The organism is Rhodobacteraceae bacterium Araon29 (assembly GCA_039640505.1).
In the GTDB taxonomy this organism is placed as follows: domain Bacteria; phylum Pseudomonadota; class Alphaproteobacteria; order Rhodobacterales; family Rhodobacteraceae; genus CABZJG01.
In genome coordinates, this window is sequence record CP046865.1 from 1648186 (window position 1) to 1705856 (window position 57671).

The 57671-nt window shown below is 49.5% G+C and carries 42 protein-coding genes, 1 tRNA gene and 48 pseudogenes (1 of these 91 running past the window's edge); 55 read left to right on the plus strand and 36 right to left on the minus strand.

Annotation, left to right across the window (positions count from 1 at the left end):
* On the plus strand, positions 1–1105 hold the 3' portion of the coding sequence (locus GN278_07755) for a hypothetical protein (protein XAT60712.1). 350 nt of this gene lie to the left of the window's left edge; the window shows 1105 of its 1455 coding nt (coding positions 351–1455); the start codon falls outside the window, past its left edge; the stop codon is at positions 1103–1105.
* On the opposite strand, the gene GN278_07760 is transcribed toward GN278_07755, so the two are convergent.
* Entirely contained in the window at positions 1102–2004 is a 903-nt protein-coding gene (locus tag GN278_07760; GenBank protein ID XAT60713.1) for an alpha/beta fold hydrolase, read from the minus strand. The two genes, GN278_07755 and GN278_07760, sit on opposite strands and share 4 nt — an antisense overlap.
* Positions 2005–2096: 92 nt before the next feature.
* On the opposite strand from GN278_07760, the gene GN278_07765 reads away from it, so the two are divergent.
* Positions 2097–2768: a histidine phosphatase family protein gene (locus GN278_07765; protein ID XAT60714.1), complete on the plus strand. Its 672-nt coding sequence runs from the start codon at positions 2097–2099 to the stop codon at positions 2766–2768.
* Here GN278_07765 and GN278_07770 read toward each other — a convergent pair.
* The gene (locus tag GN278_07770) at positions 2765–3760 is read right to left on the minus strand and encodes a zinc-binding dehydrogenase (protein XAT60715.1); all 996 of its coding nucleotides are present in this window, start codon (positions 3758–3760) and stop codon (positions 2765–2767) included. The genes GN278_07765 and GN278_07770 overlap by 4 nt on opposite strands.
* Before the next feature lie 134 nt (positions 3761–3894).
* On the opposite strand from GN278_07770, the gene GN278_07775 reads away from it, so the two are divergent.
* The 5 genes from GN278_07775 (at position 3895) to GN278_07795 (ending at position 8388) form a co-directional block, all read left to right on the plus strand.
* Entirely contained in the window at positions 3895–5073 is a 1179-nt protein-coding gene (locus GN278_07775; protein XAT60716.1) for an acyl-CoA dehydrogenase, read from the plus strand.
* 37 nt (positions 5074–5110) lie between these two features.
* Entirely contained in the window at positions 5111–6202 is a 1092-nt protein-coding gene (locus GN278_07780; GenBank protein ID XAT62593.1) for an acyl-CoA dehydrogenase, read from the plus strand.
* A 45-nt stretch (positions 6203–6247) separates the two neighbouring features.
* Positions 6248–7444, plus strand: coding sequence for an acetyl-CoA C-acyltransferase (locus GN278_07785; protein ID XAT60717.1), 1197 nt, complete (start codon positions 6248–6250; stop codon positions 7442–7444).
* A 253-nt stretch (positions 7445–7697) separates the two neighbouring features.
* Positions 7698–8075, plus strand: coding sequence for a hypothetical protein (locus tag GN278_07790; protein ID XAT60718.1), 378 nt, complete (start codon positions 7698–7700; stop codon positions 8073–8075).
* 4 nt (positions 8076–8079) lie between these two features.
* Positions 8080–8388 carry a helix-turn-helix domain-containing protein gene (locus tag GN278_07795; GenBank protein ID XAT60719.1) on the plus strand — a complete coding sequence of 103 codons (309 nt, stop codon included), beginning with the start codon at positions 8080–8082 and terminating at the stop codon, positions 8386–8388.
* A gap of 149 nt (positions 8389–8537) precedes the next feature.
* Here the strand turns inward: GN278_07795 and GN278_07800 are convergent, their stop codons facing one another.
* From GN278_07800 to GN278_07810, 3 genes are all read right to left on the minus strand, one after another.
* Positions 8538–9023 carry a CBS domain-containing protein gene (locus tag GN278_07800; protein XAT62594.1) on the minus strand — a complete coding sequence of 162 codons (486 nt, stop codon included), beginning with the start codon at positions 9021–9023 and terminating at the stop codon, positions 8538–8540.
* 406 nt (positions 9024–9429) lie between these two features.
* Entirely contained in the window at positions 9430–10164 is a 735-nt protein-coding gene (locus tag GN278_07805; protein ID XAT60720.1) for an SDR family NAD(P)-dependent oxidoreductase, read from the minus strand.
* Positions 10161–10769: a glutathione S-transferase family protein gene (locus tag GN278_07810; protein XAT60721.1), complete on the minus strand. Its 609-nt coding sequence runs from the start codon at positions 10767–10769 to the stop codon at positions 10161–10163. The genes GN278_07805 and GN278_07810 overlap by 4 nt, the downstream gene beginning before the upstream one ends.
* A gap of 138 nt (positions 10770–10907) precedes the next feature.
* On the opposite strand from GN278_07810, the gene GN278_07815 reads away from it, so the two are divergent.
* Together GN278_07815 and GN278_07820 are read left to right on the plus strand one after the other, a co-directional pair.
* Complete coding sequence (locus GN278_07815) at positions 10908–11669, plus strand: enoyl-CoA hydratase/isomerase family protein (protein ID XAT60722.1); 762 nt, start codon at positions 10908–10910, stop codon at positions 11667–11669.
* Positions 11670–11732: 63 nt separating this feature from the next.
* Positions 11733–12602, plus strand: a complete 870-nt coding sequence (locus GN278_07820) for an acyl-CoA thioesterase II (protein ID XAT60723.1) — start codon at positions 11733–11735, stop codon at positions 12600–12602.
* Between the two features lie 100 nt (positions 12603–12702).
* Here the strand turns inward: GN278_07820 and GN278_07825 are convergent.
* From GN278_07825 to GN278_07975, 31 genes and pseudogenes are all read right to left on the minus strand, one after another.
* Positions 12703–12846 (minus strand): annotated as a pseudogene (locus tag GN278_07825) (RidA family protein).
* A 663-nt stretch (positions 12847–13509) separates the two neighbouring features.
* Entirely contained in the window at positions 13510–14001 is a 492-nt protein-coding gene (locus GN278_07830) for a hypothetical protein (GenBank protein ID XAT62595.1), read from the minus strand.
* Positions 14002–14030: 29 nt separating this feature from the next.
* Positions 14031–14759, minus strand: a pseudogene (locus tag GN278_07835) (SDR family oxidoreductase).
* 50 nt (positions 14760–14809) lie between these two features.
* Complete coding sequence (locus GN278_07840) at positions 14810–15550, minus strand: SDR family oxidoreductase (protein XAT60724.1); 741 nt, start codon at positions 15548–15550, stop codon at positions 14810–14812.
* A 7-nt stretch (positions 15551–15557) separates the two neighbouring features.
* Entirely contained in the window at positions 15558–17084 is a 1527-nt protein-coding gene (locus GN278_07845; GenBank protein ID XAT60725.1) for an isochorismatase family protein, read from the minus strand.
* Positions 17085–17088: 4 nt separating this feature from the next.
* The gene (locus GN278_07850; protein ID XAT60726.1) at positions 17089–18189 is read right to left on the minus strand and encodes a VWA domain-containing protein; all 1101 of its coding nucleotides are present in this window, start codon (positions 18187–18189) and stop codon (positions 17089–17091) included.
* Positions 18186–19055 carry an AAA domain-containing protein gene (locus tag GN278_07855; protein XAT60727.1) on the minus strand — a complete coding sequence of 290 codons (870 nt, stop codon included), beginning with the start codon at positions 19053–19055 and terminating at the stop codon, positions 18186–18188. The genes GN278_07850 and GN278_07855 overlap by 4 nt, the downstream gene beginning before the upstream one ends.
* Positions 19052–20056 (minus strand): molybdopterin-dependent oxidoreductase, encoded by a 1005-nt coding sequence (locus tag GN278_07860; protein XAT60728.1) that lies wholly within the window; start codon positions 20054–20056, stop codon positions 19052–19054. Before GN278_07860 ends, GN278_07855 begins: the two co-directional genes overlap by 4 nt.
* A 3-nt stretch (positions 20057–20059) precedes the next feature.
* Entirely contained in the window at positions 20060–21763 is a 1704-nt protein-coding gene (locus tag GN278_07865; protein ID XAT60729.1) for a molybdopterin-dependent oxidoreductase, read from the minus strand.
* Complete coding sequence (locus GN278_07870; GenBank protein XAT60730.1) at positions 21760–22233, minus strand: 2Fe-2S iron-sulfur cluster binding domain-containing protein; 474 nt, start codon at positions 22231–22233, stop codon at positions 21760–21762. Before GN278_07870 ends, GN278_07865 begins: the two co-directional genes overlap by 4 nt.
* Positions 22234–22241: 8 nt before the next feature.
* Positions 22242–23099: a xanthine dehydrogenase family protein subunit M gene (locus GN278_07875; GenBank protein XAT60731.1), complete on the minus strand. Its 858-nt coding sequence runs from the start codon at positions 23097–23099 to the stop codon at positions 22242–22244.
* A complete protein-coding gene (locus tag GN278_07880; protein XAT60732.1) occupies positions 23038–23484 on the minus strand; it encodes an SRPBCC family protein in 447 nt (148 codons plus the stop codon). The genes GN278_07875 and GN278_07880 overlap by 62 nt, the downstream gene beginning before the upstream one ends.
* 3 nt (positions 23485–23487) lie before the next feature.
* The gene (locus GN278_07885) at positions 23488–23925 is read right to left on the minus strand and encodes an SRPBCC family protein (protein ID XAT60733.1); all 438 of its coding nucleotides are present in this window, start codon (positions 23923–23925) and stop codon (positions 23488–23490) included.
* Positions 23925–26084, minus strand: a complete 2160-nt coding sequence (locus GN278_07890; GenBank protein ID XAT60734.1) for a hypothetical protein — start codon at positions 26082–26084, stop codon at positions 23925–23927. Before GN278_07890 ends, GN278_07885 begins: the two co-directional genes overlap by 1 nt.
* Positions 26081–26929: a phosphoenolpyruvate hydrolase family protein gene (locus GN278_07895; protein ID XAT60735.1), complete on the minus strand. Its 849-nt coding sequence runs from the start codon at positions 26927–26929 to the stop codon at positions 26081–26083. Before GN278_07895 ends, GN278_07890 begins: the two co-directional genes overlap by 4 nt.
* On the minus strand, positions 26916–29078 hold the full coding sequence (locus tag GN278_07900) for an ATP-binding cassette domain-containing protein (GenBank protein XAT60736.1): 2163 nt from the start codon (positions 29076–29078) through the stop codon (positions 26916–26918). The genes GN278_07895 and GN278_07900 overlap by 14 nt, the downstream gene beginning before the upstream one ends.
* Entirely contained in the window at positions 29071–29850 is a 780-nt protein-coding gene (locus GN278_07905) for an ATP-binding cassette domain-containing protein (protein ID XAT60737.1), read from the minus strand. The genes GN278_07900 and GN278_07905 overlap by 8 nt, the downstream gene beginning before the upstream one ends.
* Complete coding sequence (locus GN278_07910; GenBank protein XAT60738.1) at positions 29843–30913, minus strand: branched-chain amino acid ABC transporter permease; 1071 nt, start codon at positions 30911–30913, stop codon at positions 29843–29845. The genes GN278_07905 and GN278_07910 overlap by 8 nt, the downstream gene beginning before the upstream one ends.
* Positions 30914–30916: 3 nt before the next feature.
* On the minus strand, positions 30917–31942 hold the full coding sequence (locus tag GN278_07915) for a branched-chain amino acid ABC transporter permease (protein ID XAT60739.1): 1026 nt from the start codon (positions 31940–31942) through the stop codon (positions 30917–30919).
* Between the two features lie 270 nt (positions 31943–32212).
* Positions 32213–33037 (minus strand): helix-turn-helix domain-containing protein, encoded by an 825-nt coding sequence (locus tag GN278_07920; GenBank protein XAT60740.1) that lies wholly within the window; start codon positions 33035–33037, stop codon positions 32213–32215.
* 151 nt (positions 33038–33188) lie between these two features.
* The gene (locus tag GN278_07925; protein ID XAT62596.1) at positions 33189–34433 is read right to left on the minus strand and encodes an ABC transporter substrate-binding protein; all 1245 of its coding nucleotides are present in this window, start codon (positions 34431–34433) and stop codon (positions 33189–33191) included.
* 722 nt (positions 34434–35155) lie between these two features.
* Positions 35156–36657, minus strand: a pseudogene (locus tag GN278_07930) (IS66 family transposase).
* Positions 36658–36725: 68 nt separating this feature from the next.
* A complete protein-coding gene (gene tnpB, locus GN278_07935) occupies positions 36726–36953 on the minus strand; it encodes an IS66 family insertion sequence element accessory protein TnpB (protein XAT62597.1) in 228 nt (75 codons plus the stop codon).
* Between the two features lie 97 nt (positions 36954–37050).
* Positions 37051–37203 (minus strand): annotated as a pseudogene (locus GN278_07940) (transposase).
* Entirely contained in the window at positions 37169–37348 is a 180-nt protein-coding gene (locus tag GN278_07945) for a hypothetical protein (GenBank protein XAT60741.1), read from the minus strand. The pseudogene GN278_07940 and the gene GN278_07945 overlap by 35 nt, the downstream one beginning before the upstream one ends.
* A 60-nt stretch (positions 37349–37408) precedes the next feature.
* Entirely contained in the window at positions 37409–37597 is a 189-nt protein-coding gene (locus GN278_07950; GenBank protein ID XAT62598.1) for a GNAT family N-acetyltransferase, read from the minus strand.
* Positions 37598–37894: 297 nt separating this feature from the next.
* Positions 37895–38665, minus strand: coding sequence for an SDR family NAD(P)-dependent oxidoreductase (locus GN278_07955; GenBank protein XAT60742.1), 771 nt, complete (start codon positions 38663–38665; stop codon positions 37895–37897).
* A gap of 13 nt (positions 38666–38678) precedes the next feature.
* A complete protein-coding gene (locus GN278_07960) occupies positions 38679–39452 on the minus strand; it encodes a glucose 1-dehydrogenase (GenBank protein ID XAT60743.1) in 774 nt (257 codons plus the stop codon).
* 93 nt (positions 39453–39545) lie between these two features.
* Positions 39546–41279: an AMP-binding protein gene (locus GN278_07965; protein XAT60744.1), complete on the minus strand. Its 1734-nt coding sequence runs from the start codon at positions 41277–41279 to the stop codon at positions 39546–39548.
* Between the two features lie 397 nt (positions 41280–41676).
* Positions 41677–41751 (minus strand) — tRNA-Asn (locus tag GN278_07970).
* 155 nt (positions 41752–41906) lie between these two features.
* On the minus strand, positions 41907–42821 hold the full coding sequence (locus tag GN278_07975; GenBank protein XAT62599.1) for an MBL fold metallo-hydrolase: 915 nt from the start codon (positions 42819–42821) through the stop codon (positions 41907–41909).
* A gap of 48 nt (positions 42822–42869) precedes the next feature.
* On the opposite strand from GN278_07975, the gene GN278_07980 reads away from it, so the two are divergent.
* The 46 genes and pseudogenes from GN278_07980 (at position 42870) to GN278_08205 (ending at position 57656) form a co-directional block, all read left to right on the plus strand.
* Positions 42870–44183, plus strand: a complete 1314-nt coding sequence (locus tag GN278_07980; GenBank protein XAT62600.1) for a HAMP domain-containing protein — start codon at positions 42870–42872, stop codon at positions 44181–44183.
* A 526-nt stretch (positions 44184–44709) separates the two neighbouring features.
* Positions 44710–45084 (plus strand): hypothetical protein, encoded by a 375-nt coding sequence (locus GN278_07985; protein XAT60745.1) that lies wholly within the window; start codon positions 44710–44712, stop codon positions 45082–45084.
* Between the two features lie 140 nt (positions 45085–45224).
* Positions 45225–45845 (plus strand): annotated as a pseudogene (locus tag GN278_07990) (hypothetical protein).
* Between the two features lie 48 nt (positions 45846–45893).
* A pseudogene (locus GN278_07995) lies at positions 45894–46061 on the plus strand (hypothetical protein).
* A gap of 48 nt (positions 46062–46109) precedes the next feature.
* Positions 46110–46280 (plus strand): annotated as a pseudogene (locus tag GN278_08000) (calcium-binding protein).
* Positions 46281–46442, plus strand: a pseudogene (locus GN278_08005) (calcium-binding protein).
* A gap of 123 nt (positions 46443–46565) precedes the next feature.
* Positions 46566–46739, plus strand: a pseudogene (locus GN278_08010) (calcium-binding protein).
* 54 nt (positions 46740–46793) lie between these two features.
* A pseudogene (locus tag GN278_08015) lies at positions 46794–46961 on the plus strand (calcium-binding protein).
* Positions 46962–46991: 30 nt separating this feature from the next.
* Positions 46992–47369 (plus strand): annotated as a pseudogene (locus tag GN278_08020) (hypothetical protein).
* Between the two features lie 60 nt (positions 47370–47429).
* A pseudogene (locus GN278_08025) lies at positions 47430–47591 on the plus strand (calcium-binding protein).
* Positions 47592–47753: pseudogene (locus tag GN278_08030) on the plus strand (calcium-binding protein).
* A gap of 318 nt (positions 47754–48071) precedes the next feature.
* Positions 48072–48224, plus strand: a pseudogene (locus GN278_08035) (hypothetical protein).
* 129 nt (positions 48225–48353) lie between these two features.
* A pseudogene (locus tag GN278_08040) lies at positions 48354–48524 on the plus strand (calcium-binding protein).
* A gap of 51 nt (positions 48525–48575) precedes the next feature.
* Positions 48576–48743: pseudogene (locus tag GN278_08045) on the plus strand (hypothetical protein).
* Positions 48744–48851 (plus strand): annotated as a pseudogene (locus GN278_08050) (hypothetical protein).
* Positions 48852–48980: 129 nt separating this feature from the next.
* Positions 48981–49151, plus strand: a pseudogene (locus GN278_08055) (calcium-binding protein).
* A gap of 51 nt (positions 49152–49202) precedes the next feature.
* Positions 49203–49370 (plus strand): annotated as a pseudogene (locus tag GN278_08060) (hypothetical protein).
* Positions 49371–49478: pseudogene (locus GN278_08065) on the plus strand (hypothetical protein).
* A gap of 129 nt (positions 49479–49607) precedes the next feature.
* Positions 49608–49778, plus strand: a pseudogene (locus GN278_08070) (calcium-binding protein).
* Positions 49779–49829: 51 nt separating this feature from the next.
* A pseudogene (locus GN278_08075) lies at positions 49830–49937 on the plus strand (calcium-binding protein).
* 60 nt (positions 49938–49997) lie between these two features.
* Positions 49998–50159: pseudogene (locus GN278_08080) on the plus strand (calcium-binding protein).
* A 30-nt stretch (positions 50160–50189) separates the two neighbouring features.
* Positions 50190–50405 (plus strand): annotated as a pseudogene (locus tag GN278_08085) (calcium-binding protein).
* Between the two features lie 105 nt (positions 50406–50510).
* Positions 50511–50618, plus strand: a pseudogene (locus tag GN278_08090) (hypothetical protein).
* Between the two features lie 60 nt (positions 50619–50678).
* Positions 50679–50843: pseudogene (locus GN278_08095) on the plus strand (calcium-binding protein).
* A gap of 21 nt (positions 50844–50864) precedes the next feature.
* A pseudogene (locus GN278_08100) lies at positions 50865–51002 on the plus strand (calcium-binding protein).
* A gap of 30 nt (positions 51003–51032) precedes the next feature.
* Positions 51033–51245 (plus strand): annotated as a pseudogene (locus tag GN278_08105) (calcium-binding protein).
* 129 nt (positions 51246–51374) lie between these two features.
* A pseudogene (locus tag GN278_08110) lies at positions 51375–51545 on the plus strand (calcium-binding protein).
* A pseudogene (locus GN278_08115) lies at positions 51546–51911 on the plus strand (hypothetical protein).
* Between the two features lie 189 nt (positions 51912–52100).
* Positions 52101–52313 (plus strand): annotated as a pseudogene (locus tag GN278_08120) (calcium-binding protein).
* Between the two features lie 294 nt (positions 52314–52607).
* Positions 52608–53174: pseudogene (locus GN278_08125) on the plus strand (hypothetical protein).
* A 129-nt stretch (positions 53175–53303) separates the two neighbouring features.
* Positions 53304–53474: pseudogene (locus GN278_08130) on the plus strand (calcium-binding protein).
* Positions 53475–53837, plus strand: a pseudogene (locus GN278_08135) (calcium-binding protein).
* A gap of 129 nt (positions 53838–53966) precedes the next feature.
* Positions 53967–54137, plus strand: a pseudogene (locus tag GN278_08140) (calcium-binding protein).
* A 51-nt stretch (positions 54138–54188) separates the two neighbouring features.
* Positions 54189–54296, plus strand: a pseudogene (locus tag GN278_08145) (calcium-binding protein).
* A gap of 60 nt (positions 54297–54356) precedes the next feature.
* Positions 54357–54521: pseudogene (locus tag GN278_08150) on the plus strand (calcium-binding protein).
* A gap of 21 nt (positions 54522–54542) precedes the next feature.
* Positions 54543–54680: pseudogene (locus GN278_08155) on the plus strand (calcium-binding protein).
* Positions 54681–54710: 30 nt separating this feature from the next.
* A pseudogene (locus GN278_08160) lies at positions 54711–54923 on the plus strand (calcium-binding protein).
* Positions 54924–55217: 294 nt separating this feature from the next.
* A pseudogene (locus tag GN278_08165) lies at positions 55218–55784 on the plus strand (hypothetical protein).
* Between the two features lie 129 nt (positions 55785–55913).
* Positions 55914–56084: pseudogene (locus GN278_08170) on the plus strand (calcium-binding protein).
* A 51-nt stretch (positions 56085–56135) separates the two neighbouring features.
* A pseudogene (locus GN278_08175) lies at positions 56136–56243 on the plus strand (calcium-binding protein).
* Positions 56244–56303: 60 nt separating this feature from the next.
* Positions 56304–56468 (plus strand): annotated as a pseudogene (locus GN278_08180) (calcium-binding protein).
* 3 nt (positions 56469–56471) lie between these two features.
* Positions 56472–56519 (plus strand): annotated as a pseudogene (locus GN278_08185) (hypothetical protein).
* A 6-nt stretch (positions 56520–56525) separates the two neighbouring features.
* Positions 56526–56711 (plus strand): annotated as a pseudogene (locus tag GN278_08190) (calcium-binding protein).
* 132 nt (positions 56712–56843) lie between these two features.
* A pseudogene (locus GN278_08195) lies at positions 56844–57062 on the plus strand (calcium-binding protein).
* 180 nt (positions 57063–57242) lie between these two features.
* Positions 57243–57410, plus strand: a pseudogene (locus tag GN278_08200) (calcium-binding protein).
* A 30-nt stretch (positions 57411–57440) separates the two neighbouring features.
* A pseudogene (locus GN278_08205) lies at positions 57441–57656 on the plus strand (calcium-binding protein).
* The last annotated feature ends 15 nt before the right edge of the window (positions 57657–57671 follow it).

Genomic DNA, 57671 nt, shown 5'->3' on the forward strand with positions numbered 1-57671 from the left:
TGTTGCGGTTGGCAGCTTTATGATTTCAACCGACACTGTGCTGGCTCCATTTTATGTTTTGGCTTTGATTTTCCATGATCAAGCAAATCGAAGCGGTTCCCTGCGCGCTGCTGCTATGGCTGGTGCGGTACTTGGTGCGGCCTTTATGGCTAAATATGCAGCGCTGTATTTTATCATGTGCTTGCCGTTGGTTTATCTTTTTTGTGGTGATCAACGGCTGCGCTGGGCGCAATACGGGGCATTTTTGAGTTTATTCTTGGCTGTCACAGCCCCCAATATAGCGTGGAATTTTGCCAATGATCTTACCACCCTAAGCCATACTGCTGAAAATGTGCAATGGGTGAAACCTGAAGCTGAGACTGGGTTTTCTCTGGCTAATATGGCTGAGTTTTTGCTGTTGCAGGCTGTGGTTATCGGGCCAGTGGCTTTTGCTGTTCTGGGGGCGCAGGCGCTGGGATATAAGCGGTCCAAGCAAGCTAAAAACCTTCTATTAATGTCGCTGCCGATCGTGCTTTTGATCACGGTGCAGGCCGGTCTAAGCCGCGCCTATGCAAATTGGGCCTTTCCTTTTGTTTTCGCTGGAATAACTTTGGCCATGCTTGCCATGGGGCCGCGGTTAAAAATTGCTTCATTGATCCTAAATACCGCGATTGGGCTGGTTGTGACCGGGGCTGTCATGTTTGCTGATGCTGCCTCTGTGAATGGCCGGTTAATCGCCGAGCGCTACTTGCTTCGCTCGGAGTTGAGCCGGCAAATAGCAGCGGTTGCCAAAGAACAAGATATAGAGGTTATTGTTGCCCAAAACCGGGATGTTTTGGCTGATCTTTTCCATACACTACGTGCGCAAGATTTTGACATTCTGGCGCTGACCCATAGCGTGCAGCCCGCGCATTACTACGCGCAAAAATATCCCTTTGAAGCGGGTTTTCAATCCCCACTTTTGATGGTGTCTAATGGGCCATTGGCGCTTGATTGTGCGTCTTCTGAATATAAGTCCTTGGATGCGATCCTTATAAATCGCGGTGCCTACCGTGATACATCATTTAATCTCTACCGCATTGAACCTGACTGTCAAATTGCGTTGCTTAAAGCCCCATCGGACTAAATATCGCCCCAATATTTAAGAGAGGCGGTTGCAATCTCTACACCCCATTCCTGTACAAAATGACCCCCGTCAGGAATTTCCATGGGCGGGGGGCAGTTTTTTATCTTACCATGCAGCGCGTACATGATATCCGGTCCCAACACCGGGTCTTTCATACCAATGGCCATAAAGCTTTCGCCTGCCCATTCGGTTGCCAGATATTTCACTGCAGATTTTGACAGATCTACGCCCTGCATATGCGGCTCGGTCATGACCATTTGAGGAAATCGCCGCACCCCGGCTTTATAGCGAATGTCGGGAAACGGTGCGGCATAGGCGGCAGCTTCTTCTGGGCTGAGAACAGGGGTTGTGCGCTGCATCAGTTTTGCAATGTTCATATCGGGGTTTGCATTGCTGTAGGCGCGCCAGTCATTAAATCCTTGTCCAGCATCGCACCCCGTTGCCAAAGCAGTATTCATGACCAATAAACGCTTAAACCTGATTGGCATGTCTTGCGGTAAGGTAAGTCCCAAAACGCCGCCCCAGTCTTGCACCACCAAAGTTATGTTGTGCAGATCTAGCCGTTTGATAAACGATACCATCATATTACGATGAAAATGATAGGTATAGCTGGCATCCCGAACCGGCTTGTCCGACCGGCCAAAGCCGAGCCAATCCGGGGCAATCACCCGCGCCCCCGCACTGGTAAAAACCGGGATCATTTTTCGGTAAAGATAACTCCAGGTCGGCTGTCCGTGCAGACACAGAAATATGTTTTTTGCATCTTTCGGGCCGGTATCGACATAGTGGATACATAAGTCTCCAAACCCTTCCAAGTCCTCGATATAGTGCGGCGGATAGGGCCAGTCGGGCAGCCCTTCAAAAGCGGTCTCTGGGGTTCTTAGAGCATCTATTTTCATTTGATCATCTCCTGTACCTTAGGGCCTAAAAGCGATGGAATGAAGTTTGGTTCTATGACATGCTCATGCTACGGATATTTTAGGATGACACAATGCCCAATAAAATAAAGCCAAAAGAAATTAGACAGCTCAAGTTCAAACCATGGCCGGGAGCGGCCGATTTGCTTTTGATCCGCCACGGAGAATCACAGGCCGCTGTCGAAGGCGTGCCATTTCCGATGAAAGACGGGCACGGCGATCCGGCATTGCACCCGAATGGCGAGCAGCAAGCCATCGCTGTTGGCGAGCGGCTTAAAACATGGCCTATAGCGGCGATTTATGTCACCACATTACAGCGCACCCACCAGACTGCAGCGCCGCTTGCAGGGCACCTTGGCCTGACCCCAAAAGTTGAGCCTGATCTACGCGAGGTTTGCCTCGGGCAATGGGACGCCGGGCTTTACCGGCTCAAAGCTGCCGCTGGCGATCCGATTTTCAGACGCTCGATTGACAATCAAGAATGGGGCGAAATACCGGGCGCTGAAACCACCGCAGCCTTGCAGGCGCGGGTATGCAACGGACTGCTGCGCATTGCTTCTGCGCATCCAGACCAACTGGTGGCGGTGGTGGTGCATGGCGGCGTAATTGCTGCGGCCATGTCACTGGCCACAGGTGCTGCACCCTTTGCTTTTTTAGGAGCCGAAAATGGCTCGGTCAGCCGGCTGGTGATGGACCGCGATAAAATGAAAGTGCGCGGCTACAACGACGTCAGCCATCTGGATTAATCCACCGTCAAAACAACCTTACCCAGTGCTTTTCGGCTGGCAATATACTCAAGCGCCTTGCCCGCATTAGCTAGATCAAAAGAGGCCGTGACCTGTGGCTTGATTTGGCCTTTTGCGTAAAGATCGAAAAGCTCCGCAAGGTATTTTTGGTGCTGTTTGGGGTCGCGCATGGTAAAGGCGCCCCAAAACACACCAACGATCTGACAGCTTTTCAAAAGCGTCAGGTTGAGCGGTATTTTGGGAATGCCGGCCGGAAAGCCAACCACCAAAAATCGGCCGTTCCATGCTATGGCGCGAATGCACGGTTCGGCATAGTCTCCGCCGACCGCATCATAGACCACATCGACGCCATTTGGACCTGCCAATTTTTTGATATTACTGGACATTTCCTTTTGCGCATCGCGGTCCATTTCGCGTGGATAAATCAGCGTTTCATCGGCACCGATCTTACGGCAAAAGGTTGCTTTTTCTTCGCTGGACACCGCTGCTATCACTTTTGCCCCCATGGCTTTGCCAAGCTCAATCGCCGCCGCGCCAACACCGCCCGCGGCCCCCAAAATCAAGAGGGTTTCACCGGCTTTAAGGGCCGCGCGGTCGCGCAGTGCGTAATGCGATGTGCCGTAGGTGAAAATGAAGCAAGCTGCTTCGTCATAGGGCATGGTGTCGGGTATTTTGATCACTCGGGCGGCCGGTGTTGTCAGGTGCGAAACAAAACCGCCAACGCCGGGCACGGCTAGGACGCGGTCGCCAATGGAAAACCCTTCGACCCCGTCGCCAAGAGCATCCACAACGCCAGAAATTTCCCCACCCGGGGCAAAGGGACGCGGCGGTTTGATTTGATATAGATCGCGAATGATCAGCGTGTCGGGAAAATTCACACCGGCGGCTTTAACGGCAATGCGAATATCACCTGATTTCGGTTCAGGGGTGGGCATTTCGGTCAGAACCAGCGTCTCTGGCCCCCCTGGTTCGGTGCTGAGCATAGCTTTCATTTTGTCTCTCACTGTGAATTGGCATTTTGGACGTACGGTCACTACTGATCATCCCACCTTCGTGCTTGTCAATCAAAATTTGAGATGACATCCTAGGGCGCAAATTTAACGGACAGGGTGGGATAAAACCTAAAATGAGTTGGGCAACGCAAGATCCAGAAAGCTTCCGCCAGTCGCTGCGCAGCTGGTTGGATACCCATTGTCCGCAGGCCATGCGGGACGGGTTAAATACCGAAGCAACAATTTGCTGGGGTGGAAAAAACTGGGAATTCACCTCTAAGCATCAAAAGCTCTGGATGCAAAATGCGGCCGAGGTTGGCCTAACAACCCCGCGCTGGCCGGCCGCTTATGGCGGCGCTGGCCTTAGCCGTGAGCAAGACAAAATATACCTTGAGGAATTGGCGCGGATCAACGCACGGATGCCGCTGCTCAGCTTTGGTATCTGGATGCTTGGACCGGCTTTGCTTGCCTTTGGCTCTGAGGCGCAAAAGCAAAAATACCTGCCCCAGATCATTCGCGGTGAACAGCGCTGGTGTCAGGGGTATTCCGAGCCTGGTGCTGGCTCTGATTTAGCAAATGTGCAAACCAAGGCCGAAGATATGGGCGATCATTATCTGATCAATGGCCAGAAAATATGGACCTCATACGCGGATAAGGCCGATTGGATTTTTGCGCTGGTACGCACGGATCGTGATGCGCCCAAGCATAAAGGCATATCCTTTATATTGATTGATATGGAAAGCGAAGGTGTCAGCACCCGGCCGATCCAGCTTATCTCAGGGGCTTCTGCCTTTTGTGAGACATTTTTTGACAATGTCAAAGTGCCCAAGGAAAATGTGGTGGGCGAGGTGAACAAAGGCTGGGATATCGCCAAATATCTGCTCACCCATGAACGCGAAATGATTAGTGGCAATAACCAAGGGCTGACCTCGGGCCGGCCGCTTGGCGCAGTTTTGGCGCAGACTGCTGGGGAAGAGCGTTTATCTGATGCCAGTTTGCGCGCCGCAGCGATGGAGTGTGAAATTGATGCGCTCTCGGTGGGGTTAACGCTTGAGCGCTATAAAGATCAGGCCGAAGCAGGGGCAGGGGTTGGCGATGCCTCGGCGATGCTCAAATACATGGGCACCGAGCTGAACAAACAGCGCTATGAGCTGATGATGTCGGCGGGCGGCAGCGAGGCGATTGATACAGATGGCGCGCATGGCGATCTGGCCATGGACTGGCTGCGCAGCAAGGCCAATTCAATCGAAGGCGGCACCTCTGAAGTGATGCTGGGAATTATTTCCCGGCGCATTTTGGGACTACCGGGGTAAGGGCATGGTAAAATTGATTTTAAGCGAAGAAGAAACCATGCTGGCCGAAAGTGCGCGTGGGTTTTTGGACGCAGATGCACCTGTCAGCAAACTGCGCAAGATGCGCGATGATGGCAAAACCCATGATCCCGAGCTATGGGCGGAAATGGCCGCAATGGGATGGTGCGGGGTTCTGGTGCCCGAAGACAATGGCGGTGTGGATATGGGCCATGCTGCAGCAGGCGTTATCGCCCATGAGCTTGGCAAAACCCTAGCGGTAAGTCCGTTTCTGTCGACCGCCGTAATGGCTGCAACAGCGTTAAAGCAGGTGGACAGCGCCGCCAGCGCGGAGCGGCTGTCTGCCATTGCCGAGGGCCGGCTGACCTATGCGCTCGCACTGGACGAAACGTCAAAATTTGCGCCCGAAAACAGTCAACTAGCCTGCGAAAAATCAGGCAACGGGTTCCGTTTGAACGGCCAAAAGTCCTTTGTGGTAGATGGCGGCTTCGCCGATAGGGTGCTTGTACTGGCGCGCAGCGGAGAGGGGCCAGAGGATTTGACCCTGTTTGATTTACCCGCAGACCGCGCCGGGATCACCCGCAATGATCAGGCCATGATCGACAGCCGCAATGCCGCCCGTTTGGAGTTTGACAATGTCGACGCCACCGGGGACGACATTATCGGCGCTGCGGGGGATGCAATGACAGTTTTGCGCCCCGCATTGCAGGCAGGTCAGGCCGCCTTAAGTGCGGAGATGACCGGACTGGCGGCCGGCGCTGCGGATATGACAGTTGGCTATCTGAAAGAGCGCCAGCAATTCGGCCGCCCCATCGGCAGCTTTCAAGCTTTGCAACATCGCGCCGCCCATCTGTGGTGCGAAATGGAAGTAACCGGATCTGCTATTTTACACGCAGGCCGCATGCTGGACAGTGATCCGGGCAATGCAGCTATGGCAGTGTCGCTTGCCAAAGCACGGGCGATTAAAACTGCAAAACTTGCAGTGATCGAAGGTGTTCAGATGCATGGCGGTATTGGCATGACCGATGCCTTTGATATGGGATTTTTCATGAAACGCGCCCGTGTCGCCAGTGAATGGCTGGGCGATTACGGATACCATGCGGAGCAAGTTGCTGACGCACGGGGATTTTAACTATGGCCGCGCCAGCGACCGACACACAACCAAAGGAACATACTCATGCGTGACGCAGTGATCGTATCCACCGCCCGAACCCCGATCGGCAAAGCCTATCGCGGGGCGTTTAATGCCACCACACCTCAGGCGCTCGCGGCCCATGCCATTTCCCATGCGGTTGAGCGCGCCGGCGTCGATACCGGCGAGATAAGCGATTGCATTATTGGCGCAGCGCTGCAGCAAGGCTATCAGGGTGGCAATATTGCCCGCCAATCGGCGATCCGTGCGGGCTTGCCGGTCACAGTTGCGGGTATGTCGCTTGATCGCCAATGCGCCAGCGGCATGATGGCCATTGCCACGGCGGCAAAACAGGTGATCACCGATGGGATGGATGTGGTTGTCGGCGGCGGCGTTGAAAGCATTTCCATGGTGCAAACCCCCGAAATGCGGATGGGCCCTGATCCATGGCTTAAGCAAAACAAACCCGACATTTACATGTCAATGCTTGAAACAGCCGAAACTGTCGCGGCGCGCTATAATGTCAGCCGCGCGGTTCAGGATGATTACGCGCTGCAATCGCAGCAGCGCACCCATGCCGCACAGGAAGCGGGCCGGTTTGACCAAGAGATCGTGCCGATGACCACGGTGATGAAATTTCAAGACCGTGAAACCGGCGCTATTTCCGAACATGAGGTGACCTTGGACAAAGATGAAGGCAACCGTCCCAGCACCACGATCGAGGGGCTTAACGGTCTGGCGCCAGTGTTCAAAGATGGTTTGAACATCAAAGAGGGCGGCTTTATCACCGCCGGCAATGCCAGCCAGCTGTCTGATGGTGCCTCAGCCGCAGTGGTGATGGAGGCAAAACTGGCCGAGCAGCGCGGGCTTGAGCCGCTTGGGCGCTATGTCGGCGTGATGGCAACCGGCTGCGAGCCCGATGAAATGGGCATCGGTCCGGTCTTTGCGGTGCCAAAGCTTTTGGAAGCGCATGGGCTCAAAATGGACGATATTGACCTGTGGGAGCTTAACGAGGCTTTTGCCGTGCAGGTGCTCTATTCACGCGACCGGCTTGGCATTCCCAACGAGCGGCTCAACGTGGACGGCGGGGCGATTTCGGTAGGTCATCCCTATGGCATGTCCGGCGCGCGCATGGTCGGGCACGCGCTTATCGAAGGCAAACGCCGCGGCGCAAAATATGTGGTTTGCACCATGTGCGTTGGCGGCGGTATGGGCGCTGCGGGCCTTTTTGAAGTGCTGTAGACTTTTTGGACAAGATGGCCTGCATTAGGCTTTTCTTAAACAAATAGGGCCGCGCGTCAGGCGCGCGGTCACTTACCAGCCATAAAGGTCACAGGGTTGAGCAAACCATAGTGATCTGGCTGTTACCGCGCATAAACACCTCATAGACAAATTGATTTGCACGTCATTTTCCCGACAGTCGGGGAAATGGCGTTATGACAACCACCGTTTTTGGTGAATTAAAGACCAATTTATTGTTTAGGAGATTTTTAAATTGCATAAAGACCTTGAAACATATGCCAACTGGAAATGTCGCGGCGTCGAGCTTACGACCGATGAACTGACACTAAAAGCGGAAGGTTCCTATTGGACAGGCCGTGAACAACTGTGGCTAGATGGCGAAGTGGTTTCAAAAAAATGGAATTATAGGCTAAGCTCATCGCATTGTTTTATGCGAAACGGCGAGAATTACAAAGTCACATTCAACGTGAAAAATGTTTTTACAGGCAAGTTAGAGATCGCAGCCTATCGCAATGATGCGCTGCTTTTTTCAGATACGGATCAGATGTATTCAGGCAAGATGGCATCATTGATATTTATATTGGCTGTTATATCTGGCTATACCCTAGGATATTTCTCAGTGCAGTTTTGATTTCATGCGACTTAAAGACAATGTGATTGCACAAGCCCGAACCCGGCAAGGATGGACCCAAGAGCATCTGGCATCGGTTGCCGGAGTATCAACCAGAACCATACAGCGGGTCGAAGCCTCTGGCATCGCGTCGGCCGATACCGCACAGGCGCTTTGTGCTGTTTTGGACTTAAGCTTTGCAGAAATTGAACTGCCCAAACAAGAATTTCTTAAACAAGACAGCACTAAAGTAATTTCTATATCGCCCCCAATGCTGGTTTGCTTGGTATTTGTCGGAGGTGTGATGGGGTTTACCTTAGCGCAGTTCCTGTGAGGGTTTTATCCACGCTCTAAGGCAAGCCGCGGCAGCAAAGCCAGCAGGCGTTGAATCTTAAACCCTTTAACTTTGTCTGCCATGCGCAAAAGGGGTCAGCTGAGCTATATTTTGCGGCGGCGAATTTGCCTGCGATGATACCGCATTTGCTAGTTTGTTGTCACCATGGCAATAGCTGCGATCATCAGCAGCGAATATAAAACTAGCCCCCCGCCTATCAGCCAAGCACCAAAATTTTTCATCACCCCAGCTTTTGCCAATTCTTTTGCTTGGAAAATCAAATCAGGCCAAGTGTAGCTTACAAAATCACCTTGGGTGAAAACGCAGATGACACGGCCACCAGCATCCACCACCGGAAGGCGTCTGAAGCGTTCGTTGGACATTATTCGAAGCCAGTCAAGAACATCATCGGTTTCGCGCGCCACTTTGACATCGGTTGTCATGATCTCTGAAACCAATGTTTCCTCTGCGCTTTTGCCTTGGTTTACCAGTTTTTTCATAATGTCACGTTCGGTTAGCACACCGATTATCAGTTGTTGTTCATTTATCACAACAACCGATCCGAAGTTCTTTTCTGACATGGTTTTTACAGCTGTTTTCACAGATGTATCCCCAGTACAGGTCAAAGGCTTCATCTTGGTTTTAAATTCTGGGCGATCTTTCAAAGCCCGTCTGGGTCGATTTGAATAAGTCAATTCAGGCGCCTTTCGTCATGGTGATAATTGGTAAAACGTTATCATAATGAGATATCTAGGGCGTGATTTCTTATTGGCGAAAAAATTACTGAACTGGGAATTCAGAGTAGCACTTCCGAATAGGAGCACCGACATTAAGACTGTTTCAAAAGAGTTTCTGCAACCTTATTACAAAAGTCTATCGTTCCACTTTGAATTTTTTTGCTACGGAAATGCCCATTGCATCAATTGTCGCCGAATATTTGCTTGTCCTGCCGCTTTGTTTTTGAACCAACGGTTTAACACCGTGATACCTACGCAATACCGACGTGGGAAATGGGGCTTGGTTCACGGTCTATGTTTTGGGTTACCAGTTTTCGCGAAACGGTCTTAGGTCAAGCTCATGGGTCCAGCCATCGCGGCTTTGGTGATAGAGCATCCAATAGGCTTCGGCCACCGAATTTGGGTCCATTAATGTGTCCGGCGGCAACGCGTCAGGGTCTCGCCCAGCGGCTTTGATACGCTCGCGGACAAATTTTGTATCTACCCCAGCGTCGATAATAAGATGTGCTATGTGTATGTTTTTAGGACCTAATTCACGCGCCATACTTTGTGCAAGCATACGCAGGCCCGCTTTACCAGCGGAAAATGCACTATAGCCCGGCTTGCCGCGCAAGCTGGCGGACGCGCCGGTGAAAAATATCTTGCCACGGCCGCGCGGAACCATGTAGCGCGCGGCTTCACGGCCGGTCAGAAAGCCCGCCAAACTGGCCATTTCCCAGACCTTGCGATAGACCCGCGCGGTGGTTTCAAGAATGGGGAAATAAACGTTACCACCCACATTAAAAATCACCAAATCAATCGCCCCAACGCTCGATTCAATCTTTTTAAAGATTTCTTCTGTAGCCTCTTCGCTGCGCGCATCAAAGCTATAGCCATAGGCTTTTGCGCCAAGGGTGCGCAGTTCGTCTACTAATGGTTCAAGCTTGTCGCCGTTGCGCCGTCCAAGGCAAACTGTAAAACCACCCTCGGCAAATCGCCGGGCAATTGCGGCACCGATATAATCGCCTGCGCCCACGATGAATACAATTGGCGCGCTCATTTGTGTGATGCCCGTTGAAAGGCGTCACGTGCTTCAAGCCGCGCGACATAGGGCGGAATGTTGGGTTTATCTGTCATATCAATGCCAAATCGCTGTGCCATAATCACGGCATGGCCAGTCATAAACTCTGCGGCAGTCATGTGATCCCCTACCAAATACTCCTTGTTGGCCAAATTTAGGTTCACAGCATGTAACATTTGCCCCAAAAGCTTTGTTGAACGCTTTACATTCACCTCGGTGCGGCGTTCAGCGGGTAAGAGGATTGTTTCCACAACAAGTGTGTTCATCGGTGGCATGATCATGCCTTCTGCATAGTGAAACCATTGAAGATATTGAGCAAATTCGGGTGTTCCGACCTCTGGTATAAATTGTCCATTGGCGTAATTGGCCAGAATATACTGAATGATCGCGCCACTTTCAAAAAGCGTAACGCCTCGGTCTTCAAGGGCCGGTACGCGCCCCATGGGATGCACTGATAGATAGTCAGGCTCGCGCATGGCTCGATCACCAAGCGCGAATTTTTGAACTTCATACTCAAGTCCAAGCTCTTCCAACAGCCAGGCCACGCGCACCGCGCGGCTCGCAGGAGAATAATATAGTTTCAAAACGAACCTCCCTTGGCTCGAAAGCCGGATTTGATTTAACTATTTTTCCGAAAAATCGTAGCGTTACGTTTTGAACTCTGTCAACTCAAGGTTAAAGGTATTGCGACAGGTTTGAAAATAACGTGGGGGAATTGTTGAATGGGCACGCAGAGCTGGCTCTCTTTCGAAATGCAGAATGGCGGGATCGCCTTGGTGACAATGGTGCAGGCACCGGTCAATGCAATGGATGCAAAAACACTCGGTGATTTAGCACAGTTGTTTGTTGATTTGGCTGAAAATGCCGAAGTCAAAGCTGTTGTGCTTGCCAGTGGTCTTAAGGTTTTTTCCGCCGGTTTAGACCTTAAGCAAGCTCAAGATTATGACAAAGATCAGCAAAACCAGATTGTCAGAGGACTTGATGTCGCCTTTGGCAAAATGTTTTCATTTCCAAAGCCATTGATTGCCGCAGTAGAGGGCGCCGCCATCGCCGGAGGTTTTTTCCCCGTTTTGTGTTCAGACTATCGAGTGGCCGGCCCGAAAGCACGTTTTGGATTGGCCGAGGTGCAGGTCGGGGTTGGATTGCCCGCCGGTACGCTTGAAATCGCACGCGCAATGCTTTCGCCGAATGATTTGCGGCGGATTTTACAAAGCGGAAAGCCAATACGGGCAGAGGCGGCGCTTGCCGCCGGGATTGTCGATGAATTGGTGGATGCTGATGAAGTTCTAAACCGTGCGATCCATGTAGCCAAAGAGTACGCGCAATTGCCACCCAAAGCCTATGGTTTGGTAAAACAGCAGATCCGTGGGGATACTATTGCGTTGGTTGAAACCGCTATTACTCATGCAAATGCGGGTAAAGATGATGGCTGGTTTACCGAAGAAACGAAAGCAGCGATGGCCAAAATGATTGGAACAAGCTGAGTTATGTTTGATTTTAAAAATTGAAGAATATTATATAAATTCATATGTTTGAAGGGATTGAGTATGAACCACGCCAGTCAAGAGCTGCTTGATCTATTAGATCTTGAATTGCTTGAAGTTGATCTTTTTCGCGGCATTGGAACGGGCGGCGAAACCAGTACACGTATTTTTGGAGGCCATGTGATTGCGCAGGCGCTTGCCGCAGCTTACCGCAGTGTTGACGGTCGGTTGTGTCATTCCCTGCATGCCTATTTTATACGACCCGGTGATCCTGCAGTTCCCGTGGTCTATCAGATTGATCGCACACGCGACGGCGGTAGCTTTACCACGAGGCGCGTGGTCGCGATGCAAAACGGCAAACAGATTTTAACAATGTCTGCCTCTTTTCATACTCAGGAAGAGGGCTGGCAGCATCAACATGAAATGCCGCAGGTGCAAGGCCCAGACGGGTTGGCAGAACGGGCTGAATTACGTGCCGAGGCGGCACAACATTTTAGCAAAAAGCACCGCGATGAGTTTACGCGGCCGCGACCAATTGAAATTCGCGAGGTTGCGCCCCGTGATTTTTTTAACCCAGAACCCACCGGCGATACCAACTACATGTGGTTTCGGATGCCCGATGCAACGGGAACATCGCCTGCCATTCAACAGTGTCTTTTGGCTTATGCCTCTGATCTTAACCTTCTAGGCTCATCGCTTAGGCCGCATGGGCTGACTTGGTGGAAAGGGGGCATTATGACCACCAGCTTAGATCATGCCATGTGGTTTCACGCACCGGTTCATTTTGAAGATTGGCATCTTTATTCCATGGATAGCCCATTTAGTGGCGGTGCAAGAGGATTTAATCGCGGCTCGGTTTTTGCGCCTGATGGCCGTTTAATCGCCAGTGTTGCCCAAGAGGGTTTGATGCGAAAAATGAGAAAAACCAAATAAATCATAGCAATAACTCCAACAGATCATGGGTCCCCACGAAACCCTGTTGGCGGTAAAATTCATAACTCCTGTCGCTCGGCCAAACATGCGTTTACTTTTTTTAAAGCAGTTCAGCTACTGTTCTAACTTCTACCACAGCCGCCTCCCTACGAAGACCAGCTACTTTAACCGCCGTCCAAGCAGGAAATGGATCCCTAACATAGTGACCACGCACAGAATTAAAGAGGTCAAAATGATCTCATAATCGATACCGACCGTTTATTTTACGGTAGAGAAGTTCAGCCTGCGCCCAACCCCCATCTGCCCGGTTGAAGGAGTCCCTTATGAATAAAATGTAACGAGTGAAACCCTCGAGATCAAACGCGAAGGCTTCAATTAGTGGTTGAATGACGGCGTGTTCCCTCGGCAGTGTAAAAAGCTCTTTTTGCTTCGTGAGGTCCTGAATATATTTATCAACTAACGTAAGCCACGGATAAATAGCGTTCGGATTTTTCAGTAGAAATGCCGTACACCCCTTGAGGCTATCCTCGTCCCAAAATTGAGTTCTGCGCGCCTTATCTTTCCCCAGTTCTTTCTCTTTGTTAACCTTGTCATACAAACCAAACACTACCCGTTTTTCCCCCGGTGGATCCGGCCATCTTGAATACTTAACCTCGCGGTTTATAGCCCCCACAGGCTCGCAGGGGTCTTTTGCTCCGCCAGATTTTTTGGTAGCACTTGGACCCGTGACAGTCTTTACTCCTCGAGTACCTGACATTTTTTCTCCCATTCGGTATATTTTAAAGTTACGTCTGGCATATGGGGCGTTGCAATATCCTTCCTGTTTAAATCGGTGGGCTGAAAGACTTTTGCTGAACTCGCCTGAGTGGCATTAAAGGCTCATGTTACACCTTTGTCGTGTATAATATCAATAGCGATTAGAACAAGTGCTCACAACAACATCGTTAATCACACAGTAGCCGGCAACATGAGCAAATGCGTTTGCTTCTGAGACATACTTTGCACCTTTGCCAATTACGACGCCCAACTCTACCTCCCAATCAGTCTTTAAACTGCCGCGAGGAATGATAATTGGGTCATTAGGTCCGCAAATTGCACTGGTAGCTTTCATGAATAGAACAGGTTCAGGAGGCACGAGCATACCACTTTCTTCCGCGTGATCAGCATAATTTAGTCCAATGCACATGAATTTTCCGCTACCAATTACGCAAGGACCCAATCGAGGATTACCTTCGACAGCAGCTAAACTGCTTGGTTCAATTTTCTTAATAACTGATAGGTCATTAAGAAGGGCAGGATTGATATCAGTTACGTGCTCAGAAAGGCCACGTAAAATACCCTCATCATCAATCAGCCCTGGTTTTTCTTTTCCGCTATCTCCATATCTACATAACTTCATAGCATATAATCCTATATCTTTTCTATTTTTTAAATGGTCCATCCGCCATCAATTGAATACGCTTGACCGGTAGTGAAACTGGAGCTCGCAAGGTAGATCACTAACTCAGCAATTTCTTGAGTAGTTCCAATTCGGCCCATCGGTTGACGAGCGATCAAGTCTTGGCGGGCTTGTTCGTAATCGCCTGCAGGTTTTAATCTTTCTTGAAAAGACGGACTATCGACGGTGCCTGGACATATTGCGTTGCAGCGGATTCCCTTTGCCGTGTAATCCGCCGCTATAGATTTGGTCAGTCCAGTAACTGCCGCTTTTGGTATTGAATATGCGGCTCTATTTGGAACTCCTTTAATTGAGGAGACTACCGAAGACATATTTAACATAACACCACCACCAGAATCAATAATACCAGGTAAAACTGCCTTTGCTAAATCTGCCATTGGTATAACGTTCAAGTTTAGAGTCTTGTTCAAATTTTCATTGAACATTTCTAAAAGAGTGCCGGAATACAAAGTTCCTGCGCAATTGAATAGAACATCAAATGGACCTTAGCATTCGACAGGTTTTGTAATTGCTACTCTTTTGCATACAACCAACAGGTTTGTGGTTATCCCTTCCTTGGATAGGGTGGACAGGCATTTTTCATTTATGTCAATTGCCAAGACCTTTGCTCTCGCAGCCTTAAAAGCGAGTGTGGCGGCACGCCCTATCCCCTGTCCTGCAGCAGTTACAAAGATTTTTTTATTTGTGAGTGTCTTCATGTGTCACTTCCTGAGTTCGCTCCCTTTTTGTTTGCAACAGCCATTTTTGACTAATAGGTTGCTCTGCCCCCTGAGAGGTCAAACACGGCACCAGTGGTGAAGCTATTCTCGGTTGAGCATAACCAACCAATCATGGTTGCGGCTTCATCCACTTGTAAAAACCGTTCACGTGGAATTTTTGAGAGCATATAATTAATATGTTCCTGTGACATTTGGTCAAAAATACGTGTTTTGGCTGCTGCCGGAGTCACGCAGTTGATTGAAATGTCAAATTTTGCAGTTTCTTTTCCAGCCGATTTTGTCAAGGCAATCACTCCTGCTTTTGAAGCAGAATAGGCACTTGCTTTTGGGTTGCCTTCCTTTCCCGCGATCGAGGCAACCAAAACAACTCTTCCATAACCGCGTGCTTTCATTCCGGGAAGGATAGCGCGCAGAATGTGGAAGCTCCCCGTTAAGTTGACATCAATAATGCTTTGCCAATCTGCAAGCGGGTAGTCTTCCACAACCATGTTCGGGCCCGCTATTCCGGCAGAGTTAACCACTTGAGTGATGGGGCCAAAAGCATCCTCTGTTTTTGAAACAGCTGCGTTAACTCGATCAAAGTCGCTGATATCAACTTTGACGGCTTCAACCGAGCCATTTGGAAATTCAGATATGGCGTTTTCCAAGGCAGCCTCATCAAAATCCCACAGCGCTACTTTGCTGCCGGTTGCCGCTAATTGTTTTGCGCAAGCAAGGCCGATGCCTTGGGCCCCGCCAGTCACAGCGGCTACATTTTCTTTCTGGGCCATGGTATCTCTACTCTCCCAAGTCATTTAATAAGTTTTGAGTGGTGGTGATGGTTGCGATATTTTGCAAGGCGAAATTTATAGAGGCGTGCTGCCAGTCTGCATTCATGGTTGCGGTCGAATCTTCCGGTATAATGATTGTATAACCGCGATCAGCCCCTGTGCGAGCAGTGTGTTCCACTGCCATGTTCGTCCAGGCGCCGGTATTGATTATTGTGGTAACCCCCAATGCGCGCAAAATCGTATCCAGTCTGGTGGTCTCCCAAGGTGACATACGATCTTTTTCTAAAACGAAATCTCCTAACTGGGGCTCTAGCCCGCTGATGGGCGCGGCACCTTTTGTTCCCCTTACATGGGCAGGAGCATCACGTACATAGCGAAATAGGGGTGTGTTCGTGGTTATTCCTGGTGCGCCCGGATCAATAATAAAATGAACATGTATCACCGGTCGCTGTATGGACCTAAATTTTCTGGCCAAGGCTGCAATATTGGCGATGCAATTCTGATCTCGACAATGCTCGGGTGCTCCGCTCATGGCGGAAGCTCCATTTTCTCCTACCGCATCCACCTGCATGTCTTGAATAATTAGGGCGGCGTTAGCAAGGTCGGTATGAGTTTCTTCAGTGTGATTTTTCGGCATAAAGGGTTCGATCCGTGGCCCGACATGTACCGGTAAGGCATAAACTGAATTGGTCGCTGTACAATAGAGTGTTCTCCAATCAGGCCCCCCCCAATGAAAATTGGCGCAGTTTTCTGGTAAGCTGATTTTTCCCAGAAGATAGCCGTTTGGATCATAGACCCAAATGCCCCCCGGGCCCGTACACCAGATATTTCCCTCTGCGTCGCATTTTAGACCATCGGGTACGCCTTCTAGGTTTGGATCGAAAATACCTGAGGCGAGGATGCGTTCATTGGTAAGACCCGCAGAACCAAGTTCGAAACGGCGGATATTTTTCTGAACCGTATCGTTAACGTATAGATAATGCTCGCATGGGCTAAAGGTGAGACCGTTTGGTTGATCAAATGTGGTTCGGTTGACCATCAATTCGGGATCGCCGCCTTGCGGCGCAACACGATAAACACCTTGGAACCCCAATTCGCTGGGACGCTCGAGGCCGAACCCCGGCATGCGTCCGTAAGTTGGATCAGTAAACCAGATACTGCCATCCGACTGAACAATTATATCGTTTGGGGAATTGAGTTGTTTTCCTTCAAACCGTTCGGCAATAACGGTTTCAGTTCCTTCCGGCTCAAATCGTACAACGCGGCTAGTTTCGTGCTCACAGACAAGAAGATTTAGGGCCGCATCATAGGTCATGCCATTGCCTTTATGACTCGGCTGGTGCGCCTCAACAGCGCCCGTTTTTGCATCCCACGCGTAGCGTAGATTACCGGGAATATCTGAGAAGAACAAAAACTGCTCTACCGGATTCCAGATTGGTCCCTCTGTAAACTCAAAACCGGTCGCAATTTGCTTTGGTGGTGCATTGATATCAAGCAGATTTTCAAATGCGCTGTCTAAGATTTTATGGGCCATGTGCTTATGCCACCTCCTTTGGGATGGGTGCACCTAATAAATGTGCACAAATATGCGAAATAGAGAGTGCAGAACCAAATTCATCTATGAAAGGTTCGATACGCATTAAAGCCTCAGTTTGTGGGCTAAAATCTTCCGTTTTTGCCAAAGGGGTTAGCCAGATATGCGCAAATGCCAAAGAGTAAAGTTTGCGAGCCGCTCCCAAAAGCGCATCGCTTCTGCCAACTTCCAGCCCATCTGAGATTGAAATGACTATAGCGCCGCGCGCAAACCCCGCATAGCGCGGATTATGCAATAACGCGCTCAGAGTTTCGCCCAAATTGGTGCCACCATCAAAATCATTTACCAATTCAGAAATTTTTGTGAATGCTTGCGTCTGGGCGCGCAATTTCAAGGCTGGCGTAACGCGGGTCAATTCAGTGCCTAGCGAAAAAACCTCAATCCGTGTGGGAAGGCTAAGCAATACATGGGCAAAGCGTAAAGCATTTTCGGTGTTAGATTTCATTGAGCCGGACACATCTATCAGCAACAAAATGGGGCGCAGTTTGAGCTGACGTTTTCTGTGCAATAGCTTTAACAGTTCTCCGCCAGTTTTGCTGGCAGCTTTGACTGTGCGGATCCGGTCTATGCCGCGCCCGTGTCGGCTCGATCGGGTTCGTCTTGTCAACCGCTCGGGTAGACTTTTTACCGCAAGGCGGCGAAAGTTTTTTAAAGCTGCCGTGTCATCTATTGGGATGAATGCCCGTTTTGAGGTAGCCTCTTCAGCCGAGGCTTGTACGCCTGGGTCGGAAGAATCTTCTGATTGACCTTCTAGGGTGTCTATGGGCTGCTCTGCAGCCTCTTCATTTGTGGCATTTTCCACCTTTTGCGCTGTGATTTGGCCCAGAAAATATTGATCAAATAATTTTTCAAAAATATCTCTGCGTTCGGGTGTGGGGGCGAAAATAGCCCGCGCCGCCCTGCGTATATCCGTAAGGCTTTTGGGCCCCAAAGCTTTGATCGCTGACAAGAATGATATTGATTGGTCGGTGCTTGCCAGAAAACCTTCTCCCCGCAGTACATGGGAAAATCCTATTAAAAGTTTGTTAGGAAGATCGCTCGTCATCCGATTATCTCACGCATACGAGGTTCAAGAAAACTGAGGTCGTCTTGCTCTTTAAGAACCACACCGATGGAGCGGCGGAAAGCTTCAGGCCAAGTTTCCCCCAAATCGTTCAAACAAGTTGCCGCATCCGCCCATTCTACTGTTTCAGCCACTCCGGGCGCTTTCGCCAAAGGTTCGGCCCTCAATCTGCCAACCGCGGCCACAATAGCTTCGGCTGTTGCCTTCGCAACATTGGAGGCGCGGCTCATTACGATATCCACTTCGAGAGATGGGCTTGGGTAGTCTATCCAGTGATAGACGCATCGTCTGCGTAGTGCTTCGTGTAAATCGCGGGTTCTATTCGAGGTCAAGATGACAAATGGGCGTTGAGAGGCGCACACGCGCCCGCGCTCAGGAATAGTAATCTGAAAATCTGACAAAAACTCTAATAACAACGCTTCAAACTCATGGTCTGCACGATCAATCTCATCGATCAGAAGAAGCCCTTCAGACTGTAAGTGAAGCGCCTGTAACAAAGGCCGTGCGATCAAGAATTCTGAATCATAAATATTCAACTTAGCGTCATCTGCCTGACGCATGGCAAGAATTTGTCTTGGAAAGTTCCACTCATAAAGCGCCGTATTCGCATCAATCCCTTCGTAACATTGCAAGCGGATCAACTCGCAGGAGAGGGTGGCGGATAATGCTTTAGCCGCCTCGGTTTTGCCCACGCCTGGCGCGCCTTCCAATAAAAGCGGTTTGCCCAAAACCATTGCCAAGTATATCGCGGTGGCCAAATCCTCTGACGCGATATAAAGCGCCTGAGACAGCGCTTCCTGAACGTCTTGGGGCGAGCCAAGGCCTTTGAAACGCGCGCCATTTTTCATGCGGCATTTTTTTCTTTTAGGGCGCGCAAGATGCTTTCAGGTGAAATTGGCAGGCTGTCAACTTCAACGCCGACTGCGTTAAAAACGGCATTTGCAATCGCAGGCAGGACTGGATTCGCACACATTTCTCCGGGGCCTTTCCCGCCAAAGGGGCCATCGGGTGCGGGGCGTTCAAGGATAGAAATATCATGCTTGGCAAGGTCGCCCGGTCCAGGCATTACATAGTAACTAAAGTCATAGGGCAGGTGCTCGCGCAACGGATAATACGGTTCTGTGGTTTCATAGGCTGCATGGCTTAACCCCATCCATGCCCCCCCGACCAATTGCTGTTCTAATAGCTTGGGGTTTAATGCCCGTCCGATCTCATAGGCGGAGTAAATTTGGATATTGCTAATTTCTCCTGTTTGATCATCCACCAAAAGATCGACAATCATCGCACAATGGGCAAAACATGAGACAGTATTCATTTCTCCAGTTTCCATATCAACTTCTGATAAGGGAATCAGAAAGATTCCGCTTCCAGAGACACTTTCGCCATATTTAAACTGCGCGGCACCAGAGGCTTCTTTGACGGTGATAGAACGTTCGGGTGCCCCTTTTACAATAATATTCCCAGCGCCATCAGTTTCCAAATCTGCTGCGTTTACTTCTAATTCACGCGCGGCGGCGGCAATAAGCACAGCGCGGGCTTCCTTTGCGGCTGCAATGACTGCATTGCCCACTCTATGGGTGCCGCGTGAGGCAAAGCTGCCCATACAGTGCGCGCCTGTATCGCTATCGGCTGTGTCAACATAGACATGTTCGATTGGTACACCGAGTGTTTCGGCGGCAATTTGGCGGGTGACTGACTTCATGCCTTGGCCTAGATCAATCGAGCTTAGCGTGACCGTGAATTGCCCTTCTGGGTTTGAATGTACGAGCGCTTGTGAGGGATCACCCCCCAAATTCATTCCGATCGGGTAGTTGACAGCAACAGTTCCTCTTCCGGCGTGTTTGGCCATTTTCTATCGCCTCCTAATTGATGCGCTATATCGCGAGTAACGCAATTTAGAGCCTGGCGGAGGTGCCTCTGATGCTGGAGCCTGCGTTTGCGATGCTGTCTGGGTGTTCTGAAAAGCGGTGTCGTTGGGCTCTAATAACGCGCTTGCACCTAAACGATCCGCCGGCTTGGATCCCACCGAAACACTCGAAGCTTGCGCAGTACCTCGTGTTGCTATTTTGGTTTGCTCTGCAACTTCTTTTGCCAAGCCATGCGCCGTGTTTGTTTTTGCTACTGTGGAATGTCCGGCTGGCAAAACTGCAGTCTCTGTCACCGTTTTAGGAATTTCCACATGCGTGCTGCCTGTTTTTGAGGACATGTTTCGATAGTGCATTTCTAGTGGATAGTCTGCTTTCTCAGCGGCGACCTGAATACATTCGACAAGCGCTGTATTCGAAGCGGGCCGCCGGGTCGCCTTCATATCGCCATCGCGATAGGCGTTTATAAGGCGGAATTCCAATGGCCCCAAGCCAACGGCGCGGGCGCCTTTATCCATCTGACGCTCGATTGCAAAATCAACGCCTAAAACGCCAAAACCTCGCATGGCGGTAGATGGAGTTCTATTTGTAAATACGCAATATATATCAGATTTTATCGCTGGTATTGTATAAGGGCCTGGCAGATGGCCTGTACATTTAACCACCCCGTATGATGTTAGGCGCGTATAGGCACCTGCATCAAACCAGCCTTTAAACTCTCGGGCAAGGAGCCTGCCATCTTCGGCCAATGCATCGCGTATTTCCCAAAGCTCGGCTGATCTAGGTGCAGAAACTTGCATTTCTTCTGCTCGGTTTAGAACATATCGCACAGGCTGTCGGGTCATCATCGCGCCAAGTATCGCCAGAGGTTCGCATATGCTGTCGACTTTGCCTCCAAATGCGCCCCCAACAGTGCCTCCGATGAAATGCAGCTTGTTTAGATCCACATTCAGGATTTTGGCGCATGTTCCTACGGAAAAAAACAGCCCTTGGGTTGGCGTGTAGCAAACAAAGCGGTCATTCGTTTCTGGCGCCGCAATGGCACCATTTGGTTCAATGGGTGCTTGTTCAATAGGGCGTAATTGATAACGTCCTTCTATAATATGGGCTGCGCGTGCAAATCCGGATGTTGTGTCGCCATAGCGGAGTTTTTGGAAGCTATTGCCTTCATTGAAGAGAAAATGATTGTCCGGATAGGCTTCGTTTACTTTTGGTGCGCTAGACTTTAGAGCCTCTTCCACATCAAAAACTGCTGGCAATTCTTCATAATGCACCTCAACTTTTGCCACCGCATCGAGCGCTTGCTGTTCGGAAATCGCAATGACCGCTGCAACTGGTTCACCAAGATAGGCGACCTTTTTTTCAGCTAAGGTAGGTTCATCATCCCGACCGAACTCTAACAAACTTAAAAGCGTGTTAAGGTTTACTGGAACGTCCTTTGCTAAAATGATCCGTTTTACGCCAGGCATTTTTTCTGCGTGAGAAATATCGATTGAGATAATGCGTGCGTGATGATGTGGAGAGCGGACGCATTTGAGATGAAGCAGATTTTCAAACTTATGATCATCAAAAAATGGCGAGGTACCCGTAACATGGCCCAATATATCCTGCCGCAAGATCGGCTTTCCAACGACATTGAGATCATCATTTCTTTCATCCGCAAAAATATCTTTTCGAAAATCTAAGCTCATGACAAAACCTCGCTTTGGGCAACCGCCATTATTGCGTCTATAATCGGCTCATAGCCTGTACAGCGGCAAATATTGCCTGAAATGGCATCGATAACATCGTCTCGTGTCGGTGTAGGATTGGTTTCTAGAAGAGTACGCGCGGCCAAGATCATTCCGGGCGTACAATAGCCGCATTGGGCGGCAAAATAGTCCATGAAAGCCTTTTGTAATGGGTCAAGCTCTGGAGTGGATATTGCTGCTACCGTCTCTATATTTGTTCCATATATTGTCTCGGCAAGTGTTAAGCAGGCCAATCTCAATTCTCCGTCTATTCTTACGCTGCAGGCGCCGCATCCGCCTTGCCCGCATCCGTATTTTGGGGTTTGATCCCCAAGTTTTAATCGCAACAAGGACAATAAATTTTCGCCGCTATCGGCAAAAACTGAAATGGGCCGCCCGTTATGGGTAAAATGAAGAGGCGTCGGTTTCATAGTTTCCCTCATAGCAAATCGGTTAATATGCGGCGCAGATGAAGCTGCGCCATTTCCATCCGATACCAGCCGCTGGCAAGAGCATCAGAAAAAGGTTCTGTTCCATTTTTCAAACTGACGCAGGCTGCATCGATGCTGGCCGCTGTAAGGCCGCCTGTTAGCGCGCGCTCTACGTTTAGTGCGCGAAAGGGGCGCCCGCCCAGTCCACCAAAAGCTATACGAGCCATTGAATGGCGTCCTGCAGAATACTGGAATGAACTTGCAAGCGTGATAAGTGATGCCCCGCGAGGGTGGCTACGGGTCATTTTATGATAAAAAAACTTTTTATTCGTTGTGGTGGGAATCTCTAGGGCAAATACCAACTTGCGTGGACCAGAACGTTTCAAAAATTCCTCGAGAGCTTGTTGGTCTTGTCTATTGCCATTCATGAAAACCACGTGAGCCTCAAGAGCCAGCAAGGCCGTTGTCAGATCTCCATAAGGCGGTCGAGAAAATAAATTTCCGCCGATAGTTGCCATATTCCGCAGAGCAGGGGCACCCACAGAGGCTGCGGCGGCGTGTAAGAACTGCAGAGCTGGTTCGGCGAGTAGCTGAGTCATTGTGACCTGCGAGCCAATGCGAAAAGCGGTTCCCAAACGCGTGATTTTGCCTAATTCCAAATCCTGTACACGTATCAAGTGCCGGACATTTTGATCGCCTTCGTGAATCCGCCGCATTAAACCCGTGCCGCCGCCCAAGATGTATGCGTTGCGATCTTGGGCCAGAATTTGCGAGGCTGTGGAAAGATCTTTGGGACGCGATATGTCAATCGACATGAGCGGTAATCTCCTTTTCAATCGCTTGAATGCCGGCGCGCTGAACGCCATTTTGAACCAAGTTTACTAGTTCTTCAGCTCGGTCTTTCGGCGTTTGAAATCGCGCGCTCCAATGAACGAAACAATGGTTTTGAAGAGTCACCGGAATAAGGCGCAATTCTGCAACGTAATTATAAAGCGGGATCGGGGTTTCGATTAGGCAGTACCGAAGCGTTGTTTCCGCATCAGAAAGCGCCAATAATTTTTCGCGGAGTTTCTCTCCGCTACTTAATCTCCAATTTCTTACACAGCCGATTTGATCCTCAGGGATTCCATTTTCAATTTGGCTTTTTGCAATGGCAGGATGCCATTGGTCGTGGCCGTTGAACCGGCGCACCATATTCCAAACCGCATCTACAGGCGCCGGAATTATATGAGATGTCATTACGCTGGGCATGTTTCAACTCTGAAGTCGGCGCGCAAGCGCTTTAAGGGCTGTTTCAAAAACACCAACCGAAATCGTTTCTATAAGATCTTTTGCGTCTTCTGCCGCACAATCAAATTCAGCAGACCATTCTACGAAGGTTTCTTCAGTTTCGGTGACTGGCGTCAGGCGGAGCGTTGCGAAATAATTCTCTAAAGCCATCGGAGTCACAAGCATCTTATATGAGACCGACATATCGTAATCGGATAAAGCGACCAATTGCTCTGTGATGCGGTCACCGTTTTGCAAAGAGAATTCGCGAATACAGCCTACCTGATCGGAGCGCATATCTTCTTGTATGCGGCTTTCAGAAACCATGGGTACCCAATCTGGCAAGGCGTTGAAATCTCTAATGCGTTCCCAGACTTTCTCGACTGGAGCAGGAATTACCGAAGAAACAAAGATACGTGGCATTACTTTTTATCCTCGCTTTTTTTGGTTTCGACAGATTTTGAGATGCTATCCAGATCGCGTGCCTCGCGGATAAGACCGCCCATTTTTGACAGACTGCCCCCCTCGATGCCTATTTCCGATAGCAGTTGGTCAATCATTGGCGCCTGAACCCGGTAGCGCAGGGCGCTGTTAATCACTTCGTCAGTCATATTTTTGCCAGAGCCTGCGCCACCGTCATTCATGCCTGATAATTGCATTATTTTGATTTCACCAATCTTTTCCATTGGTTTGACGGATGCAGAAATAATACCCTCAACATGTTCCAGCATTTTTGTGCGGAACAGCGCTTTGCGTGCTTCATCGGTCAGCATGTTTTCAGCTTCATAAATTAGTTTTTGCGCTTCGGCTCTAACCTTTGCGGCCACCTCATCGCCGGCTGCGCGTAATTTAACGGCTTCGGCGTCTTTTTCGGCCAATGTTAATTCTATGGCGCGCCGCCGGTTAGCTTCTTCTGTTGCGCGCGCGCTTAAGACTTCTTCCTCAGCTAAGGCCAGACGGGCGCGCACGGATTCAACCTCAATGCGCGCTTCTGCCTGTTCTATAGATTTGGCGGCGATCGCAATGTCCTTTTCAAGACGAGCTTCCTCGAGGGCTTTCTCGCGACTAATTTCTTGTTCACTGCGATCACGTTCATGATTGATACGTGCTTCATCAAGTCCGCGTTCGGATAGAATTCTGGCCCTCTCAATATCCTCACGAGTGCCAATTTCAGCCTCTCGTAGTGCTGCTTGGCGTTCTACCTGCAACCTCTCTAGGGTTTTATCGCGCGCTATTTCTGCAGATCGTAGTGTTTCGGACTGCGCGATTTGCAGAATTTCAGTTTCGTTCTCCTTTTCAATCTTTTGTTTTTCAACTTGGAGAGATTTTGCAATTTCGATGGTATTGATTAAAGCCTCGGAGGTGACTCTTTCCTGAGTGATTGCTTGCTCGCGAGCGATTCTGGCGGACTCAACGGCTTTTTCGGCCGCGATTGCTTCCTCCTGCTCCACGCGCTCACGGGTGATTTCGCGCTTACGGATTTCTTCTTCGCTGGCAATCTGCTCATTGCGGATCTTGGCATCATTGCTGATGCGCGCAAGCGTTAAGGCTTCTTCTTGAGAGATACGGTCCATTTCAATTTTTTTATTTACGTCTATTTCGGTAGCTTCTATTTCGCTTTGCCGGGCCAGTTCGTGGCGCCTTATTTCCAGTTCTGAAGCGATACGTGCTTTATTCACGGCTTTTTCTTGATTAATGCGGAGCGTTTCGGTCGCCTCAAGGGCCGCCAATTTAGCAGCTTCTGCTTCTGCCGATCTTTCGCTTTGCTCCCTAGCAACAATCATACGTTGCTCTGCCCTCAGGCGCTCAACTTCGCGTTCTTGCAACAGGCGGCTGCTTTCACTTTCAACCGAAATTTCGTTTGCACGCTTTTCCGCTTCCAGATTGCGGCTGCGAATGGCGACGCTGGCGGATTGTTCTATATCGTTTCGGGTTTGCCTTCTGTCTTCAATGTCAGAAATCAGCTTGGTCAGGCCTTCCGCATCAAACCTGTTTGATGGGTTGAAATATTCTAGACCCGTTTGGTCAAATTCTGTGATCGCTACAGATTCTAATTCTAGACCGTTTTCTGCCAAAGCATCCAATGCTACGGCTTTGACTCGAGCAACATAATCCGACCTGTGTTCGTGGATCTCTTCCATCGACATTTCCGCAGCAACTTCGCGCAACGAGGAAATGAAACGGCCTGACAGCAAATCCAGCAAACTCTCCTGGCGCATGGTTCGGGAACCCAACGTGGTGGCAGCGCTTGAAACGGCAGTTTTGGTTTTGGCAACACGTACATAAAAATTTGCTTCGACATCCACGCGCATGCGGTCTTTTGTTATCAGAGCCTGTTCACTGGTTCGGCTGATTGAAAGCTGCAGCGTGCTCATGTTAACCGGAGTGATATTATGGACCATCGGCCACACCAAGGTACCGCCATCAATTACAACCTTTTCGCCGAATAATCCCGTACGAACAAAAGATGTTTCCTTTGTTGAGCGGCGATAAAGAATGCGTAAAATCCAAAACAGCACGGCGATCACGATTACAAGTAAAATTAGCCAAGAGATTAGGGTTCCGATAAGGGGCGCGCTCATGGGTTCACCTTTTGAGTTGTTGTTCGAATGTCTTTGAATTCTCGCGCTGTGCGAGCAATGGCGATTTCTGTGGGCAAACGTTCCATTGAACTTGCGCCCAGAAAACCATGGCAAATTTTCGCCATTTGAATCACAAATTCTGCATCTGCAGCCATTGCAACGGGGCCACCATGACAGAGAATGAAAATATCAGGGTTTATGTCTTGCGCTGCTTGGGCACATTTATCCAGAATTCCAGTGCAATCTTCCAAATCTAAAGTGGTTTGCGCGCCGATTGAGCCACCAAGGGTTAGGCCGAAATGCACGACAATTAAATCTGCCCCTGCAATTGCCATGAGGCGTGCTTCTTCCGGGGTAAAGATGTAGCAGACTGTAAGTAATCCTTTGCCATTTGCTTTGGCAATCATGTCGACTTCATTGCTAAAAGACATGCCGGATTCTTCAAGGTTTTTGCGAAACATTCCGTCGTAGAGCCCGACGGTGGGAAAATTTTGTACCCCGGCACATCCACGTTCTTTCACTTTGTCCAAAATCCTGTCCATTGAGGTGGTGGGATCCGTTCCACAAATGCCGGCAATGACGGGCGTTCCATTGGAAACTGCAGTGATTTCGTTGATCAACTCAAGCATCACCTCATTGGCATTGCCATAGGGCATAAGACCAGCTAAAGAACCAAGGCCGGCCATCCGAAATCGGCCAGAATTATACACAACAAGAAAGTCAACGCCTCCGACAACCTGTGCTTTGGCAGAAATGCCTACCCCTGCACCGCCGCCGATGATCACTTCCCCGCGCTCACGCAAGCTTCCAAAGCGCGCCAATAAATTTGCCCTACTTTCTGTCATAGCGAAGTTCTCTCTCTTCCAGTTTTCCTTCAATCTGCCTAAATGCGCGCAGAGCTACACGGGTAAATTCCGGGGAATTGATGTGGTGGGGAACGCGGAGGATAAGGCGATGCGAAGATTGCTCAACACCGGTTTCAATGGCTTTAAAGAGAGCTTCATTGGCCTCTTTATTCTCAAAAGGTCCCCCAACTCTATCAAGATGTGATACTCCACCTTCGGGCAGCAGAAACACAAATGGACCAAGCATTTTATTCAGCTTCTTAGAAATAAAAGCGCCAATTTTTTGGCATTCTTCAACGTTCGTGCGCATTAAAGTGACATGTGAGTTATGCGTAAGAAGCGTTCTTTCTTTAGCCCAGTTTGGAAGCGTGTCGCGGGCGCCGAAATTTACAGTGTCCAACGCACCGGCAGCGCCCAAATATGGCACATTTATGCGGGAAAAGACGTCTAGTCGCTCGGCGCCTGCGCTTAATACACCTCCTGCGATTTCATCAGCGATTTCAGTTGTTGTAATATCGCAAACCACTGAGACTTGCCCCTCTGCAACAAGAGCTTCCATCGATTGGCCACCCCAACCCGTGGCGTGAAACGTGATGCATTCATAACTTTCTGCTAATTGTTTGGAGAGATTGGTGACGCATGTTGTGGTAATTCCAAACATGGATAAAGCAACACTTGGCAGTTCCACTTGAATTTGCCCAGATTTCTGGCGGGCTTTAACCATACCAGACAGGCTGTTTGCGGCATTAGCAAGAATTTGACCGGTGATATGGTTTAAGCCGGATATGTCCGCGACTGACGGAATTACGATCAGGTCAGAGCCGCGGATATATGGTGAGATATCTCCTGAGGCCATAGTCGTGACTAGTATTTTTGGAATGCCGAGAGGCAACGCCCGCAGACCAGGAGCTGCAACGGCTGACCCGCTTGATCCTCCCAAAGCAATTATACCCCTAATATCGGGGCGTTTTGATACATATGCCTCAAAAGCGTCAGCCATTTGCCCAACGCGGTCTCCGAGGGGGCGGCTCGTATTCGTGTCAATAGTAGCGATTTCATGAGAAGGGATATCCGCGCCTGTCACCGAACTGCGCAACGATAAATCTGCCAGTCGCGCGGTCAAACCATTGCGGCGTAAAATGTCTCTAACATAGCGTAATTCCGCAGCTTTGGTGTCCAGTGTGCCCGCCACCAAGACGATACCTGCGCTTGCTCCTACGGGGCTCTGGCGAATAAGCGCCGAGGCTTGTGGCAGCGTTAGGGTTGAGGTTGTTGTCACGGCCCGCGCCTTTCGACGGATCCTTGCTTCGCTTAATTCGGCAGACCAGCGCCGCAAATTCTTGGGATTCACAGAATAGATCATCGTTGGCTTTTGCCGGGATTTTCGAACTGTGGTTTGAGGTAGATTGGCATCTGCCATTTCCTCACTATGGCGTCCAACACCCAGTAAGGCCTGCTGCAATCCCTTATCTGCAGCCAATCGGGTCGAGTCGATCAAGCGATTGATACGACCATTCAGCATTATCGCAACCTGCTCAGAAACCGCACAGGCGATGCGAATATTTTGTTCAATAACCAGAACATCCATTTCTCGTTGCGCAGCGAGCGTAACGAGCAGGTCGGCAACTTGATCAACGATGACTGGGGCTAAACCTTCAGTCGGTTCGTCCATGATCAGTAACCTTGGATTCTGCAGCAATGCGCGCGCAATCGCGAGCATTTGTTGTTCGCCTCCGGATAATTGAGCGCCTCCGTTATTTTTGCGCTCAGCCAATCGTGGAAATACTTCATAGATTCGTTCAACCGACCAGGGTTGTCCGGGCTTTTCGAGCATTTTTAAGTGCTCGTCTACAGTGAGCGATTTCCAAAGCCGGCGGCCTTGGGGAACATATCCGACACCTGAACGAGAGATTGAGCCTGGATCGGCTTTGGATATCGGCTTGCCATAGAGCGCCGTGGAACCGGACGCTATAGGAATTAATCCTATGATCGCTTTGCATAAAGTTGTTTTCCCCATACCGTTACGACCAACGACGGACATCACTCCTGATGGCAGGGCGAGGTCAACCCCCTGCAAGGCGTGGCTGGCCCCGTAAAAAACATTAAGGCCTCTGATATCTAGAGCGGGATTTTGTGGAGTTTCATTCATGGCCGCTTCCTAAGTAAAGCGCCTGAACCTCTGGATCATTTTCAATTTGCCTTGGCTGACCTTCTTTGAAAATGCGACCATTATGCATCATGGTAACGCGGTTAGAGACCGAAAGTGCAACATCCATATCATGCTCAATTATGATGTAGCCAACATGTTGCGGCATACGGGTGAGAATTTGTATGAGGTCCCAGCGCTCTTTTGGAGATAATCCCGCAGCAGGCTCATCGAAAAGAATGAGGCGTGGCGCGCCTGCCAGCGCTAATGCTATTTCAAGTTGACGTTGCTGACCATAGGACAGGTCTGATACTAATGAAGAGTGGACATCTTGCAGATTTACAATTTCTATCAATTCATCCGCAGCGATTGAAACGGGGTCACTAGGGTTTACACCGAACAAAGAAAAACGCCCGCTCGAAACGCCTCGGCATGCAAGATAAATATTCTCCAGAACGGTAAGCCCATTAAAGAGCAAGGAAATTTGATAGGTTCGTCTTAAACCGCGTCGGATGCGTTCATGGGGCTGAAAAAACGTAATATCTTCCCCAAAAAATTTTACAGAGCCGGAGTCGGGAGGAAAGTCACCCGTGATGCAATTGAATAGAGTTGTTTTTCCTGCTCCATTTGAGCCCAATACGGCCCGGCGCTCTCCGGGCCGTACTTTCAATGAAATATCGTTTAAAGCGACAAGTGCCCCAAAGCTCTTGGATAATCCGGTTAATTCCAATGCGAATTCGGTACCTACATCGCGTAGAGGTGCTGCTTCAGCCATTATGCTCCTCCAATTTGACGGGTTGCCACAATCGCTTAATATACCGGTCCCAAATACCGCACATGCCATCTGGTGAAAAATAAACGATCACTAAAAATGTAAGGCCAATAACAAGTTTGAAACGCTCTCCATCCAGACCGATTGCATTTAGAAAATCCAAAGAATAAGTGCGCAGCACAACGTAAAGAAGCGCGCCAACAAATGGGCCAATTGGTCGGTTTATGCCGCCTATTACTGTGATCACCAAAATATCGATTATTGGCCCGACAGATCCTGTGTTTGGGCTGATCTGTCCGTTTGACCAAACCAAAAGGATCCCGGCTATACCCGAAATTACGCCTGCGATTGCATAGGCCGCCAAACGATGGGCATTTACACTAAAGCCCATCGCGGCCATGCGCCGAGGATTGTCTCTTACCCCTTGCAGGGCCAGGCCGAATGGCGTGCGCGCTAAATGCACTGTGAACCAATAACTTACGGATGCTATGCCCAGCGTGAGGTAATAAAACGGTGTTGGTTCTTTCCAGTTTACTCCAAAGAGCACAGGTGTTTGAACGCCGTTAAATCCAGTGAATCCATTGAAAACGGTATAGTTTTGTCGAGTAAAGTAAAAAAACGCCGAGCCAATGGCCAAAGTGATCATTATTGTATAGATGCCCTCAGTCCGGATCGCCAGCGCGCCTGAAATGATACAAACTAATACTGATGCAAAAATCGCGATTATTACCGCGATAGGCCAAGGCCATGCAAAGCTGATCTCGGTTACGGCGCTTGCTCCAAATATAGCAATCGCATAGCCGGCTGCCGCCGCGGCCGTCATTTGTACTAAGCTGACCATCCCGCCATAACCGGCCAGGATCATCAGCGACAGAGAGATCATCCCGAGGATAAAGGCCCAACCAAAAATCTGATATTGCGTGAATTCACTGGTGAAAGTCGGAACCAGTAAAAGAAAAACTGCGATCACCCATATATGGGCCGGAATACGCGTGGGATCGAGCCAATGCGCCCTGGTTTGGGGCGGCTCGTCCGCAGATTTTTTTGTACTGAGCGCATAAGCCATCTTCTAATCCCGCCCCAGCAAACCTTGTGGCCGAAACGCGAGAACAACGACCATAATAACAAAAGTCAAAACAACGGAATAAGTGGGGGCGTAGACTGATCCAAATTGTTCTGCACAGCCGATTATTAAAGCACCGAGTGCAGCACCTGGAATTGAGCCCATGCCGCCCACAATCACCACCACCAAAGAGGATAACAGAAATCTGGTGTCTTCCCCGGGTGCAATAGATTGAAAAGTGCCACCCACAACGCCGGCAATACCGGCAAGACCTGCTCCAAAAGCAAAAACTCCGACAAAAATTAGTTGAATGCGTACACCGGAGGCGGCAAGCATTTCTCGGTCATCTACCCCCGCACGGATCAACATGCCGAGTTTAGATTTATTTAGAACATACCACATTCCCAAGCCGATGAAGACTGCGCACATCAATATGAACAGACGAACAGAGGGGTACTTAATATATATCGGCTCGCCAGTGCGCTTGCTAATTGAGGATTGAATAAATGTTTCAACTGGTCCGCTGAGCCAGTCTGGGGCATAAATTTGGTAAAATTCGCCCCCCCATTTCCAGAGCATAAGATCTGCCAAAACAATTGAAATTCCGATGGTGATCAAGGTTTGCTGAAGGTCTTGACCGTCAAGGTGGCGGAAAACAAAAACCTGAAGAATAATGCCAAGAATTGCCATAGCGACAAACGCGATGGGAAATGCCAACACCCAAGACCCGGTTACGCGACTGACTTCAAACCCGATATAGGCACCTGCCAAATACAATGATCCATGCGCCAGATTCACATTCCGCATCAGGCCGAAAATTAAGGTGAATCCAGACGCCACCAGAAAATAGAGGGCGCCTAAAGTGATGCCGTTCAGCAATGCATTCACAAAAACTTTCTTTCGGCCGAGGAGACCAACGAGCCACTCGGGCCAAATTGCTAAGATCAACCAAAGGACGCATAGCGCAGCGATCGCCCAAACCGCGCTATTGAACCAACGCTGCGAAACCAAGCTTTGATGATTTCCGGTCATACTATTCTCCTCCGTCAGGAAGAGTGAACTGAAAGAACGCCTCGAGTCTTTACCTCAGTGTCTGATCTAGCGTTCTAAAATCTCATATTTTTTACTTAAACCTCTAAGTAAAATTGCCGGTATTTTTGGTGCGATCAATATTGCGCCCGTCAGCACCTTCAAAGGATCTTATAAAATAAAAATGCTCGTTCCATCTAAAACCGCGGTAAATGACTCATGCAATCGAGTTAATATTAAGCTTTAGTTAGTTTTTTAGTGGCAACAAAAGAATTACGAGGCTGTAAATTGCCGATATTCACCAGGTGCCAGACCGACATGGGAAATGAAGAATCTTGAGAAACTGGCCTGACTGGAAAATCCAAGATTTTCAGAGATTACCCCTATAGTTTGGCTAGGGTTAACGATTTGCCTTAGCGATTCTTCGACCCGTAGAGTGTTCAGATAGATATTTGGTGATAACCCAGTATTATCTTTAAACAATTTGAAAAAATGGGCTCTAGACAAGCCAGACTCTGAGGCAATTTCTTCGATAACCATAGTATTTCCGACTTTATTCTTCATCGCTTCAATGGAGCGTCTGACGCGGTAGTCGGATATGCGCCTAGGCTGGGCTGCCAAAGCTTCATTATAATCGGAGCGTCTTGCACTTTCATTAAAACTTTCACGGGTCAGTTCGTAGACATATCCTTCTATTAAGTCTGAAGTGTCGCCCATCATTAAAAGGTTTGCCAATCGATTGACGTAACCTTTTATTTTCTGTGTTCGGTAAAATAGATGCGTTCCAAAGCGCATACCCGGTCTAAACTCGGTTTCGCGCTTGACAAACCAAATTGGCGATACGTACAAAACCAGAAAAGTGCTGGGGTCTGTTAAGCTGCCAGGTTTAAAAGAGTGTTCATGCCATGGAGAGCATCCAACAACGGTTTCTTGCGTAAGTGGGCCGGCTTGACCTTCAACGGGCATGGCGCTTTCAGGGCCCTCTAACAAAAATGTCAGGTGCGCTTCCCTGTGCGCGTGCGACACCATTGGTTCGCAAAACCTATAAATCGCAATACGGCCAAATACCCCGTGATGTACGGCTAAAGCGCGTTCCATTTTGATTATCCCATAAGTTTACCAGAGCGAGACTAACGCAAAAGTTGATTTTTTCCTAATTTTTTGGTTTCTAAAAAAAAACGCCGGGGCTATATCCGGCGTTTTGATCTTTGTTATATTGAAATTAGAGACTCTGCCTGCGGCTTGGATTTTATTTTCCTTGCCAGGCCTGACAGTCTACAACATCGCGGCTCGGTGTACCCAATGTTGCAAACTGTTCCGGTGTGAGACCTAAAGTTTGTCCAATATTATCGATCTTATTTATGAGCTTAGTTGCCAAGCTGCCGTCGCTTAATTCAACTACTTCCGTTACAAAGTTTGACCCGATAGCCTGCCGGTTTTCATCCAGATAAATTCGTCCATTTGGTGCATCAAGCACGAGTTCTGAAAGCGCCTTGCGAAACCCTGCTTGTCCATCACTGAGATCTCCGTTTACGGCTTCAATTGCCATAAGTGTGGCTTTTGCCGAGTTATAATAACCCGTTGCCAACAGCGAAGGTAATGGAAAACGTTGGTCCACTGGCCACGTATTTTGATAAGTGGCAACGAAGTTTTTCCATCCTTCATCTTCCCAAGTATCTGCTTGGGGACCCGAAGCGGGTGTGCCGATCAGAACTTGTTTCGCGCGCCCTTTAGAGCTGAGCACTGAACCGTCAACCATGATCGTACCACCGATCAAGTTTGCATTGCCTCCGGCTTGCAAATATTGGTTCAAGAAATTCACAGCATCAGCGCCTCCAAGCCCCAGATAAAGTGCATCCACATCTTCGGGTAAAGCGGCAATAATGGATGAAAAGTCTTTGGTCCCGAGGGGCACCCATTGGCGTTCGGCGATGTCGCCACCGGCGCGACAGAATTCTAGAGCAAAGCCCATGAAATTCGTGTAGCCAAATGAATAATCTTCGGCGATTGCCGCAACAACTTCCCAGCCTTTTTCATTGTAAACATAATTTCCTAGGCCGATTGTCCATTGAGCACCATCCATATTGAAGCGGTAGAATGTTTCAGACGGATCTACCATTGTGGTTTCCTGCGCACCAGATATTCCGTTTATGAAAGTGACATGAGGAACCGTTTTTGAATAGTCGCGCAACGCAATCCCTTCTGAACCAGAAAGCGGCCCAACGATGACGTCAACTTCATCTTGTTCGACAAGTTTACGTGCGGCGCGCAATGCGCTTTCAGGACTTGCATCTGTTGCCCCTATTATAATTTCGATTGGCCGGCCTGCTACCTCATTGCCAAACTCATTCAGTGCCATTTGAAACCCACGCTGGCTATCTTCACCAAGCACAGTATACGGACCCTCTAATGTTGCCATAAAGCCGATTTTCAAGGCATGGCCATCAGCAAAGGTCATCGTTGCTGCATTGGCAGACAATAATATTGCTCCCATTAGGTTTTTCATTATATCCTCCTATGATAAACACATGCATAATTGTTTTGACAAAGAGGCAGGAAAACCATACTCGAGGCACTCACAATTTACCTCAAAGTCCGGTTTTTTGAAAAATGGGCACTGTCAGAATAGACCGCCTTTCTAACAATAGGCCTGGCAATTAGCTATGCGGCTATGCCTAATCAAGTTTCATTCCGTTATTTCAAAACCAGTCCCGAAACCATCCAGCTTGCAGTAATATGTTTGTAAGATTTCCACTTTCACTGAGAAATATAGAAGACCTACTCCACGAAAGAGGGGTCGATTTGAGCTATGAGTCTGTTCGGTACTGTTGGCACAGGTTTGGCCCTAAGTTAGCAAGCGAGATTTAAAAACTCTTTTTTGCAGCCAAGGACCGCTTTGGGAACCGCTTTTGGGACCACTCAGTCACTTTTTGCCGGAGAGTGTCAGGATTAGATCGCCGGATTACTTGAAACTTGCCAGACTAGGCGAGACAATCACAGCCGGCCTCACCAAGTCCTGAACATGAAACCGCCTGTTCCAGAAGTTCCATTGAAAAGTTGTACATAATTTTGGGGTTGGACAAACAATTGACAGGTAAAGGTTCGGATAGGTTTCTAGTGGGGTGAAAGCTAAGCCCTGAGGGGATATAAAGCAAGGTCGTGCTCGTGTGGGATATAAGGGAATAAATATTTAGTAAAATTAGCGTAAGCTTTCATTCATGCGTTATAGTTCCACGGGAGCAGTTCATCAATTCTGTTGATCTTGTGGTCGGCAATGCGGGTGAGAACGGCTGTGAGCCACGCAAGGGGATCGACATTGTTGAGCTTGGCGGTTTCAATTAGGGGGTAGATGATGGTGGCGGACTTGCCGCAGCGTTCTGAGCCTACAAATATGTAGTTCTTGCGGCCAATGGCGATGCCGCGCATGCCCCTTTCTGCAGTGTTGTTATCAAGCTCGCGGAAGCCGTGGTTCAAATAGCTGCGCAGCCGCTTCATGCGAGTCAATTCAAAGCGAATGGCATTGGCCAGAAGCATTTTGCCTGACAGCTTGGGCAACTCACTTTGCAGCCAGTTTTTCAGATCACCGAGAATGGGTTTTGCTTTGGTGCGCCGTAACTGGATGCGCCGATCTGGCGGCGACCCGCGTACTTCCTTCTCAACGGCATAAAGCTGAGCGATGCGCTGTATAGCCTGTTCGACCACATGCGATCCTTGGGATTTGAACACATAAACGAACTTGCGTCTGATATGGGCCATACAAGCAACTTCTTTGATCTGGCCTGAACGGTACAGCTCTTCAAATCCTGCGTAGCCATCCGTATGCATCCAGCTTTGGTAGCGTTTGAGGTGTTCGCTTGGTCGGACACCCTTGCGGTCAGACGTGACCTGATAACACGCGGAAGGTGGCGCATCACTGCCCCAAGGCCGCTCGTCTTGCCCGTAGGCCCAGAAGCGAGCGTTCTTGGTTTTACCTCTGCCTGGGGCCAGCATCTTAACAGATTTGTCATCTGCAAAGATCGCCTGACCTGAGAGCACATAGCGCTTGATGGCCTCGGCCAGTGGTTCCAGCAGGGTCACAGCCTTACCAACCCATCCGGCTAAAGCTGAGCGATCCATGTCCAACACCTCTCGCGCAAAGATTTGAGCCCGACGGTAGAGAGGCAGTTGGTCCATGTATTTGCTAATCAAAACATGCGCCAAAAACCCCGGACCAAGAATGCCCTTCTCGATGGGTCACGATGGCATTGACGCTTGGGCGATGCAGTCACAATCTTTCCAAGCTATGCGGGGGCGGACGATCGGGTTCACAACAAAGCGGTTGGGGACGTATTTCAACTCATCTGTTGTATTACGCCCTAGTTCGCGGAACGCACCAACGCAGTCTGAACAGGCATCACCAGCCGATAGCAGCTGCTCAATACGTGGCAGATGTTCGGGCAGTGGTTTACGCTTGGGTTGGGCCTTTTGGGGTGGATCGGTTTGTTCGTCTACCTCAATTGGCGCGGCGGCAGCCTTGGCTAATTCCTCATCTTCAAGGCGTAGTTGCAGCTGATTGATGCCTTCGGCCTTCGATCCTAAGTGATGCGTGTTCTGGCTCGCAAACTGATGGCGCAGCTTCTCGATCAACAGGTCGCGGCTCTTCAACTCGGCAAATAATTCGACAGTAACGCGCGCAACTCAGCGGGTTCAGAAGGGATGAAATCAGCGGCGTTGCTCATGCGTTCATATACCTGATTTAGCTATCAGAGTGAATCCTAGAAGCGCAAAAGAACCAATAAATACGGGACTATCCAACCTGCACTGGTCGCCATGTCTTGTGTGGCATCTGCCAGTCGATGCCCTCCAATAACATTGATAATTGTGCGGGCGTTAAGTTGACTTTCCCATCCTTGGCCGCGGGCCAAACAAAGCGACTTTTCTCCAATCGTTTACTGAAGAGACACGCGCCCTGGCTATCCCACCATATAATCTTCAGCAGATCGCCGCGTCGCACATAGGGCTGACGGTGCTCGATCTAGAGCAGCCTCATTAACCGACATTCCAGGAAACGTAACCTCAATAGGAAGAAATAGGGCGTCGATAACGTCGACAGGGTCCTCAGCGACAGGCACAAACCTTGGATCACTCATCCACTTGTGGATCAGGCTCGCGTTCATCGCATAACTCCGGGCCACTTGGGCAACCGATGCTACTTCAACCCGCGCTCGGCCACAAATCTCGCCTTTCTCCTCATCCGACCAGAACCGCTTCTTTCCCTTGCTCAGAAAGCTTCTTAGGCATGGTGTCGTCTACCCGACTTCCAGTTATACCAGTTAAGTAAACGAAATTTCCTGTCTTCAAGCCGGGCGAAAACTTCATTTTTTCCGCAATGTTTCGTGATTCCGGCGGAAATAATCCAATTTTTTTCATAAAGGTTTTCCTTAAATAAAACAGAATATGGTCAAGTAACATTATGAAGCTAACATTTTGTTAGAGCAATAACTCCAACGGATCGTGGGTCCCCACGAAACCCTGTCGGCGGTAAAATTCATAATTCCTGTCGCTCGGCCAAACGACTAAAAGCTGAAGACCGCGTTGCCGGCATTTATTGATACAGTGTTTTAACAACTGTGTCCCTAGCCCTTGATTGCGGTGATCTGCCTTTACAAAAAAAAGAATTGGTCAAATATCCCCGATAGGATTGTTTAGAGGCTGGTGACAGCTCCTTGCGCATAAATCGCGTGGTCATTACGCCTATAAGTTGATTTCTGTCTTGAGCAACCCAATTAACTGTATCATTTAAAACTTAACTGGCCTGTAACGCCTTTCGATTTTTTTCTATAAATTCAGTCTTTGATTCCGCAAAAGGCGTTTCGGAAAAATACGTCTTTAGCTCCCATCTCAGGTTGGAAATTTCATCAAAATCATTGGAATTATGTGCTCTAATGATCATAATCTTATGGGTCCTTTTATAAGTTATTCAAATCCTCCGAATCGCCGGTTAAGCTTTCGCATCCCGCCGATCCAGCGGTCATAGTCACTGGCTTTGTTTTTAATATAGTTGCGCACCTGAGGATGGGGAAGGATTAAGAATTGCTCGTCCCGAATGCCCTGCACGCAAGCCTCTGCCACGTCTTCTGGTTTAATCACCCCATCGATACTCGCCACATGTTCTTCAAACCCGTGTATCATTTCGGTGCTGACAGCTTGGGGACATAAAAGTGATACTTTGATGCCTTGATCACCATAGCTCATCGCAATCCATTCGGCCAATCCAACAGCTGCGTGTTTGGTCACGCCGTAAGGGGCAGAGCCGACCTGGTTAAGCAATCCGGCCGCTGAGGATGTATTTAATAAATACCCGCCGCCGCGGGCTACCATGCGAGGTACCAGATAGCGTGCCGCCCAAACATGTGACATCAGATTAACATCCCATATTTTTTGCCATTGATCATCTGGCACCTCAACGCCGCCGGCCATTAAAATACCTGCATTTGAGCAAAAAAGATCAATGGGCCCAATATCATTTTCAGTCTGTTCAATCAGGGCAGCTATGGCGTTTGGATCGCTCACATCAAGTTTTTTCCCAATGCCATTAATGTGCTGAGCCGTCTCATGTGCGCCGTTCTCGTCTAGATCGGCGCAAATCACAGTTTGGGCATTTTCTTGGGCAAACCGGATGGCCATTGCGCGGCCAATGCCACTAGCAGCGCCCGTGATGATGACATTTTTGTCTTTTAATTCCATATCTTTATATCCTTTATGCCCACATGTTTGAGCCGCCACAAACGGTTAGGGCTTGACCTGTCATATACCGGCTCGCATCCGAGGCCAGAAATACAGCAAGCCCTTTTAAATCTTCAGCCTCGCCCAAGCGCCGGAGCGGTATTTCGCGCTCGATCCGAGTTTTGGCTTGTGGGTTTTCCCAAAGCTCACGTGCGAAATCCGTTTTGATTAAGCCCGGGCAAATAGCATTAAACCGAAGTCCCTTTGGGCCGTATTCCGCAGCAAGATTGCGTACAAGCCCAATGAGTGCAAGCTTTGACATACCATAAGTGCCGAGTGTTTCTGAGGGTTTGAAGGCGCCAATAGAGGATGTAAACATCAAAGATCCGTTGCCTTTTTGGATCATATCCTCTGCCACAAGCTGCGTAAGCCAAAGATTCGATTGCACATTTGTGGTCATGGTTTTTTCATAGGCCGCGTCCGATATTTCTGATGTAGGGCCAAAATAGGGGTTAACGCCCGCGTTTCCCACAACAATGTCAATTGGACCAGCGCTTGAACGGGCGCTTTCAACCAAAGCTGCCAGTTCAGTTTTAGATCCTGCATTGGCGGCAACAGCAATTGCCCTTTCGGCTCCGCAGGTTTTATTGATCTGCCCGGCTGCCGCTTCAAGCTGATCTTGTTTGCGGGCTGAAATAATCACGGTTGCCCCATGCTCTGCCAAGCCAGTTGCCATGGCCAATCCCATACCTTTGGACGCACCGGTAAGAAGGGCGACTTTTCCATTAAGATCAAATATTTTGCTCATTTTCCTTATCCATAATGTTTAACCCATTTGGAGTTTCTTTCATTATTCTTGCAAGGTTCACAAAAACAATTTGCAAGCCTGCCTTTTCTGAAGTCAATACTCACTTCCATCGTTTTTCTCGGATTGCAGTTCTAAGTCGTTCAAGCAACGCTGCTGCATGCCCCGGCGATCAATTTTGTCTGTGGCGCCGCGCGGCAATGGCTCTGTCTGCAGCCAAATGTGTCGGGGGATTTTGAAATGCGCGATATGCTGCAACAGAAAATCCTGCAACTCCTTGGTCGTTACGGCGCTTTCTTTTTGGATTTGAACGGCGGCACCAACAATTTCTCCTAAACGATCGTCTGGTAGGGAAAATACGCAGGCCTCCATTACGCAAGGATGTCGGTGCAATGCCCCTTCTACATCCAGACAGGCGATATTTTCACCGCCGCGGATGACGATGTTCTTCTTTCGGTCAACAATTGTAATAATGCCATTTGAGTCTATTTTGCCAAGGTCTCCTGTTTTCAACCAGCCATCGGATAAGACATCATTTGTCGCGTCTGGCTGATTAAGGTAGGCTCGCATATTGCAAACACTTTTTACGGTAATTTCGCCGACCTCTCCGGCTGAAACTTGCTCTCCGTTTTCTCCGAGAAACTTTATTTCTTGTAGGGGAGGGTGCAAACGTCCGGCCGCTCCCGGGTGATCAAGGTATTCATTCCCAATAAGGCCAATACCGACAGCATTTGTTTCTGTCATTCCCCAACCGGTTGCGAGCTGAGCGGATGGAAAGGCTTTATGCAGTTGGGCAACTTGTGCCGCAGGCCTTTTTGCCCCGCCAGAGCCAAGAAAATCAAGTGTATCAAGTGGCTCTGACATCTCGTGAGCAGCGGTCATTAGATCAGCTGATTGTGTTGGAACGCCCAAAAAACGGGTTACTTTTTCATCCCGAATAATGCGCACAGCGGTTTTTGCATCCCATTTGTGCATCAGGCAAATTTTTGCCCCAGCGGCCAAGCTTAATAAAAACATCGGGTGGGTCGCGGTGACATGAAATAACGGTGTCACCACAAGCACTGATGGTTTTATAGGGATGGATTTTTCCGCATTTTTCATAGGATCTATTTTTTGGGTAATCGCAGGCTGCATCAGCCATGTGTAAACCGCGTTGATGGCTCCCCGGTGGGTCAAGACAACCCCCTTTGGATGCCCCGTTGTTCCCGAAGAATACATGATTGAAAAATCATCATCGGGATCGATATTGATTTCTGGCCACTTCGCTGGAGTAGTGCTTTTTAAAAAATCCGAAAAACGGGTTGGCCAAAAAGCCTCTGCATCTCTTACAGCGACCATGTGCAAGTTTAAGTCTTTTACCAGCGGCTCAATGCTATTTATTCGCGGTCCATCGGCAAAGACCAATTTTGCAGAGCTATCTTCAAGGGCATACTTTAGCTCTTTTGTGGTCCACCATGCGTTTAAGAAAACAACCTTTGCGCCCAATGTGCTTATGGCCATGACCAGAATAAGAAACTCTGGATAATTGCGCATTGCTATTGCAATTGAAGTTCCTTTTTTGACTGAAAATTCATTTTGCAAATGCCAGGCAGTTTTTTTTATTTCTGTACAAAAGGCTTCATAACTCCGTCGCTCGTTTTGATAGACCAGATATTCGGCTTTTCCGTCATCATGGCTCGAAAACCCACGCTTGAGCATTTCACAAAGATTTTGAGGCGCGTTTTTAAATACGGGATAGTTGATCCCTCGGATCGAGGCGGTTTCCACAGCAAACATCTCATTCGTGGAAATGAGTTCAGCGACAGTAGTATTGATCTGGGTTAACCGCATGTTTTTTGAACACCGATAGGGCTAGTGCTGATCATGCTCTGATACTGTTTTTTTTGCCCCATCTGGTGTGAACCCTATAAAAAAAACTTCGAACAGCGTATCTCGTTTTTAATTGGCTGCCAATATTACTTGACGGGACGTATTTTTCAAAAACAATGCCCAAAATGCTTAAATAGTCTTGAAGTGCTTGCGATTTTGAGCGGGCAAATGAGGTGCTGCTTCTATTCGGAGATGAAGCCCAAACATTTTTGTGCAAGAGTTGAGTCTTTTTAGGGAGTATCAAAACTACAGTAAGTTGTGACAAATGGCTGCATATTGAATTTAAAAATTTTTATTGTATTCAACTAGTAATTGAATGATCAATAATGAATACAAAAGGAATAACTGTTAGCTTGCATGGCTCCGGCGGTAGGGATCGAACCTACGACCAATTGATTAACAGTCAACTGCTCTACCGCTGAGCTACGCCGGACCATGTAGCGCGTATATCAATAGCTTTTGATCACGTCCAGTGGGTTTTTTTGGTCTTATACATTTTTTTGAGCACTCCTCTAAACGGCTCAAAAAGGTTGTTATGGCTATCTTTAAACTTCATTAAAAAAAGCACTTTTTGAGTTGGTGGTCATCTCATTTTTGAGTTTTTACTTTAAAAAGAGTTTCAAATCCAAAAGGTTGATCGCATTCTACAATTCCACGTTCGCGCAAATCAATTAAATGAGCGAAAACATTTTGGGCGGCAGCCCCCAAAAGATTTTTTGGCGTTTCCGTATATATTTTCTTGGCTAGATTGTATGGATTTTCTAATCCAGAGCGTAATGCATCTAAAATCTGCATTTCGCGGCTCATTCGGTGATTGATAAGCCATTCGGTACGTTTTTTGGGCTCATACACAGGATTTCCGTGGCCGGGATAAAAAATTCTCCAATTCGAGCTGAGCAATTTATGGCATGACTTCATAAAGTCACCCAAATCTCCATCCGGAGGCGAAACCATTGAACTGGCCCAATCCATAATATGATCGCCGGTGAAAAGCGCATCCTTCCATGAAAAACTAAGGTGGTTTGAAAAGTGACCCGGTGTTTCCAGAACGCCAAGCTGCCAATCGTCTCCCGAAATCAGGTCGCCTTCCGTTATTCTCCTCTGCGGGCTAAAAGTGAAATCTACTCCTTCTCCTCCGCCTGAGTATCCTTGTTTAACCAAAGACCTCATTGTTTGGCTTTGTCCATCGTAAGAGGAACCAAATGCGTAAACTTTTGCTTGCGTGATGCCCGACAATTGGGATGCAAGTGGGGAATGGTCAATATGGGAATGTGTCACGAAAATATGTGTAATACGCTGGCCAGGCAGTAACGCTGTGAGGATTGAATTAAGATGCGGGGTACTGTGAGGACCGGGGTCAATAACAGCGATTTCACGCGAGCCAAGCAAATAAGTATTTGTCCCCCAAAAGGTCATTGGGGAAGGGTTAGGGGCCAGTATACGTCTAAGGCCAGGCTCCAACTCCTCGACTTGACCTGCCAGGGGGGCAAATTGTGGTTTCATATCGGTCATTCTTGTTCCCCTTTTGGGAATGTTAGGCTATTTGTAGAGATGATGTTTAACTGGATCAAACAGTATATGCCCTCAGGCCTCCACGGCCGCGCCGCCCTTATACTGGTGCTGCCAGTGATATTGATTTGGCTGGTGGTTTCAATTGTTTTTGTTCAACGTCACTTTGAAGGCGTAACAGAACAAATGACGCGTACCATACGCAGTGAAATTGTATTGATTAAGGAACTGTTGTCTTTGCGCGATACTTCTCTGTTGAACGCAAATTTTGTAGCAAAGCCACTCGGTATCCAAATACGAGAGGTGCCAAGTAGCGATGATGTCTTTAATATTGAACGAAGATTTTATGACTTTACTGGGATCGTGGTGCGTCGAGAGCTCATGTCATTGGCTGGAGTTAAGGCGGTTAGCCTACCAGATGATGGGACAGTGCGGATCAGGATACTCGTGACTGATCGGAGGTTTGACCTCACATTTTATCGCAACCGAGTTTCTGCATCTAACCCGCATCAGTTGATTGTAAATATGATATTTTTTGGGGGAATTTTCACGATAATAGCCTACATTTACCTTCGAAACCAACTGCGCCCAATTACACGCTTGGCAAGTGCTGCGGAAGCTTTTGGTTTAGGACGCACCGTTGCATATAAGCCATCTGGTGCAGTTGAAGTCCGAGCTGCCGGACAAGCCTTTTTGGATATGCGTGCACGAATAGAGCGGCATATAGAGCAAAGAACAATGATCCTTTCAGGTGTTAGCCATGACTTGCGTACTCCTTTAACCCGTTTGAAGTTAGGTCTTTCCTTGCTTTCAAAAGAAGAAAGAGAACCTTTAGAACGCGATGTTGATGAAATGCGCCAACTCTTAGATGAATTTTTGTCTTTCGCTCGCAATCAATCTGAAGTTGCTGCAAAAGCAACTCCAACAGACCCGATTGTATTGGTTAAAATAATTGTAGATGACGCTAAAAGGGCAGGGCGAAATGTTCGATTTGTCGGGGAGGGTACTCAAAGTTTTGTCAGTATGCGGCCTCTGTTGGTAAAGCGTGCTTTGGAAAATTTAGTTATGAATGCTGTGAGGTATGGTTCAAAAGCTGAAATTTCGATCAAATTGAATACCACAGATTTAATCTTTAGTATTGCAGATGATGGACCCGGCATACCAGAGCACCAAATTGATCAAGCTCTGAAACCTTTTTCACGATTAGATCCATCTCGTAATCAGAATCATGGATCGGGTGTGGGCTTGGGTTTACCTATTGCCGCGGATGTTGCACGCTCCCATGGCGGCAAACTAATTCTATCCAAGAGTGAGGTATTAGGCGGTCTACTTGCTGAATTTATCATTTCTAGGTGATTATTGGCTATTCTTTGCGAAACAATAACGCAGGAATGGGCTGACAGTTCATAGTTTTTGTTGGGTGAATTTTAATTGTGACCAAAGTATGGTATTTTTTTTGGAGGGCTTTGTTCTCCTTTACACCCAAAGGAGTGTAGTGATATATACGTTTTAGCCAATGGTGATAAAATGTACTACTCTAGTTTCTTAAGATTCATGCAATACGGTTTCTAAATAGTAGGGTGTTATTGTTTCGTGTGTTTTAGAATTGCCTTTGGTGCAGTGAAGGGAAGATGCAGTTTTGACGGGCTTTTGAATGGTTGTTTAATTTAGGTTAGAAGTTGTTTTCAGTATCTTAAGCCTTGGTCTAAATTAGCTTTTCGGGAGCTATGCAAGCTATAGGGCGTATTTCGTTCTTGGCGGTGGGGGTACATAAGGGTTGCTTTATTTCGTGACCCGCGCGCTGGGTATCCAAATTTATTTGGATGCTCCCCCGATGGGTGTTGATCCTCTTCAATTATTTGATGAATGGCGCGAGTACTAGATGCATAATATTTTTTTCGAAATTGATAAGAATTTAACGCTTGGAATGTCACAGCGTTTCAATCTTTGGATTGAGGGTGGATTTTTGTCCAATCTTTTTACCTTTTTTCGAGGTTATGGCCTTTTACCAGTATTTTCAGGTCGAGCAATAAATTTGCCAGACGCGGCGATGTTGGGTTTTTTTATTACTTTAATAAAGGAAGTCACTGGAGCTAAATCAAACTCCAAAGCTGTAACGAGGCTATTGCCATTTATTGCTAAACTGGAGCTTTGCAATCTGCGCAGTCATATTTTTTGCAGCACAATCAAAGGTAAAGGCGAGCCAGGTGATTTAATCACTGGAGGTAATGATGCATTTGTTAATGGTACGAGGTAAGTCATGAGCACTTGTGCGAAAAAAATGTACATTTTTTTATGTGAGTTCAAGCATTCTTTTTTAATGAAGTCGGGCTTTAATAACACCGCATCTGGAAATGTGATGGCGAGCGATTATTGTGAGAAAGATTATAGAGTATAATGGCAAATCAACATATTTTAGAAAATCAACTTCTCGGTAACACTAATGGCTGGACATCAAGCGGTCAGCCGGTTGCCGCGTCTAACCTAGACGACGGTAATGGAACGGGCTTCAAATGGTCTAACGGCTCGACCGGAGGATATATTGAAACAACATTCTCATGCGCTGAGGGAACCAAAGCGCAAATAAACGCTATGTTTGGTGTGAATGGTTCGGATTCTCAAACGGCGTCTTATAACTACAAAATGGAAGTGCTTGACGCAGACGGCAAGGTATTGGAATCTGAAACAGGGACGGTTACGAACCAGTCATCACACACCGGTGTGTTTGATTTTACAGCGCCAGAGGACAGCGAGGGTCCATTTACGTTTCGGATTACCGAAACGGGCCGAAGTGGAGAGCAAGGAAGTCATGATATGACTGTGCACTCTGCATGGATATTAGGCGATCCAGCGGATGGTACAGGTGGCAGTGACTATATTGTGTCTGGGACGTCGGGTGATGATGTTATCGATTCAACCTATACCGGAGATCTCGATGGGGACAGGGTCGATAATGACGATGCCGCGGATGGCAGCGATGATGATGTGATCGAAGCCGGTGAAGGTGATGATACTGTCCGCGCAGGTGTTGGAGAGGATGATGTTGATGGCGGTACGGGAAATGACATCCTTTACGGTGACGGCGGCAGTGACAACCTGACCGGGGATGATGGAGCTGACACAATATATGGTGGCAGCGGTGCTGATACGATAGATGGTGGCATCGGTGATGATAGCCTTGTTGGTGGAGCAGGCTTTGACTTGATTTACGGCGGTGCCGGTTCTGATACAATCGATAGTTTTGATTCCTTAGACACGGTTTATGGCGGTGACGCTGCGGACTTGGTCTATAATATAGCGAAAGATCTGGTTTTTGGCGGTGCCGGTAATGATACTCTGATTGGTAATTCAGGTACCAACGCTGACACTCTTTATGGTGATGCAGGCGCTGACAGTATAGACGGCGGTGGCGGCAATGATGAGATTTACGGTGGCTTAGAGAACGATACTCTTCTGGGCGGCCAGGGTGCCGATCTACTGTATGGCGGCAGCGGCGAGGACGATCTTTCTGGCAACGACAATTCCGATACCCTTTACGGCGGCGACAGCAATGACAATCTTGTGGGCGGCGGCGGCGGTGACAGCATTTATGGTGGAGATGGCAATGATTCCATCGATGGCGGTACTGGCACTGATACTCTTATTGGCGGTGCTGGCGATGACACCTATGTTGTGGAAAACGTGGGCGATGATGTCATTGAGGGCAGCGGTGAAGGCAGGGATCTTGTTGAAAGCTCGGTGAATTACACATTGGGTGAACATGTTGAAGATCTGACGCTGACGGGGGTGAGCAATCTGTCTGGTACCGGTAATGATGAGGCCAATGTTATCACTGGCAATACGGGCAATGATACGATTGATGGTGGTAGGCACCATGACACACTTTACGGCGGTGCTGGCGATGACAGTATAGATAGCGGTAGGGGCAACGATATTGTCTTCGGTGGCTCTGGTAATGATACCCTTATTGGCGGCACTGGCGGCGCGCAAAATGACACCCTTTACGGTGGCGCTGATGATGACCGCCTTGATGGCGGTGCTGGCGCTGACACCCTTTATGGCGGTCTTGGTGATGACCGCCTTGATGGCGGTTCTAGCAAAGACACGCTTTACGGCGGCGTTGGTAATGACACTTATGTTGTAAATAGCTCAGGCGATGATGTCATTGAGGGCAGCGGTGCAGGCAGGGATCTTGTTGAAAGCTCGGTGAATTACACATTGGGTAATCATGTTGAGGATCTGACGCTGACGGGGGCGAGAAATCTGTCTGGTACTGGTAATGATCTGGATAATCTGATCAAGGGCAATACGGGCGCTAATACGCTTGATGGCGGCGTCGGGGATGACACTCTTGATGGCAGTGCGGGAAATGACATCCTTTACGGTGGCGGCGGAAGTGACACCCTGGCCGGGGATGATGGCGCTGACACAATATATGGCGGCAATGGCGCTGATACGATAGATGGCGGTATCGGTGATGATAGCCTTATTGGTGGCGCAGGTTTCGACATAATTTACGGCGGTGCCGGTGCTGATAAGATTGACAGTTTTGATGCCCAAGACACGGTTTATGGCGGTGAAGGCGCGGATTCGGTTTATAATATAGCAAATGATCTGGTTTATGGTGGGGCTGGTGATGATACGCTGACGGGTGCTTCAGGTGGTAATTGGGCTGACACTATTTATGGTGATGCAGGTACTGACAGCATAGATGGTGGCGGCGGCAATGACACAATTTACGGTGGCTTAGAAAGCGATACTCTTCTGGGCGGCGATGGAGCCGATCTACTTTATGGCGGCAGCGGCGACGACAAGCTCGAGGGTAACAACAACTCTGACACCGTTTATGGCGGTGAGGGCAACGACAACATTATTGGTGGTGGTGGTGGTGATAGCCTTGTTGGCGGCGCTGGCAATGATAGTCTGGCTGGAGGTACTGGCACAGATACTTTGGTTGGCGGCGTTGGCGATGACACTTATGTTGTTGATAGCGCAGACGATGTTGTCATTGAGGGCAGCGGTGTAGGCAGGGATCTTGTTGAAAGCTCGGCTGATTACACGTTGGGTGATCATGTTGAGGATCTGACGCTGACGGGATTGGGTAATCTGTCTGGTACCGGTAATGTTGAGGCCAATGTTATCACTGGCAATACGGGCAATAATACGCTTTATGGCGGTGTTAACCATGACACGCTTTATGGCGGCGCTGGCGATGACAGTATAGACGGTGGTACGGGGCACGACATCCTTTACGGTGGCACTGGTAATGATACCCTTATTGGCGGTAATGTTACTTCCGGCGCGAGAAATGACACCCTTTACGGCGGTCTTGGTGATGACCGCCTTGATGGTGGCGCGCATAATGACACCCTTTACGGCGGCGTTGGTGATGATACTTATGTTGTGAATAGCTCCGGCGATGATGTCATTGAGGGCAGCAGTGCAGGCACGGATCTTGTTGAAAGCTCGGCTGATTACACATTGGGTGATCATGTTGAGGATCTGACGCTGACGGGGGCGAGTACTCTGTCTGGTACCGGTAATGCGCTGGACAACGTGATCAAAGGTAATACGGGCGCTAATACGCTGAGCGGTCTTAACGGTGAGGATACCATTTACGGAGGCTCTGGCGATGACAGTGTAGAGGGTGGTAGCGGCAGGGACATCCTTTACGGCGGCGTTGATAATGACCGTCTTGTTGGCGGCCTTGGCAATGACACTGTTTACGGTGGTACCGGCAACGATACAATCGATAGCTTTGGTCATGTAGACACAGTTTACGGTGGTGAGGGTGCGGACTCTATCTATGATATAGCGCTGGATCTGGTTTATGGCGGCGCTGGTGATGATACGCTGACGGGCGCTTCAGGTGGTAATTGGGCTGATACGCTTTATGGTGATGCAGGCGCTGACAGTATGGAGGGCGGTGGCGGCGGTGACATCCTTTACGGCGGCGCTGATAATGACCGCCTTGATGGCGGTGTTGGTGCTGACACCCTTTACGGCGGTCTTGGCGATGACACTTATGTTGTTGATAGCGCAGAAGATGATGTCATTGAGGGCAGCAGCGAAGGCAGGGATCTTGTTGAAAGCTCGGCTGATTACACATTGGGTGATCATGTTGAGGATCTGACGCTGACGGGGGCGAGTACTCTGTCTGGTACCGGTAATGCGCTGGACAACGTGATCAAAGGTAATACGGGCGCTAATACGCTGAGCGGTCTTAACGGTGAGGATACCATTTACGGAGGCTCTGGCGATGACAGTGTAGAGGGTGGTAGCGGCAGGGACATCCTTTACGGCGGCGTTGATAATGACCGTCTTGTTGGCGGCCTTGGCAATGACACTGTTTACGGTGGTACCGGCAACGATACAATCGATAGCTTTGGTCATGTAGACACAGTTTACGGTGGTGAGGGTGCGGACTCTATCTATGATATAGCGCTGGATCTGGTTTATGGCGGCGCTGGTGATGATACGCTGACGGGCGCTTCAGGTGGTAATTGGGCTGATACGCTTTATGGTGATGCAGGCGCTGACAGTATGGAGGGCGGTGGCGGCGGTGACATCCTTTACGGCGGCGCTGATAATGACCGCCTTGATGGCGGTGTTGGTGCTGACACCCTTTACGGCGGTCTTGGCGATGACACTTATGTTGTTGATAGCGCAGAAGATGATGTCATTGAGGGCAGCAGCGAAGGCAGGGATCTTGTTGAAAGCTCGGCTGATTACACATTGGGTGATCATGTTGAGGATCTGACGCTGACGGGATTGGGTAATCTGTCTGGTACCGGTAATGCGCTGGACAACGTGATCAAAGGTAATACGGGCGCTAATACGCTGAGCGGTCTTGACGGTGAGGATTCCATTTATGGCGATGCGGGCGCTGACAGTATAGAGGGCGGCGCTGGCAATGACCTCCTTTACGGCGGTCTTGGCGCTGACAGCCTTGCTGGTGGTAGCGGTGAAGACACTCTTTACGGTGATGCTGGAAACGATACAATCGAAACCTATTTTGGCAATGACACGGTTTACGGCGGTGACGGTGCGGACTCTATCTATGACATTGCGCTGGATCTAGTCTATGGCGGTGCTGGTGATGATACGCTGACGGGTGTTTCAAGTGGTAGCGCGGGTGACAGGCTTTACGGTGATGCAGGCGCTGACAGTATAGACGGCGGTAACGGCAATGACATCCTTTATGGCGGCACTGATAATGACAATCTAGACGGCGGTGCTGGCAAAGACACCCTTTACGGCGGCGCTGGCGATGACCACCTTGATGGTGGCGCGCTTAATGACACCCTTTATGGCGGCGTTGGTGATGACACTTATGTTGTAAATAGCTCAGGCGATGATGTTATTGAGGGCAGCGGCGAAGGCAGGGATCTTGTTGAAAGCTCGGTGAATTACACCTTGGGCAATCATGTTGAGGATCTGACGCTGACGGGATCGGATAATCTGTCTGGCACCGGTAATGCGCTGGACAACGTGATCAAAGGTAATACGGGCGCTAATACGCTGAGCGGTCTTGACGGTGAGGATTCCATTTATGGCGATGCGGGCGCTGACAGTATAGAGGGCGGCGCTGGCAATGACCTCCTTTACGGCGGTCTTGGCGCTGACAGCCTTGCTGGTGGTAGCGGCACTGACACCCTTTACGGCGGCGCTGGAAACGATACAATCGAAAGCCGTTCTGGTAGAGACACGGTTTACGGCGGTGACGGTGCGGACTCTATCTATGACATTGCGCTGGATCTAGTCTATGGCGGTGCTGGTGATGATACGCTGACGGGTGTTTCAAGTGGTAGCGCGGGTGACAGGCTTTACGGTGATGCAGGTGCTGACAGTATAGAGGGCGGCGGCGGCAATGACCTCCTTTACGGTGGCACTGATGCTGACAATCTAGGCGGCGGTAACGACAATGACACGCTTTACGGCGGTCTTGGCGCTGACAGTATAGACGGCGGTAGCAACAACGACACTCTTTACGGTGGTGCAGGCGCTGACAGCCTTGTTGGCGGTGGCGGCGCTGACATCCTTTACGGCGGCACTGATGATGACAGCCTTGATGGCGGTAGCAGTAAAGACACTCTTTACGGCGGTCTTGGCGATGACAGCTTAGATGGCGGTAGCAGCAACGACACCCTTTACGGCGGCGTTGGTGATGACACTTATGTTGTTGATAGCTCAGGCGATGATGTCATTGAGGGCAGCGGTGAAGGCAGGGATCTTGTTGAAAGCTCGGTGAATTACACATTGGGTGATCATGTTGAAGATCTGACGCTGACGGGGGCGAGCAATCTGTCTGGAACCGGTAATGCGCTGGACAACGTGATCAAGGGCAATGAAGGCAATAATAAGCTTGATGGTGGTGCTGGCGCTGACACCCTTTATGGCGGTGTTGGTGATGACACTTATGTTGTTGATAGCGCAGACGATGTTATCATTGAGGGCAGCGGTGCAGGCAGGGATCTTGTTGAAAGCTCGGTGAATTACACATTGGGTGATCATATTGAGGATCTGACGCTGACGGGATTGGGTAATCTGTCTGGTACCGGTAATGATGAGGCCAATGTTATCACTGGCAATACGGGCAATAATACGCTTGATGGCGGTGTTAACCATGACACGCTTTATGGCGGCGCTGGCGATGACAGTATAGACGGTGGTACGGGGCACGACATCCTTTACGGTGGCACTGGTAATGATACCCTTATTGGCGGTAATGTTAATGCCGGCGCAAGAAATGACACCCTTTACGGCGGCGCTGGCGATGACCACCTTGATGGCGGCGCTCTTAATGACACCATTTACGGCGGCGTTGGTGATGACACTTATGTTGTGAATAGCTCAGGCGATGATGTTATTGAGGGCAGCGGCGAAGGCAGGGATCTTGTTGAAAGCTCGGTGAATTACACATTGGGCAATCATGTTGAGGATCTGACGCTGACGGGGGCGAGTACTCTGTCTGGCACCGGTAATGCGCTGGACAACGTGATCAAAGGTAATACGGGCGCTAATACGCTGAGCGGTCTTGACGGTGAGGATTCCATTTATGGCGATGCGGGCGCTGACAGTATAGAGGGCGGCGGCGGCAATGACATCCTTTACGGCGGCACTGATGCTGACAATCTAGACGGCGGTAGCGACAATGACACCCTTTACGGCGGTCTTGGCGATGACAGCTTAGATGGCGGTAGCAGCAACGACACCCTTTACGGCGGCGTTGGTGATGACACTTATGTTGTTGATAGCTCAGGCGATGATGTCATTGAGGGCAGCGGTGAAGGCAGGGATCTTGTTGAAAGCTCGGTGAATTACACATTGGGTGATCATGTTGAAGATCTGACGCTGACGGGGGCGAGCAATCTGTCTGGAACCGGTAATGCGCTGGACAACGTGATCAAGGGCAATGAAGGCAATAATAAGCTTGATGGTGGTGCTGGCGCTGACACCCTTTATGGCGGCGCTGGTGATGACACTTATGTTGTTGATAGCACAGACGATGATGTCATTGAGGGCAGCGGTGCAGGCAGGGATCTTGTTGAAAGCTCGGTGAATTACACATTGGGTGATCATGTTGAGAACCTGACGCTGACGGGATCAGGTGATCTGTCTGGTACCGGTAATGCGCTGTACAACGTGATCAAGGGCAATGAAGGCAATAATAAGCTTGATGGCGACGGTGGCAAAGACACCCTTTATGGCGATGCTGGCAATGACACCATCGATGGCGGTGCTAGCCATGACATCCTTTACGGCGGCTCTGACGATGACATCCTTTACGGCGGTGGCGGTGGCGGCGCTGACAGCCTTTACGGTGGCGCTGGTAATGACATCCTCATAGGCGGTGTTGGTTCTGATGTGCTGGCTGGCGGCGCTGGTAATGATAGCATTGCTGTTGGCGGTAAAGATACGGCGACTGGCGGTGACGGTGATGATGTGTTCACACTGGATATCACTGACACGGGTTCACAGGTTAACGCAGAAATTACTGGTGGGGATGAGGGGGATGACACTGATACTCTTGATCTCTCTGGTGCTGCGGGCGGTGTTAACATCACTTACGCAGTTGACCCGGAAGAGGGCACTGTTAGCGGTCTTGATGCGGATGCCGACAAGGATTTAACGTTTGCAGAGATTGAGAAGGTTGTTGCTACTGATCATGCTGACACCATCGACGGATCAAATGCGACATCTTCTCTGACTGTAGAAGCGGGTGACGGTGATGATACTGTCACTGGCGGTACTGGTAATGACAGTATTGATGGCGGCGACGGCAATGATAGTCTGGCTGGAGGTACTGGCACAGACACTTTGGTTGGCGGCCTTGGCGATGACACCTATGTTGTTGATAGCGCGGACGATGATGTCATTGAGGGCAGCGGTGCAGGCAGGGATCTTGTTGAAAGCTCGGCTGATTACACATTGGGTAATCATGTTGAGGATCTGACGCTGACGGGATTGGGTAATCTGTCTGGTACCGGTAATGATGAGGCCAATGTTATCACTGGCAATACGGGCAATAATACGCTTGATGGCGGTGTTAACCATGACACGCTTTATGGCGGCGCTGGCGATGACAGTATAGACGGTGGTACGGGGCACGACATCCTTTACGGTGGCACTGGTAATGATACCCTTATTGGCGGTAATGTTAATGCCGGCGCAAGAAATGACACCCTTTACGGCGGTCTTGGAGATGACCGCCTTGATGGTGGCGCGCATAATGACACCCTTTACGGCGGCGTTGGTGATGATACTTATGTTGTGAATAGCTCAGGCGATGATGTCATTGAGGGCAGCGGTGAAGGCAGGGATCTTGTTGAAAGCTCGGTGAATTACACATTGGGTGAACATGTTGAGGATCTGACGCTGACGGGGGCGAATAATCGGTCTGGTACCGGTAATGCGCTGGACAACGTGATCAAGGGCAATGAAGGCAATAATAAGCTTGATGGCGGTGCTGGCGCTGACACCCTTTACGGCGGCGTTGGCGATGACACTTATGTTGTTGATAGCACAGACGATGTTGTCATTGAGGGCAGCGGTGAAGGCAGGGATCTTGTTGAAAGCTCGGCTGATTACACATTGGGTAATCATGTTGAGGATCTGACGCTGACGGGGGCGAGTACTCTGTCTGGCACCGGTAATGCGCTGGACAACGTGATCAAAGGTAATACGGGCGCTAATACGCTGATCGGTCTTGACGGTGAGGATTCCATTTATGGCGATGCGGGCGCTGACAGTATAGAGGGCGGCGCTGGCAATGACCTCCTTTACGGCGGTCTTGGCGCTGACAGCCTTGCTGGTGGTAGCGGCAATGACACCCTTTACGGCGGCGCTGGAAACGATACAATCGAAAGCGGTTCTGGTAGAGACACGGTTTACGGCGGTGACGGTGCGGACTCTATCTATGACATTGCGCTGGATCTAGTCTATGGCGGTGCTGGTGATGATACGCTGACGGGTGTTTCAAGTGGTAGCGCGGGTGACAGGCTTTACGGTGATGCAGGTGCTGACAGTATAGAGGGCGGCGGCGGCAATGACCTCCTTTACGGTGGCACTGATGCTGACAATCTAGGCGGCGGTAACGACAATGACACGCTTTACGGCGGTCTTGGCGCTGACAGTATAGACGGCGGTAGCAACAACGACACTCTTTACGGTGGTGCAGGCGCTGACAGCCTTGTTGGCGGTGGCGGCGCTGACATCCTTTACGGCGGCACTGATGATGACAGCCTTGATGGCGGTAGCAGTAAAGACACTCTTTACGGCGGTCTTGGCGATGACAGCTTAGATGGCGGTAGCAGCAACGACACCCTTTACGGCGGCGTTGGTGATGACACTTATGTTGTTGATAGCTCAGGCGATGATGTCATTGAGGGCAGCGGTGAAGGCAGGGATCTTGTTGAAAGCTCGGTGAATTACACATTGGGTGATCATGTTGAAGATCTGACGCTGACGGGGGCGAGCAATCTGTCTGGAACCGGTAATGCGCTGGACAACGTGATCAAGGGCAATGAAGGCAATAATAAGCTTGATGGTGGTGCTGGCGCTGACACCCTTTATGGCGGTGTTGGTGATGACACTTATGTTGTTGATAGCGCAGACGATGTTATCATTGAGGGCAGCGGTGCAGGCAGGGATCTTGTTGAAAGCTCGGTGAATTACACATTGGGTGATCATGTTGAGAACCTGACGCTGACGGGATCAGGTGATCTGTCTGGTACCGGTAATGCGCTGTACAACGTGATCAAGGGCAATGAAGGCAATAATAAGCTTGATGGCGACGGTGGCAAAGACACCCTTTATGGCGATGCTGGCAATGACACCATCGATGGCGGTGCTAGCCATGACATCCTTTACGGCGGCTCTGACGATGACATCCTTTACGGCGGTGGCGGTGGCGGCGCTGACAGCCTTTACGGTGGCGCTGGTAATGACATCCTCATAGGCGGTGTTGGTTCTGATGTGCTGGCTGGCGGCGCTGGTAATGATAGCATTGCTGTTGGCGGTAAAGATACGGCGACTGGCGGTGACGGTGATGATGTGTTCACACTGGATATCACTGACACGGGTTCACAGGTTAACGCAGAAATTACTGGTGGGGATGAGGGGGATGACACTGATACTCTTGATCTCTCTGGTGCTGCGGGCGGTGTTAACATCACTTACGCAGTTGACCCGGAAGAGGGCACTGTTAGCGGTCTTGATGCGGATGCCGACAAGGATTTAACGTTTGCAGAGATTGAGAAGGTTGTTGCTACTGATCATGCTGACACCATCGACGGATCAAATGCGACATCTTCTCTGACTGTAGAAGCGGGTGACGGTGATGATACTGTCACTGGCGGTACTGGTAATGACAGTATTGATGGCGGCGACGGCAATGATAGTCTGGCTGGAGGTACTGGCACAGACACTTTGGTTGGCGGCCTTGGCGATGACACCTATGTTGTTGATAGCGCGGACGATGATGTCATTGAGGGCAGCGGTGCAGGCAGGGATCTTGTTGAAAGCTCGGCTGATTACACATTGGGTAATCATGTTGAGGATCTGACGCTGACGGGATTGGGTAATCTGTCTGGTACCGGTAATGCGCTGGACAACGTGATCAAAGGTAATACGGGCGCTAATACGCTGAGCGGTCTTGACGGTGAGGATTCCATTTATGGCGATGCGGGCGCTGACAGTATAGAGGGCGGCGCTGGCAATGACCTCCTTTACGGCGGTCTTGGCGCTGACAGCCTTGCTGGTGGTAGCGGTGAAGACACTCTTTACGGTGATGCTGGAAACGATACAATCGAAACCTATTTTGGCAATGACACGGTTTACGGCGGTGACGGTGCGGACTCTATCTATGACATTGCGCTGGATCTAGTCTATGGCGGTGCTGGTGATGATACGCTGACGGGTGTTTCAAGTGGTAGCGCGGGTGACAGGCTTTACGGTGATGCAGGCGCTGACAGTATAGACGGCGGTAACGGCAATGACATCCTTTATGGCGGCACTGATAATGACAATCTAGACGGCGGTAGCGATAATGACACCCTTTACGGCGGTCTTGGCGATGACAGCCTAGATGGCGGTGCTAGCAAAGACACCCTTTACGGCGGTCTTGGTGATGACAGCCTTGATGGCGGCACTAATTCTGACACCCTTTACGGCGGCGTTGGCGATGACACTTATGTTGTGAATAGCTCAGGCGATGATGTCATTGAGGGCAGCAGCGAAGGCAGGGATCTTGTTGAAAGCTCGGTGAATTACACATTGGGTAATCATGTTGAGGATCTGACGCTGACGGGGGCGAATAATCGGTCTGGTACCGGTAATGCGCTGGACAACGTGATCGTTGGCAATGAAGGCAATAATACGCTTGATGGCGGTGCTGGCGCTGACACCCTTTATGGCGGCGCTGGCGCTGACAGCCTTTCTGGTGGTAGCGGCAATGATACCCTTTACGGCGGCGTTGGCGATGACACTTATGTTGTTGATAGCACAGAAGATGTAATCACTGAGGTTGACAGTGAAGGCACGGATCTTGTTCGGAGCTCGGCTAATTACACATTGAGCGATCATATTGAGAACCTTACGCTGACGGGATCAGGTGATCTGTCTGGTACCGGTAATGCGCTGGACAACGTGATCACTGGTAACGATGGCAATAATATTCTGAACGGTCTTGCCGGTGAGGATATCCTTTATGGCGGCGCTGGCGCTGACAGCCTTTCTGGTGGTAGCGGCAATGATACCCTTTACGGCGGCGTTGGCGATGACACTTATGTTGTTGATAGCACAGACGATGATGTCATTGAGGGCAGCAGCGAAGGCAGGGATCTTGTTGAAAGCTCGGCTGATTACACCTTGGGTGATCATATTGAGAACCTTACGCTGACGGGATCAGGTGATCTGTCTGGTACCGGTAATGCGCTGGACAACGTGATCACTGGTAACGATGGCAATAATACGCTTGATGGCGGTGCTGGCGCTGACACCCTTTACGGCGGCGCTGGCGATGACCACCTTGATGGCGGCGCTCTTAATGACACCCTTTATGGCGGCGTTGGTGATGACACTTATGTTGTAAATAGCTCAGGCGATGATGTTATTGAGGGCAGCGGCGAAGGCAGGGATCTTGTTGAAAGCTCGGTGAATTACACCTTGGGCAATCATGTTGAGGATCTGACGCTGACGGGATCGGATAATCTGTCTGGCACCGGTAATGCGCTGGACAACGTGATCAAAGGTAATACGGGCGCTAATACGCTGATCGGTCTTGACGGTGAGGATTCCATTTATGGCGATGCGGGCGCTGACAGTATAGAGGGCGGCGCTGGC

What these genes read in the sequence shown, in the direction of transcription:
- GN278_07760 (XAT60713.1), bottom strand. Translation starts at nt 2,004, where the DNA reads ATGAAAATAGATGCTCTAAGAACCCCAGAGACCGCTTTTGAAGGGCTG.
- GN278_07765 (XAT60714.1), top strand. Translation starts at nt 2,097, where the DNA reads ATGCCCAATAAAATAAAGCCAAAAGAAATTAGACAGCTCAAGTTCAAA.
- GN278_07770 (XAT60715.1), bottom strand. Translation starts at nt 3,760, where the DNA reads ATGAAAGCTATGCTCAGCACCGAACCAGGGGGGCCAGAGACGCTGGTT.
- GN278_07775 (XAT60716.1), top strand. Translation starts at nt 3,895, where the DNA reads ATGAGTTGGGCAACGCAAGATCCAGAAAGCTTCCGCCAGTCGCTGCGC.
- GN278_07780 (XAT62593.1), top strand. Translation starts at nt 5,111, where the DNA reads ATGCTGGCCGAAAGTGCGCGTGGGTTTTTGGACGCAGATGCACCTGTC.
- GN278_07785 (XAT60717.1), top strand. Translation starts at nt 6,248, where the DNA reads ATGCGTGACGCAGTGATCGTATCCACCGCCCGAACCCCGATCGGCAAA.
- GN278_07795 (XAT60719.1), top strand. Translation starts at nt 8,080, where the DNA reads ATGCGACTTAAAGACAATGTGATTGCACAAGCCCGAACCCGGCAAGGA.
- GN278_07800 (XAT62594.1), bottom strand. Translation starts at nt 9,023, where the DNA reads ATGAAGCCTTTGACCTGTACTGGGGATACATCTGTGAAAACAGCTGTA.
- GN278_07805 (XAT60720.1), bottom strand. Translation starts at nt 10,164, where the DNA reads ATGAGCGCGCCAATTGTATTCATCGTGGGCGCAGGCGATTATATCGGT.
- GN278_07815 (XAT60722.1), top strand. Translation starts at nt 10,908, where the DNA reads ATGGGCACGCAGAGCTGGCTCTCTTTCGAAATGCAGAATGGCGGGATC.
- GN278_07820 (XAT60723.1), top strand. Translation starts at nt 11,733, where the DNA reads ATGAACCACGCCAGTCAAGAGCTGCTTGATCTATTAGATCTTGAATTG.
- GN278_07830 (XAT62595.1), bottom strand. Translation starts at nt 14,001, where the DNA reads ATGAAGTTATGTAGATATGGAGATAGCGGAAAAGAAAAACCAGGGCTG.
- GN278_07840 (XAT60724.1), bottom strand. Translation starts at nt 15,550, where the DNA reads ATGGCCCAGAAAGAAAATGTAGCCGCTGTGACTGGCGGGGCCCAAGGC.
- GN278_07845 (XAT60725.1), bottom strand. Translation starts at nt 17,084, where the DNA reads ATGGCCCATAAAATCTTAGACAGCGCATTTGAAAATCTGCTTGATATC.
- GN278_07850 (XAT60726.1), bottom strand. Translation starts at nt 18,189, where the DNA reads ATGACGAGCGATCTTCCTAACAAACTTTTAATAGGATTTTCCCATGTA.
- GN278_07855 (XAT60727.1), bottom strand. Translation starts at nt 19,055, where the DNA reads ATGAAAAATGGCGCGCGTTTCAAAGGCCTTGGCTCGCCCCAAGACGTT.
- GN278_07860 (XAT60728.1), bottom strand. Translation starts at nt 20,056, where the DNA reads ATGGCCAAACACGCCGGAAGAGGAACTGTTGCTGTCAACTACCCGATC.
- GN278_07865 (XAT60729.1), bottom strand. Translation starts at nt 21,763, where the DNA reads ATGAGCTTAGATTTTCGAAAAGATATTTTTGCGGATGAAAGAAATGAT.
- GN278_07870 (XAT60730.1), bottom strand. Translation starts at nt 22,233, where the DNA reads ATGAAACCGACGCCTCTTCATTTTACCCATAACGGGCGGCCCATTTCA.
- GN278_07875 (XAT60731.1), bottom strand. Translation starts at nt 23,099, where the DNA reads ATGGCGTTCAGCGCGCCGGCATTCAAGCGATTGAAAAGGAGATTACCG.
- GN278_07880 (XAT60732.1), bottom strand. Translation starts at nt 23,484, where the DNA reads ATGCCCAGCGTAATGACATCTCATATAATTCCGGCGCCTGTAGATGCG.
- GN278_07885 (XAT60733.1), bottom strand. Translation starts at nt 23,925, where the DNA reads ATGCCACGTATCTTTGTTTCTTCGGTAATTCCTGCTCCAGTCGAGAAA.
- GN278_07890 (XAT60734.1), bottom strand. Translation starts at nt 26,084, where the DNA reads ATGAGCGCGCCCCTTATCGGAACCCTAATCTCTTGGCTAATTTTACTT.
- GN278_07895 (XAT60735.1), bottom strand. Translation starts at nt 26,929, where the DNA reads ATGACAGAAAGTAGGGCAAATTTATTGGCGCGCTTTGGAAGCTTGCGT.
- GN278_07900 (XAT60736.1), bottom strand. Translation starts at nt 29,078, where the DNA reads ATGAATGAAACTCCACAAAATCCCGCTCTAGATATCAGAGGCCTTAAT.
- GN278_07905 (XAT60737.1), bottom strand. Translation starts at nt 29,850, where the DNA reads ATGGCTGAAGCAGCACCTCTACGCGATGTAGGTACCGAATTCGCATTG.
- GN278_07910 (XAT60738.1), bottom strand. Translation starts at nt 30,913, where the DNA reads ATGGCTTATGCGCTCAGTACAAAAAAATCTGCGGACGAGCCGCCCCAA.
- GN278_07915 (XAT60739.1), bottom strand. Translation starts at nt 31,942, where the DNA reads ATGACCGGAAATCATCAAAGCTTGGTTTCGCAGCGTTGGTTCAATAGC.
- GN278_07920 (XAT60740.1), bottom strand. Translation starts at nt 33,037, where the DNA reads ATGGAACGCGCTTTAGCCGTACATCACGGGGTATTTGGCCGTATTGCG.
- GN278_07925 (XAT62596.1), bottom strand. Translation starts at nt 34,433, where the DNA reads ATGGGAGCAATATTATTGTCTGCCAATGCAGCAACGATGACCTTTGCT.
- GN278_07945 (XAT60741.1), bottom strand. Translation starts at nt 37,348, where the DNA reads ATGAAAAAAATTGGATTATTTCCGCCGGAATCACGAAACATTGCGGAA.
- GN278_07955 (XAT60742.1), bottom strand. Translation starts at nt 38,665, where the DNA reads ATGGAATTAAAAGACAAAAATGTCATCATCACGGGCGCTGCTAGTGGC.
- GN278_07960 (XAT60743.1), bottom strand. Translation starts at nt 39,452, where the DNA reads ATGAGCAAAATATTTGATCTTAATGGAAAAGTCGCCCTTCTTACCGGT.
- GN278_07965 (XAT60744.1), bottom strand. Translation starts at nt 41,279, where the DNA reads ATGCGGTTAACCCAGATCAATACTACTGTCGCTGAACTCATTTCCACG.
- GN278_07975 (XAT62599.1), bottom strand. Translation starts at nt 42,821, where the DNA reads ATGAAACCACAATTTGCCCCCCTGGCAGGTCAAGTCGAGGAGTTGGAG.
- GN278_07980 (XAT62600.1), top strand. Translation starts at nt 42,870, where the DNA reads ATGATGTTTAACTGGATCAAACAGTATATGCCCTCAGGCCTCCACGGC.
- GN278_07985 (XAT60745.1), top strand. Translation starts at nt 44,710, where the DNA reads ATGCATAATATTTTTTTCGAAATTGATAAGAATTTAACGCTTGGAATG.